The 57,671-nt window shown below is 49.3% G+C and carries 42 protein-coding genes, 1 tRNA gene and 1 pseudogene (1 of these 44 running past the window's edge); 32 read left to right on the forward strand and 12 right to left on the reverse strand.

Annotated elements, in window-relative coordinates; translation table 11 throughout:
• The 3 genes from B153_RS35670 to B153_RS0122770 all read right to left on the reverse strand — a co-directional run.
• On the reverse strand, window positions 1–214 hold a 214-nt coding region (locus B153_RS35670; protein WP_020599059.1), incomplete at its 3' end, for a transposase.
• A 380-nt stretch (window positions 215–594) separates the two neighbouring features.
• Window positions 595–2,052, reverse strand: a complete 1,458-nt coding sequence (locus tag B153_RS0122765; protein WP_020599060.1) for a flotillin family protein — start codon at window positions 2,050–2,052, stop codon at window positions 595–597.
• A 201-nt stretch (window positions 2,053–2,253) separates the two neighbouring features.
• Window positions 2,254–2,338: transfer RNA gene (locus B153_RS0122770), tRNA-Ser, on the reverse strand.
• Window positions 2,339–2,512: 174 nt separating this feature from the next.
• Between B153_RS0122770 and purL the strand changes: the two genes are divergently transcribed.
• The 5 genes from purL (at window position 2,513) to B153_RS0122795 (ending at window position 8,005) form a co-directional block, all read left to right on the forward strand.
• Window positions 2,513–4,771, forward strand: a complete 2,259-nt coding sequence (purL, locus tag B153_RS0122775) for a phosphoribosylformylglycinamidine synthase subunit PurL (protein WP_020599061.1) — start codon at window positions 2,513–2,515, stop codon at window positions 4,769–4,771.
• Window positions 4,772–4,857: 86 nt separating this feature from the next.
• Window positions 4,858–5,658 (forward strand): inositol monophosphatase family protein, encoded by an 801-nt coding sequence (locus B153_RS0122780; RefSeq protein ID WP_020599062.1) that lies wholly within the window; start codon window positions 4,858–4,860, stop codon window positions 5,656–5,658.
• A gap of 121 nt (window positions 5,659–5,779) precedes the next feature.
• Window positions 5,780–6,316 (forward strand): YfiT family bacillithiol transferase, encoded by a 537-nt coding sequence (locus B153_RS0122785; RefSeq protein WP_020599063.1) that lies wholly within the window; start codon window positions 5,780–5,782, stop codon window positions 6,314–6,316.
• A gap of 83 nt (window positions 6,317–6,399) precedes the next feature.
• A complete protein-coding gene (locus B153_RS37365; protein ID WP_020599064.1) occupies window positions 6,400–6,558 on the forward strand; it encodes a FeoB-associated Cys-rich membrane protein in 159 nt (52 codons plus the stop codon).
• Window positions 6,559–6,610: 52 nt separating this feature from the next.
• On the forward strand, window positions 6,611–8,005 hold the full coding sequence (locus tag B153_RS0122795) for a DUF4403 family protein (RefSeq protein WP_020599065.1): 1,395 nt from the start codon (window positions 6,611–6,613) through the stop codon (window positions 8,003–8,005).
• A gap of 48 nt (window positions 8,006–8,053) precedes the next feature.
• Here the strand turns inward: B153_RS0122795 and B153_RS0122800 are convergent, their stop codons facing one another.
• Window positions 8,054–8,779: an NUDIX hydrolase gene (locus B153_RS0122800; RefSeq protein WP_026262377.1), complete on the reverse strand. Its 726-nt coding sequence runs from the start codon at window positions 8,777–8,779 to the stop codon at window positions 8,054–8,056.
• A 175-nt stretch (window positions 8,780–8,954) separates the two neighbouring features.
• On the opposite strand from B153_RS0122800, the gene B153_RS0122805 reads away from it, so the two are divergent.
• The 3 genes from B153_RS0122805 to B153_RS0122815 are packed head-to-tail and all read left to right on the forward strand — an operon-like array spanning window position 8,955 to window position 13,733.
• Window positions 8,955–9,806: a ThuA domain-containing protein gene (locus B153_RS0122805; protein ID WP_020599067.1), complete on the forward strand. Its 852-nt coding sequence runs from the start codon at window positions 8,955–8,957 to the stop codon at window positions 9,804–9,806.
• A 56-nt stretch (window positions 9,807–9,862) separates the two neighbouring features.
• A complete protein-coding gene (locus B153_RS0122810) occupies window positions 9,863–13,315 on the forward strand; it encodes a ThuA domain-containing protein (protein ID WP_020599068.1) in 3,453 nt (1,150 codons plus the stop codon).
• A 40-nt stretch (window positions 13,316–13,355) separates the two neighbouring features.
• A complete protein-coding gene (locus B153_RS0122815) occupies window positions 13,356–13,733 on the forward strand; it encodes a hypothetical protein (RefSeq protein ID WP_020599069.1) in 378 nt (125 codons plus the stop codon).
• Window positions 13,734–13,816: 83 nt separating this feature from the next.
• Here the strand turns inward: B153_RS0122815 and B153_RS0122820 are convergent, their stop codons facing one another.
• On the reverse strand, window positions 13,817–14,440 hold the full coding sequence (locus tag B153_RS0122820; RefSeq protein ID WP_020599070.1) for a DNA-3-methyladenine glycosylase family protein: 624 nt from the start codon (window positions 14,438–14,440) through the stop codon (window positions 13,817–13,819).
• Window positions 14,441–14,599: 159 nt separating this feature from the next.
• On the opposite strand from B153_RS0122820, the gene B153_RS0122825 reads away from it, so the two are divergent.
• From B153_RS0122825 to B153_RS0122835, 3 genes are all read left to right on the forward strand, one after another.
• Window positions 14,600–15,646: a sensor histidine kinase gene (locus B153_RS0122825; RefSeq protein WP_020599071.1), complete on the forward strand. Its 1,047-nt coding sequence runs from the start codon at window positions 14,600–14,602 to the stop codon at window positions 15,644–15,646.
• Window positions 15,627–16,460, forward strand: a complete 834-nt coding sequence (locus B153_RS0122830) for a LytR/AlgR family response regulator transcription factor (protein ID WP_020599072.1) — start codon at window positions 15,627–15,629, stop codon at window positions 16,458–16,460. The genes B153_RS0122825 and B153_RS0122830 overlap by 20 nt, the downstream gene beginning before the upstream one ends.
• Window positions 16,461–16,561: 101 nt before the next feature.
• A complete protein-coding gene (locus B153_RS0122835; protein ID WP_020599073.1) occupies window positions 16,562–17,998 on the forward strand; it encodes a S41 family peptidase in 1,437 nt (478 codons plus the stop codon).
• A 19-nt stretch (window positions 17,999–18,017) separates the two neighbouring features.
• Here the strand turns inward: B153_RS0122835 and B153_RS0122840 are convergent, their stop codons facing one another.
• Window positions 18,018–19,214, reverse strand: a complete 1,197-nt coding sequence (locus B153_RS0122840) for a hypothetical protein (RefSeq protein WP_020599074.1) — start codon at window positions 19,212–19,214, stop codon at window positions 18,018–18,020.
• A gap of 105 nt (window positions 19,215–19,319) precedes the next feature.
• On the opposite strand from B153_RS0122840, the gene corA reads away from it, so the two are divergent.
• The 4 genes from corA to B153_RS0122860 all read left to right on the forward strand — a co-directional run bounded on the left by corA (window position 19,320) and on the right by B153_RS0122860 (window position 31,144).
• Complete coding sequence (gene corA, locus B153_RS0122845) at window positions 19,320–20,474, forward strand: magnesium/cobalt transporter CorA (protein WP_020599075.1); 1,155 nt, start codon at window positions 19,320–19,322, stop codon at window positions 20,472–20,474.
• Between the two features lie 104 nt (window positions 20,475–20,578).
• Window positions 20,579–23,062 carry a bifunctional UDP-N-acetylmuramoyl-tripeptide:D-alanyl-D-alanine ligase/alanine racemase gene (locus B153_RS0122850; protein WP_020599076.1) on the forward strand — a complete coding sequence of 828 codons (2,484 nt, stop codon included), beginning with the start codon at window positions 20,579–20,581 and terminating at the stop codon, window positions 23,060–23,062.
• A gap of 295 nt (window positions 23,063–23,357) precedes the next feature.
• Complete coding sequence (locus B153_RS0122855; RefSeq protein ID WP_020599077.1) at window positions 23,358–27,503, forward strand: hybrid sensor histidine kinase/response regulator transcription factor; 4,146 nt, start codon at window positions 23,358–23,360, stop codon at window positions 27,501–27,503.
• A gap of 188 nt (window positions 27,504–27,691) precedes the next feature.
• Complete coding sequence (locus B153_RS0122860) at window positions 27,692–31,144, forward strand: FG-GAP repeat protein (RefSeq protein ID WP_157634791.1); 3,453 nt, start codon at window positions 27,692–27,694, stop codon at window positions 31,142–31,144.
• A gap of 42 nt (window positions 31,145–31,186) precedes the next feature.
• On the opposite strand, the pseudogene B153_RS38895 reads toward B153_RS0122860, so the two are convergent.
• A pseudogene (locus B153_RS38895) lies at window positions 31,187–31,387 on the reverse strand (transposase); the annotation flags it as partial.
• Between the two features lie 157 nt (window positions 31,388–31,544).
• Here B153_RS38895 and B153_RS0122865 point away from each other — a divergent pair.
• The 11 genes from B153_RS0122865 (at window position 31,545) to B153_RS0122910 (ending at window position 47,266) form a co-directional block, all read left to right on the forward strand.
• Window positions 31,545–32,789: a T9SS type A sorting domain-containing protein gene (locus B153_RS0122865; RefSeq protein WP_020599079.1), complete on the forward strand. Its 1,245-nt coding sequence runs from the start codon at window positions 31,545–31,547 to the stop codon at window positions 32,787–32,789.
• A gap of 289 nt (window positions 32,790–33,078) precedes the next feature.
• Window positions 33,079–34,044, forward strand: coding sequence for a TolB family protein (locus tag B153_RS0122870; RefSeq protein WP_020599080.1), 966 nt, complete (start codon window positions 33,079–33,081; stop codon window positions 34,042–34,044).
• 257 nt (window positions 34,045–34,301) lie between these two features.
• Entirely contained in the window at window positions 34,302–34,454 is a 153-nt protein-coding gene (locus B153_RS37815) for a hypothetical protein (RefSeq protein ID WP_157634793.1), read from the forward strand.
• Window positions 34,455–34,709: 255 nt separating this feature from the next.
• Window positions 34,710–34,838 (forward strand): hypothetical protein, encoded by a 129-nt coding sequence (locus B153_RS38715; protein WP_281167752.1) that lies wholly within the window; start codon window positions 34,710–34,712, stop codon window positions 34,836–34,838.
• Between the two features lie 76 nt (window positions 34,839–34,914).
• Window positions 34,915–35,298, forward strand: coding sequence for a LytR/AlgR family response regulator transcription factor (locus tag B153_RS0122880; protein ID WP_083928236.1), 384 nt, complete (start codon window positions 34,915–34,917; stop codon window positions 35,296–35,298).
• 353 nt (window positions 35,299–35,651) lie between these two features.
• Window positions 35,652–39,524: a hypothetical protein gene (locus B153_RS0122885; RefSeq protein WP_020599083.1), complete on the forward strand. Its 3,873-nt coding sequence runs from the start codon at window positions 35,652–35,654 to the stop codon at window positions 39,522–39,524.
• 598 nt (window positions 39,525–40,122) lie between these two features.
• Complete coding sequence (locus B153_RS0122890; RefSeq protein ID WP_020599084.1) at window positions 40,123–41,691, forward strand: sensor histidine kinase; 1,569 nt, start codon at window positions 40,123–40,125, stop codon at window positions 41,689–41,691.
• A gap of 108 nt (window positions 41,692–41,799) precedes the next feature.
• Window positions 41,800–45,417, forward strand: coding sequence for a response regulator (locus B153_RS0122895; RefSeq protein WP_020599085.1), 3,618 nt, complete (start codon window positions 41,800–41,802; stop codon window positions 45,415–45,417).
• A gap of 73 nt (window positions 45,418–45,490) precedes the next feature.
• The gene (locus B153_RS0122900; RefSeq protein WP_020599086.1) at window positions 45,491–45,850 is read left to right on the forward strand and encodes a response regulator; all 360 of its coding nucleotides are present in this window, start codon (window positions 45,491–45,493) and stop codon (window positions 45,848–45,850) included.
• A 40-nt stretch (window positions 45,851–45,890) separates the two neighbouring features.
• Window positions 45,891–46,700, forward strand: a complete 810-nt coding sequence (locus B153_RS0122905) for a CheR family methyltransferase (protein WP_020599087.1) — start codon at window positions 45,891–45,893, stop codon at window positions 46,698–46,700.
• On the forward strand, window positions 46,682–47,266 hold the full coding sequence (locus tag B153_RS0122910; protein WP_020599088.1) for a chemotaxis protein CheB: 585 nt from the start codon (window positions 46,682–46,684) through the stop codon (window positions 47,264–47,266). The genes B153_RS0122905 and B153_RS0122910 overlap by 19 nt, the downstream gene beginning before the upstream one ends.
• On the opposite strand, the gene B153_RS0122915 is transcribed toward B153_RS0122910, so the two are convergent.
• Window positions 47,261–47,812: an RNA polymerase sigma factor gene (locus B153_RS0122915; protein WP_020599089.1), complete on the reverse strand. Its 552-nt coding sequence runs from the start codon at window positions 47,810–47,812 to the stop codon at window positions 47,261–47,263. The two genes, B153_RS0122910 and B153_RS0122915, sit on opposite strands and share 6 nt — an antisense overlap.
• A 355-nt stretch (window positions 47,813–48,167) precedes the next feature.
• Here B153_RS0122915 and B153_RS36850 point away from each other — a divergent pair, with 355 nt between their 5' ends.
• Together B153_RS36850 and B153_RS0122925 are read left to right on the forward strand one after the other, a co-directional pair.
• Window positions 48,168–48,614, forward strand: coding sequence for an Hpt domain-containing protein (locus tag B153_RS36850; protein ID WP_020599090.1), 447 nt, complete (start codon window positions 48,168–48,170; stop codon window positions 48,612–48,614).
• Window positions 48,611–49,303, forward strand: coding sequence for a LytR/AlgR family response regulator transcription factor (locus B153_RS0122925; RefSeq protein WP_020599091.1), 693 nt, complete (start codon window positions 48,611–48,613; stop codon window positions 49,301–49,303). Before B153_RS36850 ends, B153_RS0122925 begins: the two co-directional genes overlap by 4 nt.
• 89 nt (window positions 49,304–49,392) lie before the next feature.
• On the opposite strand, the gene B153_RS0122930 is transcribed toward B153_RS0122925, so the two are convergent.
• Together B153_RS0122930 and B153_RS0122935 are read right to left on the reverse strand one after the other, a co-directional pair.
• Complete coding sequence (locus B153_RS0122930; protein ID WP_020599092.1) at window positions 49,393–50,076, reverse strand: hypothetical protein; 684 nt, start codon at window positions 50,074–50,076, stop codon at window positions 49,393–49,395.
• Window positions 50,077–50,096: 20 nt separating this feature from the next.
• Window positions 50,097–51,311 (reverse strand): THUMP-like domain-containing protein, encoded by a 1,215-nt coding sequence (locus tag B153_RS0122935; protein ID WP_020599093.1) that lies wholly within the window; start codon window positions 51,309–51,311, stop codon window positions 50,097–50,099.
• Between the two features lie 104 nt (window positions 51,312–51,415).
• On the opposite strand from B153_RS0122935, the gene B153_RS0122940 reads away from it, so the two are divergent.
• Window positions 51,416–53,020: a SulP family inorganic anion transporter gene (locus tag B153_RS0122940; RefSeq protein ID WP_020599094.1), complete on the forward strand. Its 1,605-nt coding sequence runs from the start codon at window positions 51,416–51,418 to the stop codon at window positions 53,018–53,020.
• 140 nt (window positions 53,021–53,160) lie between these two features.
• Complete coding sequence (locus B153_RS0122945) at window positions 53,161–54,582, forward strand: glycoside hydrolase family 30 protein (protein ID WP_020599095.1); 1,422 nt, start codon at window positions 53,161–53,163, stop codon at window positions 54,580–54,582.
• A 56-nt stretch (window positions 54,583–54,638) separates the two neighbouring features.
• Here B153_RS0122945 and B153_RS0122950 read toward each other — a convergent pair whose 3' ends face one another.
• Window positions 54,639–55,532 (reverse strand): oxygenase MpaB family protein, encoded by an 894-nt coding sequence (locus B153_RS0122950; protein ID WP_020599096.1) that lies wholly within the window; start codon window positions 55,530–55,532, stop codon window positions 54,639–54,641.
• A gap of 136 nt (window positions 55,533–55,668) precedes the next feature.
• On the opposite strand from B153_RS0122950, the gene B153_RS38310 reads away from it, so the two are divergent.
• Window positions 55,669–55,818 (forward strand): hypothetical protein, encoded by a 150-nt coding sequence (locus tag B153_RS38310; protein ID WP_020599097.1) that lies wholly within the window; start codon window positions 55,669–55,671, stop codon window positions 55,816–55,818.
• Entirely contained in the window at window positions 55,815–56,951 is a 1,137-nt protein-coding gene (locus B153_RS0122960; RefSeq protein WP_020599098.1) for a redoxin family protein, read from the forward strand. The genes B153_RS38310 and B153_RS0122960 overlap by 4 nt, the downstream gene beginning before the upstream one ends.
• A gap of 45 nt (window positions 56,952–56,996) precedes the next feature.
• On the opposite strand, the gene B153_RS0122965 is transcribed toward B153_RS0122960, so the two are convergent.
• A protein-coding gene (locus tag B153_RS0122965) for a Gfo/Idh/MocA family protein (protein ID WP_020599099.1) crosses the window boundary here: on the reverse strand, window positions 56,997–57,671 show its 3' portion. 669 nt of this gene lie beyond the right edge of the window; the window shows 675 of its 1,344 coding nt (coding positions 670–1,344); its start codon lies off the right edge, out of view — the gene reads right to left on this strand; its stop codon occupies window positions 56,997–56,999.

Consider the following 57,671-nt stretch of genomic DNA (forward strand, 5'->3'; position numbering starts at 1 on the left):
AGTCGGCCTTTTTCCACTGGTCAAAATAATAGTATACGGCTTGCCAGTGCGGAAAGCTAGGCGGCAGGTTTCGCCATTGACAGCCGGTGCGTAACATCCAGAAGATGGCATCCATGACGGCACGTAATTGGTGTTTACGCTTGCGTTGAAGGTTAAAAAAAGGCGAAATTGCTGCCCACTGGTAGTCGGTCAGTGGTTGCCACTGCTTAGTCATTACTTTGTTTCTTGGTCGATACAAAGTTGACTCGACTACCAGTCCTTATCAATTCCCCAACAAGCTCTAATGTTATTTTATATTTAGAATTATGAATGAAAGGTATCAAAAGAGGATACGAGTTTTAATCTAGGTATCATGTTATATTATTGATTATCAGTTAATTATGTCATTATTTTTGTCCTTCACATATTTATAAATCAAACTAACATCGGCCAGTTTTTTACCCAAAGATATGCGTACATTCCAAAGGACATTTTAAGCTCATACGGGTAGATTCGGTTTTCTATTGGTAAAAATCTTAAGAAGTAAACATACTCGACTAAGCTATTTGTATAATTTAGAAATCAATAAATATATGACTGTAAGGCAAATGTTTATTAATTAGAAATGAAAATTTTAAAATAATTTCTATCGTATAATGCTTGTTTTTGATACTCCTTTAATTTTGCACAATCACATTTTGTAATTATATTCTCTATAGATTCGAGTGAAATATAAGAATTAGCAAAGTTTATATTATTCAGTATTTCTTTGTCAACTCTAATTAAATTTTTTCCTGCTGATTCATCAAAATATATATTTGAGAAGTCTAAAAAACTATTTTTGTAATCTTGAGGAAAGCTTTCCATTACCACATTTATTAGAAGTGATATTTTTTTTAATTTGTAAAGATAAATTTCTGTATTTCTAGATAGTAATTTTAGTGATTTTTCAGATTCAATCAACGTGCTCTCTTTTAATAAGCTATATCTTTTTAAATTACTAACGTTTTCTTTTAAAATAGTATTTGTCCTAATATATTTAGATAATTCATTGTCAAAATACTCCTTTCCCCTATGCGTATCATAGAATTGCCGGCCTTTAATAAGATCTTTTTCTTTTAAATAATATAGTGCAATAAATGCCAAATCTTCAAAATTTCTCAAGTTACTAATGTTTCTAATGTAATTAAAGGCTTGACCTTGATTGTTAATTACAATTTTATTTAAAAAAGCATTGTATTTAGTGTTACTTAAATAACCTTCTATCAATAGAGTTCCAAGCCCTTGTTTAAGAGTATAATAACTTTCTCTGTCTATATCTAACAACAAATTGAAATTGTCTTTAGACATAACTCCAAGCCAATTGCCAGAAAGCATATCATATATTTTATCAATCTCAGCAATTGATTTTGTTTTGTAGGCCCTATTTAATAAAACTTCCCCAATAATGTTGTAATACTTATTAAATAATTCTGGAGATTCATTATAATCTAAGCTTATTGTTTGTATGATTTTAATTGCATCAGCGTCAGTAATATCATCATTTAATTTATTGACATTATTTAAAAAATCAAGCATACGCTGTTGATTAATTTTTGATTGTTCTTTTTGCGCTTGGAATTTTTCTATTTCTAATTTTATAGAGTCTTGGCGGGTTATCTCTCTAGATTTAGAAACGCTAGATTGTAGTTCTGATTTGTAATTGCTCGACTCTATTTCTCTTTGCCGTGAAACTTCTTGGGCGCTTCTAAGTGCTTCTTTTTGAATTGAATTTTCAACTTCCTTTTGAGCTATAATTAATTTAATATTTTCTCGTTTAGCTTTTTCTGTTTCTAATCTATAGTTTTCTTGATAAGTCCTTTCCTTAGCTTGCTCTGTTGCTTGCTTAGCCTGTTCCGTGGCTTGCTTAGCCTGTTCTACTCCAATTGATTTAATATCTTTACTTTGTTGATTGGCTATAACTGCCATATCTTTTTTGAAGTTTGCCCAACCAATTAATATTCCTGAAATAACTGCTATAGCGCCAACTATTTGCACAAGTGTTTTTACCCATTTTGGAATATCATTTTCCATTTCTTGAGACTTTTTTGATTTCCCCTAAATTATAACAATGTGATTGAATTTTGATCGCTTTGTATAAAATGCTTATTGATTATTAAGAAATAGTTTTGTTTTATATAATTTATATAGATAACAGTAATAAAAATTAAAAATCATTAAAATGAAAAAAAAGCGCTCAAATCATTGATTTTGAGCGCTTTAGTTTTTTGTTTGCAGAGAGAGAGGGATTCGAACCCCCGGACCTGTTACAGTCTTCGGTTTTCAAGACCGACGCAATCGACCACTCTGCCATCTCTCTTTCTGGGTGCAAATATACAAGCCTTTTGAGATTTGTCAACCCATACCCGAGCAATTTGGGGCAAAAAGCCTAATTTTGGCCCAGATTTAAAGAGCGAAAGAGCGAAAGAGGGGAAGAGCGGAAAAGAGCCGCCTTCTCAAACCGCTCTTTCACTCTTTCACTCTTTCGCTCTTTATGGATACCCTCGAAACGCTCCCTACTGTTGAAACCGCCCGGAAACTGGGCCTGTTACCGGATGAATTTGACCGCATTGCCCAGATTCTGGGGCGCAAACCCAACTTTACCGAACTGAGTATCTTTTCGGTCATGTGGTCAGAACACTGTTCCTATAAGAATTCGATTGTCTGGCTTAAAACCCTGCCGCGCGATTCAGACCGGATGCTGGCCAAAGCTGGGGAAGAAAACGCAGGTCTGGTCGATATTGGCGATGGGCTGGCCTGTTCGTTTAAGATCGAATCCCACAACCACCCGTCGGCTCTGGAACCCTATCAGGGAGCCGCTACGGGCGTAGGGGGTATCAACCGGGATATTTTTACGATGGGCGCCCGGCCCATTGCCCAGCTCAACTCGCTCCGCTTTGGCGATCTGAGCCTGACCAAAACCCGCCGATTGCTGCGGGGCGTGGTAAAAGGAATTGGGGATTACGGCAATGCGTTCGGCATCCCAACCGTTGGCGGTGAGATTTACTTTGATGAGTGTTACAATACCAACCCGCTGGTCAATGCGTTTTCGGCCGGGATTGTCGAGGTCGGAAAAGTAGCCAAGGCGACCAGTTATGGCGTTGGCAATCCGGTGTTTATCGTGGGCTCGGCTACGGGTAAAGACGGTATTCACGGGGCTACCTTTGCCTCAGAGGATATTACGGCTGCGTCGACCGACAAGCTGCCGGCTGTACAGGTAGGGGACCCGTTCATGGAAAAACTCCTGCTCGAAGCCACCCTCGAGATCATCGCTACAGGCTATGTGATCGGTATTCAGGATATGGGTGCGGCTGGGATCATCTGCTCCACATCGGAAATGAGTGCGAAAGGGGAGCATGGCATGATTATCGACCTCGACAAAGTACCGACTCGTCAGGCCAACATGGCTCCGTTTGAGATTCTGCTGTCGGAATCGCAGGAGCGGATGCTGGTGGTGATCGAGAAAGGTAAAGAGTCGGTTATTCAGGCTATTTTCGACAAGTGGGATCTGAACTGTGCTCAGATCGGGGAAGTAACACCCCCAACGGCTGAAGGCGGTGGCCGATTGCATTTCTATCGCTATGGCGAACTGGTGGCCGATGTGCCCGCCTACGATCTGGTGCTGGGTGGCGGTGCCCCGCAGTATCAGCGCGAATACAAAGAACCGGCCTATATACAGGAGTATGCCAAATTCGACCCGGCCGATGTCGATGACATCGAAGCGTCGGACATTGCCGATATCGCCAGACACCTGTTGTCGCATCCGAATATCTGCTCACGGAAGTGGGTCTATGAGCAATACGATTCGATGGTGGGAACGGCCAACCGGAGTACCAATGCGCCCTCAGATGCCGCTGTGGTGCGGGTAAAAGGCCCCGGCCTCCCCGAAACCGATAAGTCGATTGTGATTACCGTCGACTGCAACAGCCGGTATGTGAATGCCAACCCGCGTCAGGGGGCTATGATCGCTGTAGCCGAAGCCTGTCGGAATATCGTCTGTTCGGGTGGGGAGCCACTGGCCGTTACCAACAACCTCAATTTCGGAAACCCTTACGTGCCGGAAGTATACTGGCAGTTTGTGGAAGCTGTACAGGGTATGGGCGAAGCCTGCCGTCGGTTCAGTACACCCGTTACGGGGGGCAACGTAAGTTTCTACAACCAAAGCTCCGACGACGGCCCGGTATTCCCGACCCCGACCATCGGTATGCTGGGGTTGATGGAAAACCCGGCGCATCAAATGACCCTGAATTTTAAAGCTACGGGCGATCTGATCTATCTGGTTGGTCCGTCTACCAGCGACATCGCATCGTCGGAATACCTGTACTCGTATCGGGGTATTAAAGCGTCGCCCGCACCCAACTTCGATTTTGAAACCGAATGGCGTGTACAGGAAGGCATCAAAACCATGATTCGCAACGGCTGGATTCAGTCGGCACACGATGTGTCGGATGGAGGCCTGTTTGTTACCCTGGCCGAATCGGGTATGGCTGGTAGCAAAGGATTTTCGATTCAGACCGATACCCGTCACCGGGCCGATGCGTTCCTGTTTGGCGAGAGCCAGAGCCGGGTGGTCATTTCGGTTTCGCCCGATCAGCAGCAGCACGTCGTTGGGTATCTGGAAGACAGCATTCTGCCGTTCCGTTTCCTGGGTACGGTAACCGACGGCGACTTCACCATCGACGAAGCTACGGTTATAACCCTTTCGGAAGCAAAGGCATTGTACGACAATGCGTTAAGTGAAATCATGAAGTGATTAGTCGAACTATAGTATAAAGCGGGTGGGTAGCCCGCTTTTTTTAATGTATATATGCGGGTTAACTACCCGCTTTACTCAATCAAATGACTCAGGATTTAGCCGCGTTAACCCGCGAAATTTGTACGATTGCCATGGAAGCCGGTGCGTTTCTGATTCAGGAGCGACAAAAATTTCAACGGGAGTCCATTGAATACAAGGGACTGAACAATCTGGTTTCGTACGTCGATAAGGAAACCGAAAAACAACTGGTTGATAAACTAAGCCGGTTGCTGCCCGAAGCCGGATTTATCACAGAAGAAGGGACAACCGGCCAGGCGGCCGATCAGAGCGCCCTCAACTGGATCATCGACCCGCTCGATGGCACCGCCAATTTCATTCATGGGCTTCCGGTATTCTCGGTCAGCATCGGGCTGGCACAAGGGAAAACGCCCATTGCCGGGGTCGTTTATGACCCCAACCGCGACGAATGTTTTTCGGCCTGGCAGGGTGGAGGAGCCTATTGCAATGGCACAAAAATCTCGGTTTCGCCTGCAACGGCGCTGGGCGATAGTCTGATCGCCACGGGGTTCCCTTATTATCGCTTCGATCAAATGCAGCGGTACCTGCACATACTGGAGTCGCTTATGCAGCGCACGCATGGGTTGCGTCGGATGGGCTCGGCAGCCATCGATCTGGCGTATGTGGCCTGTGGGCGCTTTGAAGCTTTTTACGAATACAACCTCAATTCGTGGGATATGGCTGCCGGGGTGCTGCTGGTTCAGGAAGCGGGTGGCGTGGTGACTAACTTTAGTGGGGGAGACGATTTTCTGTTCGAGGGCGATGTAGTGGCCGCCTGTGGCGTACACCCTGAACTGATCCAGGCCATTCAGGAACATTGGGAGTGATTCCTAAACGGTAAGCGGTCTAGTCAGGTTTTGCAAATCGGATGAGTTATCCCATCCCAATACGGTGATATTTGTGCTGATACGCTAACGACATTGGGCCGGATGGCCTGCCAGAATTCTTATGCAAGACCTCGATACACTCCGCTACCCCATTGGCGATTTCGTGTACGGAAAAACGTACTCCGCCGAAGACACGCGGCAGCAGATCGCTGCTATTGATGAACTACCTGTCAAACTTACCGAACTCGTAGGCAAGTGGGGCGATGATCGGCTCGATACCCCCTACCGACCCGAAGGCTGGACGGTTCGGCAACTGGTTCACCACATTGCCGATAGCCATATTAATGCCTATGTGCGTACCAAGCTCGGATTGACGGAATCGAACCCAACCATTTCGCCCTATGAAGAAGGTGAATGGGCCAAACTCCCCGATTCAAAACTGGATGTTGCCCCTTCGCTGGTCATTCTACGGAATTTGCATCAGCGCTGGGTAACCATTCTGTCGTCACTTTCCGATGCGGATCTAGAACGTACCTATTTCCATCCGGGCAGTAAACGCGAATTTACGATCCGTGAGGTGATCGCGAATTATGCCTGGCATGGTGAACACCACTACCAGCATGCCTATCGACTGGCCGAACGGAACGGATGGGGGTGAAAATATGTATGATGTATGATATAGGATGTATGCCTCTGGCGAATGGTATATCATACATCGTACATCCTATATCATACCTAGTTATGCAGGAGGTTATTATTTTTCTGGTTTTCGCTACTGCGCTGATCTACCTGGGCTGGCGTATGTATCGTAGTTTTTTTGCGCCGAAGTCGGCCGGATGTGGCAAAGGGTGCGGGTGTGCCGTCGACACAAAGCCGATTGCCCGGCTAACCGAAAAGTGAATATCGACGGGCGAGCTTAACATTTTGTTCATCCGATGGTTTTGTTGTTGCTATGAAAGCTCAACAAATCATCGGAATTTTTATATGTCTTATTGTCCTGGTGGGCTCAGAGGGTTGTAAACGCGTTCGCCCGGATGCGCCAGCCGCTGAGGATTTTGACCCCGCTATTGAAGATCCTGTGTCGTATATGGCGGGGAATCTTACGTTCAATATCCGTGATTTAGAAGCCAAAGTAAACAAGGCGCTCTCCACAACGCTGGTCTCTGAAGAGACGTTTCAGGGACGGAAAGGGGAGGCCTGGCGATTGCGGGTAGAGCGTACAGGCCCTATTCAGATCCGGTACCAGAACCGGCGGGTGTATTTCTCCGCGCCCCTGCAAGTCTGGTACAGCAACCCAATCGGTTTGCGAAAAAGCGAAAACCGAAAAAGTCGGCGGCTCTGTGCATTGGCCGTTAATTTTACCAGCCCGGTAGGGGTTGGCCCCAACTGGCATCTGCTTACCAATTCCCGATTTGAAGAGTACCACTGGACCCAGAAACCAACCGTTCGGCTGTTGGGTATCAAGGTGAGCGTGCAGAAAATTGCCGAAACGATTCTGGATAAGCGTAAGGCCGATATTGAGCAGGCCATCGACCGGGCCGTTCACCGAAGTATCCGGCTCGACAAGCAGGTAAGTAAGGTCTGGCGCGATATGCAGAAACCCTTGCGGGTGGCTAAAAAGCCCGAAAATATCTGGCTCATTCCCAGACCATTTAGTATTGCCGTTGCTCCGGTGATGGGCAATGAACAGCAGATTACCGTACCCATTCAAATTGCGTTTCGGGTCGATACTCGTCTTGGTCCACAGCCAGCCATGGATTCGCTGGAACGCCTACCCCAGCTTTTACGACGCAATTCGCTGCCTGAATCTGCACGTCTGGAAGTGCTGGCAACGATTCCTTATACCGATATAAATCAGGTACTTGCCAAAACCCTGGATCGGGAAAAACTGAATCTGGTGGGTGGAAATGTGAAAATCAAAAAGGCAGTGCTTTATGGAAGTGGGCGGAAACTCATCCTCAAAACGGACGTAGGCGGTGCCATTCACGGCACCCTTTATTTTCATGGTACACCCGTTTACGACACGCTGACCAATACACTACGCATGCGGGATGTGGATTTTGACGTCGATACGAAAGAAAAACTGTTTGCTACGGCCGACTGGCTCCTGCACGATAATCTGCGGGATACCATTCAGGCAGCTATGGTCGTTCCTCTGCGGCATCCGATTTCGACCATTCCCGAAAAAATAGAAACGGCCTTTGCACACGCCAAAGTCGGCCAGAAAACCGATCTTGACATTGATACGTTCCGGCTGGTTCCTCAGCGGATTGTGGTTCGGCCCGAGGGCGTTCAGGTGCTGATTAACGTAAAATCCCGGGTGACGGTAAAAGTAAAAAAGCTCTGATTACTGCTGACTAATTCGGTGAAGGTCGGGTTTCGGACATAGGCCGTTTTACTGCTGGAACCGATACAGGTAAGGAGCCTTGTTGGCTGCCCCTGTAAACTTCTTCTCCAGCCGCTCCAGCACATTCAGGTCCAGAATTTTTTTCTGAAAATTATTACGGGCAAAGGGTTTGTCATAAATGGCTTCATACAGTTCCTGCACCTCTTTCATGGTAAACGTGTCGGGAAGCAGGTTGAAGGCGATCAGCTTTCGGTCAAGGTTTAATCGTAGCGTTTCCAGTGCCTGCGTAACCATTTCATTATGGTCCATGATCAGGGCTGGTAGCTGCTTTACATTGTACCAGTCAACCGAGTCGTCCAGCTCCGATTTTCGAGGGTGCATTTTGTTGATGTCGACCAGGGCGTAGTAGCCAATCGAAACAAAGCGTTTGGCCAGCCACTGAAGGCTGGCTTCATCCAGCATGATCTGCTCTGCCCACTCATCTCGCAGCGACGTAAGCCCTTCAAAAACTTCATGGTTTATCCGGTTGGGCTCGCCAAACACCCGGTACTGCTCCAGGTAAATGTCCTTCAGCCCGGTTCGTTCTTCCAGAATCCGTTTGGCTGCCTGATCAATACTTTCCTCGTGTTTGATAAACCCGCCTGGCAATGCCCAGAACGACCGCTTCATCTTTATTCTGGAAATCAGAACCTTTAGCTCGGCGTCTTTATACCCGAATATGACACAGTCGATGGAGAGTTGATGGAGGAAGGATTGTTCGTCAAATAATTTCATGCGTAATGATGTTCGTGAGGAGTTTTGGCAAGAATGGTACTCTGTAAAGACAAAATAATGAAAAATTTATTGTCTATTTTTTAGACAATAAAAAAACTTATTCCATACCTTTGCTAAGGGGAGCAATAAGTCATTTAAAATCAAAGCGCAACGCACGCTGTCGAAAGCCGGATTCATGAAGAAGGTGGTTAAAATCATAGTGGGGGTTTTTCTGGGCCTCATTATCCTGTTAGGTATTGCCTTGGGCGGGTTCATCTATAAAGTTAAAAACGGTTTTCCGGTATCGTATGAAACGGAAGCCCCGCAAATTACTTTCCCTGCCCATAAACCAGCCATTTTATTGTTCTCTAAAACTACAGGCTTTCGTCATGGCGCGTCGATAGAGGCATCAAAACCAGTTATTAAGGCGCTGGCAGAGAAAAACAACTGGTTTGTTTACGAGACCGAAGAGGGGGGCGTATTCAATCCCGCACAACTGGCCAGGTTCAGTACGGTTATTTTTAACAACTCGACCGGGGAGGTGATTAACGATGAGCAGAAACGTGCGCTGGAGCAATACGTGGAAAATGGCGGTAGCCTGATGGGGATTCATGGCGCTGGCGACGACTCCCACCATTGGGATTGGTATGAACAGAATTTGCTGGGCGCTAAGTTTTCGCACCACCCGATCAACCCACAGTTTCAGGCAGCGGAAATTCTCCTCGATCCGCAGAAGGACAGTCTGTTCAGTCGGCTGCCTCAAAAATGGTCGAATGCAGACGAATGGTATGTTTTTTTTGAAAATCCCCGCAAAAAAGGCTTCAATATTATTTACACCATCAACGGCGAGACCATCAACCCCAGTGGAAATATTCTGTTCATGACCTCAAAAAACTTTGGCATGGGCAAAGACCATCCCGTGGCCTGGTATAAGCAGATGGGCAAGGGCAAGACGTTCTATACCTCTATGGGACATAACGAAACCGCCTGGCAAAACGAAAACTTTGTGAAGCTTATTGAAGCGGGTTTGCAATGGACCTGCCAGTAATGCCGGGAGGCTTTTGAATCGGTCGAATAAACAGTACTAATTAACTTCAATACTCTATGAAACAGCTAGTTAACATGGCAAGGCTGGCTTTTGTACAGGCGTTTATGCTGGTATGTACAAGCCATCTCTTTGCCCAGTCACCCAAAATCAATCTGCTGGTTTTCAGCAAGACAGCGGCTTTCCGACATCAGTCTATTGAAGCAGGTAAAAAAGCCCTGGCGAAGATGGCCGGCGAAAAAGGATTTGGAGTAAGCTTTACCGAAGATGCGGCTCAGTTTACCGAAGCCAATCTGAAAAAATACAACACGGTCGTGTTTCTGAACACTACGGGCGATGTACTGAATAATGAGCAGCAAAGTGCGTTCGAGCGGTACATTCAGGCGGGTGGCGGCTATGTCGGCATTCACGCAGCTACGGATACCGAGTATGAGTGGCCCTGGTACGGTAGTTTGGCGGGTGCGTATTTTCTGGATCACCCCATGCCCAATAATGTGCAAAAGGGGAAGTTCATAGTGGCCATGAAAAACCACTGGGCGACCAAAGGAATGCCCGACGAGTTTGAGCGGACGGATGAGTTCTATAGCTTCAAATCGATCTCGCCTAAAATCAATGTTGTCCTCAAAATCGACGAAAAAAGCTATCAGGGCGGCAAAAACGGGGATAATCACCCCATGAGCTGGTACCATGAATTCGACGGTGGCCGGGCTTTTTACACGGCAATGGGCCATACCGACGAGACGTTTTCGGAACCCCTGTTTCTGAATCACCTCTGGGCGGGTATTCAGTACACCACGGGTGGCGACACGCCAAAGCCGCTCAACTTTGCCAAAGCGCGCCCGGAAGAGAACCGTTTCTCAAAAGTGATTCTGGCCGAAAAACTGGATGAACCCATGGAACTGAGCGTACTGGGCGACGGACGGATTCTGTTTATCCAGCGCAAAGGTGAAGTTCGGCTGTACAATACCAAAACCAAAGAACTGAAGACGATTGCCAAAATTCCGGTCAGCATCAAATACGTCAGCAAGGAAGGGAAAGAGTCAATGGGTGAGGATGGACTGCTGGGACTGAACAAAGACCCGAATTTCGCACAGAACCACTGGATTTACCTGTATTATTCGATACCAGAGGAGTCGAAGAACGTACTGGCTCGCTTTGAACTGAAAGGGGATGAGCTGGACATGGCGTCGAAGAAAGTGCTGCTCGATGTGCCTACCCAACGGGAAGAGTGCTGCCATACGGGGGGATCGATAGCCTGGGATAGAGCCGGGAATCTGTACCTGTCAACGGGCGACAACACAAACCCACACGCATCGAATGGATATAGCCCCAGCGATGAGCGTGAAGGACGTGGCCCCTGGGATGCTCAGAAATCGTCGGCCAATACGGCCGACCTGCGGGGTAAGATCATCCGTATTCATCCCGAAGCCAACGGCACCTATACCATCCCCGATGGCAATCTGTTTCCGAAAGGCACCGCACAGACGCGCCCCGAAATTTATACGATGGGCCACCGCAATCCATTCCGCATTTCGGTCGACCCGAAAACGGGTTTTCTGTACTGGGGTGAAGTGGGGCCTGATGCCGCCAAACCTGATCCGAACCGGGGACCTGCCGGACATGATGAGGTGGGGCAGGCACGTAAAGCGGGTAACTTCGGCTGGCCCCATTTTGTCGGGGATAACAAAGCCTATAACAAATACGACTTTGCAACGAATACTTCGGGTGAAAAGTGGGATGTGAATGCCCCAACCAACAACTCCCCCAACAATACGGGTTTAAAAGTCCTTCCTCCTGCGCAAAAAGCGTTTATCTGGTATCCGTACGATGCCTCTCCGGAGTTCCCGCTGGTGGGTGCTGGTGGACGCAATGCCATGGCCGGGCCGGTTTTTTACAGTGAGGACTTTCAAAATGCCCCCCACGCGTTCCCGAACTACTACGATAAGAAGCTGATCACCTACGACTGGATGCGGGGCTGGATTATGGCCGTCACGATGGACAATGAGGGCAACTATGTGTCGATGGAGCGATTTATGCCCAGCTACAAATTCAGCAATCCGATGGATATGGAATTTGCCGATAACGGTGATCTCTATATGCTCGAATATGGTTCAGGATGGTTTAGTGCCAATGACGATGCCCGGCTGATTCGGATTGAATACAACGGCGGCAACCGCAAGCCTCAGTTGCAAATGGCGGCCAATAAGATGGGGGGCTCTGCTCCGCTGGCACTGAAACTGAATTCGACAGGAACGGAAGACGCCGATGGCGACGCGTTGACCTACACCTGGAAAGTAACTTCAAAAAATGGCTTTAGTAAAGTGGTCAATACACCCGAGGCAAACCTGACCCTGGCTAAACCCGGTGTATACAAAGCAACCCTGACGGTCAATGATGGCAAGGGCGGGATGGCAACCCAGTCGATGGATATTACGGTTGGGAACGAAGCGCCTGTACTTAGCCTGGATATGCCGGGGGCCAACAAGTCGTTCTTTGTGGCCAATAAGCCATTTTCGTACGACGTCAAGGTGAGCGACAAAGAAGATGGTACACTCGGGAAAGGTATTGACCCTGAGCGCGTAGCGGTCAATATTGATTACATGCCCGAAGGGTTTGATAAGGTAGCCATTGCTCAGGGACACCGCTCGGCCGATGCGAATGCGTTACTGGCTACGGGCAAAAAGCTCATCGAAGGCAGCGACTGTAAGGCTTGTCATAGCATCAACAAGAAGTCGATAGGTCCGGCTTATGCCGACGTAGCCAAAAAATACAAAGGCGATAATTCGGCTCTGGAGCGGCTGACCAAGAAAGTGATTGCGGGTGGGGCTGGTGTATGGGGCGAAACGCCTATGTCGGCGCACCCACAACTATCGGCGGCCGATGCTTCCGAAATGGTCAAATACGTGTTGAGTCTGTCGAATGAGTCGGCTACCAGTGCCTTGCCGACCAAAGGAAGCTATACGGCGAAAATCCCGGCGGGCGACAAGGGTAAAGGCGTATACATCGTTCGGGCATCGTACGAAGACAAAGGGGTTAAAGGATTACCGTCGCTGCGTTCTGAACAGACGTTTATGCTTCGTAATGCCCTGATGGATGCCCATGGGTTTGATACGTATGATAACGTCAATAAAATGGCGTATGGGGGCAACAATCTGGCAATTCCTTCCAAATCGGGTGCGTACATGGGGATTAAACAGGTCGATCTGGCGGGGGTATCTGAGTTTCGGGTTATGGCAATAGCGCCTAAGCCGCAACTCAATGCGATAGGCGGTAAGGTTGAAGCACACCTCGATAGCCCAACGGGTAAGCTGATTGGTGAATCGGCCATGATGGAACCTTCCGACAAGATGGATTTCAAACCCAATCAACTGAGCGTTCCGGTTAAATTACCTGTTCCTGCCGACAACAAACCACACGATGTGTATCTGGTGTTTGTCAATCCGTCGAAAGCATCTGGAAGTCTGATGGTTGTGATGGGCGTTGAAGCGGTTCTGAATGCGAGTGCTCAATAAATTTATTCTAAATCCGGTTTAAATCTAATCCTGTTTAATGATGAAAAAAGTAAGTACAATTCTGTTCCTGCTCGTTCTATTTGTATCGGTTAAGGGCTTTTCACAAGCTGCTCCTCCCGCTGATTTCTTTGCGGGTAAGTGGGAAATTACGATATTCGGTACCCCTGATGGCGATGCTAAACTGGTAACCGAACTCATCCGAAAAGATGGCAAACTGACGGGTGAATTAAAAGACCCAACCGGCAAACGCCCCGAAGCCATCCCCATTACCAAGATTGAAGAGGAAGCCAACAAACTGACCATCTATTTCGTAGCCCAGGGAATGGATATAAATGTGAACCTCGACAAGGTGGATGACGATCACCTGAAAGGTTCGCTCCTGGGCATGTTCGACTCAACCGCGTTGCGCATAAAGTAGGAAAGTCAATAGAACACGGATTGGTCTGATTCTTATGCTTTGCGAAAACCTGTGCAAAGCATAAGAATCAGACCAATCCGTGTTTAAACGGGCTTCCAACGCCACAGATACCGACTGGCTGTAGTACGGTACGGACGCCAGGCATCCGCAATTTCGTGTAAGACTTTGTAGAGGGCCCGGCCCGTGACGCCCTGTGTGCGTTCGGGATAGGCCAGGAGCATCCGCTGCCGAATCACCAGATCATCGATTGGAAATACATCCGGCCGATCCAGCACGAACATCAGCAACATTTCCACCGTCCATCGACCGACGCCTTTGATCGGCACTAAATACTGAACAATCGCTTCGTCGGTCATGGAGTCGAGGTGCGTTCGGGCCAGCGAATTAGCCAGCGAAAAGTCAGCTACGCTTTGCAGGTACTTGATTTTCTGGGCCGACAGTCCGGCAGTGCGTAATTCCTCCGTCGTTTTCTGAAGCAGCGCATCGGCCTGTGGGTATTTGTCTGGAAAAAGGGCACGGAACCGGGCGAATATAGCATCGGCGGCTTTCACCGAAATCTGTTGCGACACAATACTCTCCAGAAGGGCCAGATATACATCGTCAGCATAATCATTAAAAATTTTAGGATTGGGAGTCTCAGCGATCAGCCGGGCCATGATGGGGTCCTGCGACAGGTGGGTAAGGATAGCGGATTCGATCGGTTGCATAGCCGGATGAAGTGGGTGCAGGTACGGAGATTTCTGTCAACAAAGATACGGTCCTGAATTGGGTTGGCGGGTAAAAAAACGACAGTCTGGACGCATTTCTCAACCGTTCAGTAGCCTTTTTCTTTCGCCGTAAAGTCCGTTGAATGATCTTTACAGGTGATGGAAAAACTGAACGATCGCTGGTTGCGTCTGGTCGGCGTACCGCTCATTTCAATCGTCTCGAACTTTATCTTTTTTCAACCCGACAACGATGCCCGGCACATCAGTCGGGGGTTAGCGTTGGGCGTGAGCCTGGTGGAGTGCGTGCTGGTGTGGGAAGTGGCCCGGCTGGGTATTCTGGAGGCCCGGCGTCGGTACCCCCGGCTGAATCAGACTACGCCACGCATTGCCGTCCAGGTGATCTGGTTTGTGGTTACCATGATGATTCAGCGACTTGCCCTGGTCTATTTTTACGATCGAACCCAATTTTGGGGCTATCCGATGTCGGAGCGGGCGTATTGGATCAACACCCTGATTCCGTTGCTGTTTGTTGTCCCTCTGGCTACCATTTACGAAGCGCGGTATCTGTATCGGCAGTGGTGGGTGACCTATTACGAAGCCGAGCAGCTCAAGAAAGAAGCTTTACAGAGTCAGCTCGATTCGCTGAAAGCGCAGATAAATCCTCATTTTCTGTTCAATAGCCTGAGTACGCTTTCGTCGCTGGTCGTCGAAAATCCGAAGCAGGCCGAGCGGTTCATCGAAGAACTGGCCTCGGTATATCGGTATGTATTGCAAACAAACGACCAACTGCTCACCTCGCTGGCTACTGAACTTCAGTTTATTCGGGCCTATTTTCACCTGTTGCAGATGCGGTTTGGTCGTAGTGTAGAGCTGGAGATTACGGTCGAAGAACGATACAAAGCCTTACTGATTCCCCCCCTGACTCTACAGTTGCTGGTCGAAAATGCCGTGAAGCATAATGCCGCTTTGCCCACAAAGCCACTCTTGATTCAGATCTATACCGACGAACAGGGCCAGCTTAACGTGACGAATACCGTTCGGAGAAAACAAACCCTGATTCCTTCGAATCGGACCGGCCTCACGAATATTATTACCAAATACCGACTATTGGGGCAACCGGATGTGGTCATCCGTCAATCCGACGATTGTTTTCAGGTCACTGTTCCACTTATTCAGGAAACCCACCATGACTATACTCATCATTGAAGACGAAGAGCCTACTGCCCGGAAACTTCAACGGCTACTAGGTGATATTGATTCTACCCTGAGCGTGGTAGGTATGACCGGGAGTGTGGATGAATCGGTAGCGTGGTTAAAGAGCAACCCCATGCCCGACCTGATTTTTATGGATATTGAACTGGCCGATGGACAGAGTTTCGAGATCGTGAATCAGGTGCCCATAACCAGCCCGGTGATTTTTACGACCGCTTACGACGAGTATGCGATCAAGGCCTTTACAGTCAATAGCATCGATTATCTGCTCAAGCCAATTAAAGAAGAGGAGGTCCGGAACGCGCTGACAAAGCTTCAGCGGTTGCGACAGGTGTTGACACTTCCTGCCCAGACGGATGGTAAATCGGCTCTGGAAACCTCCCTGGCCAATCTGCTTCAACAGTTCAGACAGATAGCCGAAGCCCCGAACGATTCGGGTTACACAGCCACACGTCCACTGCCTGCCTCCTTCCGGGATCGCTTTCTGATCCGACAGGGGCAGCGATTGTTTTCGGTCAATGTCCATGAGATTGCTTACTTCTTTAGCCGGAATAAACTGTCGTTTCTGAAAACCCATGACAGTCAGGAATGGCTCGTTGATTACACCATCGACGAACTGGCCCATATGCTTGATCCACAACAGTTTTTCAGGCTCAATCGGCAGGTAATCGCCCAGCTCGAAGCCGTTGATAAAGTGCATCTGTATTTCAACGGAAAACTAAAGGTCAGTCTATTGCCCGCTTTCGATGACGACGTTGTGGTCAGCCGGGATAAAGCCGGGGAATTGAAGCGGTGGTTGGGTGAATGAAACCGACGATTCGGTCCGTAAAATACGCTGTTCGGTGGTGGTTCTCTTTCATGAACCGTTGGTATCGGCCAGTTTAGCGTCCTCATTAAACACAACGACCAATGAACCGAGTCCTGTATGCTAGCCTATTCATCCTCCTGTTTCGTCTGCCGATTCAGGCGCAACAGCTTAGTCCCGACCAACTCCAGACCGATTTTGCCCGCTTCCGAACGGCACTGGCCGAAGCGCATCCTGAGATGTATCGCTACACACCGAAACCACGTTTCGATTCCCTGTTTGCGGCCACAGCTTCTCAATTGAACAAACCCATGACGCAGCAGGCATTTTACGTAAGCATGGTTCCATTGCTGGTGGCTCTCCGGGATGGGCATATCAAGTGGATCGTGTCGGGACGGGATGAGCATTATCCGTTTTCAACGGACAGACTCTTTCCGCTCAAGCTTTATTTTCTGGGGAATAAAGCCTGGATTGTCGGTAATTACGGGTCAACCCCCGTTCCCGTTGGTGCCGAAGTCATGTCGATCAATGGGGAGCCAATGGCCGCTATTATTCAGTCGCTCTTGCCAAACATGACCTTTGCTGATGGCGACCGGACAGGGGGGAAACTGGAAGATCTGAACAGCTATTTCTCTGGGTATTACGCCACATTCATCGGAGTGCCCGACAGCTTTCAGGTCGCTTGGCGTTCAGGAGCCGCCGTAAAAACCGTAACGCTGGCCCCTGTTACCGAATCGATGATTAAAGCGTATCGGGAACAACATAAAGCAAAGTCCCAGAACCCATTTCGCCTGACTATCTCGGAGAACCAGACCGCCGTAATGACCATCGAACGCTTCTGGAACGAAAAAAACGAGCCAGACTTCAGGCAGTTTTTGAGCGAATCATTCCGGGCTATCAAGCAGCAGGGGATACAGCATCTGGTACTTGATCTGCGTAACAACGAAGGGGGAGAGGAGTCGTGGGGCGTCGAGCTATACAGTTATCTGGCTCAGCGGCCATTTCGGTACTACGACCATATCAGCGTGCGGCAGAAAAAAGGCTTTTCATTTCCGGCCTGGTCCTCAAAACTATACCGGATGGCTAAATGGATCGTGGTGAAAAAGCGCGGAAACGGCTATGTAATGACCCATCATCGGGGGTTACGCACCACCAAACCTAAAGCGGATGCATACGCTGGAAAGCTGTATGTTTTGCTCAATGGAAATAGTTTCTCGGTTACTACCGAATTAGGGGCCAGAATCCACGCCGATAAGCGGGCCGTTTTTATTGGGCAGGAGAGCGGGGGAGGCTATAAGGTAAACAGCAGTGGAATATTCGCGATTACGCAATTACCCAATTCGAAAATTGACCTGGGCATCGGCATGTTTGGCTTCAACATGGCTAATGTGTCAGCATATCCGTATACAGACCGGGGTATTATCCCCGACTATCCTGTAGAACCTACGGCTGAGGATGTCATACACCAGCATGATCCGGTTATGGAGTATGCCCTGAAACACATTCGAAGTCAGACACCTGCACTCACGAAAGACGAGTAAAAAAAGGCTGTCCGATGGGTCAGTCCCGACGGTATTGACTGCGTAACCGACTGACAACGTCGTCGACCAGGTCATCGCGCAGATTGCTGTAGAGTTGCCATCGGGAAGGCGGAAAGGGGTCTGCTGATTTCAACGACTGACCATTTAGCGCCCGGTTGTCGCCCGTAAAACTCTGCCATTCGGTTTGCCAGTTACGACTTTCGGAGATCGGTTCGTCCCACAAAACCTTACCCGACTGGGTGTCGATAGCCCGCATATGCAGGGTTAGGCCACTGCTGATGCTCCGCAGGTAGGTGGTCAAGGTGCCGCTGACTTTCTCCATGATGTCAACTTTGGTTGAGTCGTTGATTTTTTTCTCGCCCACTTTATACATTTGGTTGCTGTACACCGTTGCCGACGAGGACGTGACCGTTTCGCGGGAAGGCATATAATCGGTTACCTGCATCTGTATGGCCTGATGAATCGGAAACCCATCGCCCAATATGGGTTCGCCAGTAGAACCCTCTATTGGGTACAGCCGCACAAATGTCGATGGCTTGGTATTCTGTCGGAGCTTATGTATAATCAAACGCTGTAGTTCCTGATTATCAGATCGGTCCAGTTCGTGAGTCGGGCCAAGGGGTTCAACGGCTACCCGAAGGATGGCAAAATCAAACGCTTCGGCCGCTTTAGGGCGCGCCTGGCGGTAATCGGGTATCCAGTCGAGGGCTTTCAGATAATTCTGATACGCATCTTTAGCCGCCAGTCGATTCTCTTCCCGGTAGGCAAAAGCCTGTTCGGCTACCTCATACCGATCGGCGGCTGCCAGTTGGCGTGTCTCCTGCTGGCGATCCTGGTACGATGTAGGATAGGCCGTAAGCCAGTCGGTGCAGCCCCTGCACGTTGAGTCGTACGCACGGCGGGCATTGTTGGTCAGGACTTGTAACTGCTCATATTCCTGGTAGACCTTTTCCCAGCGGAATGAATCGGTTTCGCCCGTCGTAGCCAGTTTCCGAATGGCGGTCTGATGCAGCTCATACGCGTGAACGAACCCCTGTTTAATGACATCAGCCGCCAGCCGATGCCCCCGTTTCGAGAGGCCCTGTCCTTGTTGAAGCCGAAAAGAAGCCCGTTTTACAGCCAGGTCATAATGACCGTGTCGCAGGGCTGTTTGTCCACTGCTGCAAGCGTAGACGACTAAAGAGAGCAGAACGAGGAAGAGAACCGGGCGGTGCATATGGGTAAGGTACGATTTTTTGAACAGTTGACAACGCAGCGAGTAGTTGGTTTATCTTTGACACCAAAATAAAGCTGACCGTTGGGAGGGCTGACTGAATAATCTATGTCGAAACGTCGACGCAACCGTTCAGCGGAGAAACTGCTGGGCACATCGCCGGGAACGCTTACCTATGTAGGCGTTGAAATTGAACACGCTACCAAAATCAAGCGGATCGAATACAATGCAACGGATTATCGGATCGATGAGCGTAGTAAGCTGAGTGCCTGTCGATTGCCGGGCCTGTCAACGCCCTACGTAAACTGGGTCGATGTCGATGGGATTCATGAGCCTAAAGTTGTGGCGGCATTGGGGCATCAGTATCATTTACATCCGTTATTGCTGGAAGATGTGCTCAATACGGACCAGAAGCCTAAAATCGATACTTACGATGCCCAGTCGGCCAACGGTGATGGCAATGGCGATAAGCAAACCAGCGATGGGGTAAAGCTGAACAGTCCCGTAAGCCCGGTTGTGTTTGTGACGCTTAAAATGCTACACCATAGTCGGCAAAAGCAGGAGATCGATGTCGAGCATGTGAGTCTGGTGCTGGGCAAAAATTACCTGATCTCGTTTCAGGAAGAACGAACCAGAGATATTTTCGAACCCGTCATCGACCGGATCAAAGCCTCGTCTGGCAAAACCCGGCGCAACGGAGCCGATTACCTGCTCTATGCCCTGATGGACGTTATCGTGGACCATTATTTTCTGATCACCGAACGGATTGGCGAAAAGATGGACGAGCTGGAGGAACAGCTTGTACAGGAGCGGGTTACGCAACAAACATTGGCTGTTCTGTACACCCTCAAACGGGAAATGTCCGTAATTCGACGGACCATCTACCCCGTCCGTGATATTGTCAATACCTTGCTGCGGGAAGAGTCGGACCTGATTCAGCACAATACCGTACCATACCTGCGTGACCTGGCCGACCATATGAATCAGGTTATTGAAACCCTGGATTCGTACCGCGAACTGATTTCAGGCATGATGGATGTGTATTACTCCATCGTCAGCAACCGTATGAACTCGGTCATGAAAACCCTGACCATTTTTTCGGCGATTTTTATGCCGTTAACGTTCATAGTTGGGGTATATGGGATGAACTTTGAGAATATTCCTGAACTGCATACGAAGAATGGATACTTTGTGGTGTGGGGTGTGATGGTCGCCGTAACGGTCGGTATGATCGTTTATTTCCGCCGACGCGGCTGGATGTAGTTTTAAATAGTCATTTGATGGTCTTTGATCGCCCTTTGGTAGGCATTTGTCGTAAGTAATGTACGGAGGGGTAACTCCCGGATGAAAGCGATTTAGTAAAAAGTATGAAAACGAAGTTATTTCAATTGGTTAATAAGCAGTGGCTCACCGATTCGCGGCAGGTGACAGGGAAGGCCGAAGACGCCGTATTTTTTGCGATTCAGGGCGAACATCATGATGGGCATGACTACATCGGGGAGTTGTACCGGAAAGGGGTTCGGCAGTTTGTAGTTGAGCGGTCGGCATTGACGCCAGAGCGCCGGACCGAGTGGCTCGCTTATATGGATGCAACCTTTGTGGAGGTAGATAGTAGCCTGCAAACCCTGCAAACACTGGCAGCCGAACATCGGGGGCAGTTTCACATACCCATTGTTGGCATAACGGGCAGTAATGGAAAAACCATTGTAAAAGAATGGCTGGCTCAACTGCTCGAAGCAGGGCCCTCGAATCAGGCATTTGTCATTGCCAAGAGTCCGAAGAGCTATAACTCCCAGCTTGGTGTACCGCTCTCGGTGCATGAACTAACCGATAAACATACCCTCGGTATTTTTGAAGCAGGTATCTCCAAAGCGCATGAAATGAAAGCGCTGGAGGCCATCATTCATCCAACGATTGGCATCTTTACCAATGTCGGAACTGCGCACGATGAAGGGTTTCGAACCCGAAAACAGAAAATAGCCGAGAAACTTCGGCTGTTCATCCATGCCGATACGCTGATCTATTCGACCGATTACACCGAGATCGACGAAGAAGTAAATCTGCTTCTGAAAGCTGTGAATCCCGATATGCGGCTGATTACCTGGTCGTTGTCGGGACGTAAGGCGGTCTATCAGGGAGCGGTTCAGGCTGACCGGCTCCGATTGGCGAAAGGTGAGCAGACCTATACGCTAAAACTGCCGTTTACCGATCCGGCTTCGGTCGAAAACCTGATTCATTGTCTGGTTACGATGCTTGAGTTGCGGCCGTGGTCGGTCGATGAGCTACAGTATCGGCTGAATCGGCTCCGGCCCGTGTCGATGCGGCTGGAACAGAAAGAGGGGATTAACAATAGCATCCTGATCGACGACTCGTACAACAATGATGTGGCCGGACTAAAACTGGCCCTTCGTTTTCTGAATCAGCAAAACCCGCGCGACCGTCGGGTGGTCATACTCTCGGATGTGTTGCAGTCGGGGCAGCCGGAAGATGAACTCTATGCCCTGGTTGGCAATCTGATGCAGATACACGACGTGGCCCAATTTGTTGGTATTGGACCCGTTCTTAGTCGAAATGACCAGTTTTTTGCCCGTAACAGCCTGTTTTATCCCGATACAGAAGCCTTTCTGAACCAGTTTCCGTTTTATGAGCTGCGCGATAGTACGGTACTGGTGAAAGGGGCCAGACCGTTCTCCTTCGAACGAATCGTGGCTCGGCTGGAGCGAAAGGTGCATGGTACTGTACTCGAAATCAACCTGGATGCCCTCACGCATAACCTGAATTTTTACCGGGAAAAAGTAGGAGCCGACACGAAAATTATGGTCATGGTGAAAGCCTTTGCCTATGGCAGCGGAAGTGCAGAAGTGGCGCAGCTCCTCCAGTTTCATCGGGTAGATTACCTGGGCGTAGCCTATGCCGACGAAGGGGTTGCGCTCCGGCAACATGGCGTTCATCTGCCCATTATGGTTATGAATCCGGCTCCCGAAACCTTCTCGACCTTGCTTGAATACGGGCTTGAACCGGAGCTATACAGTATGCGTCTGTTGCGGGAGTGGGGAGAATGGCTTGCTGCGGGAGTGGGGCAGGGGGCAAAGAAGAGCTCCCTTTACCCCCTGCATTTGAAAATCGATACGGGCATGCATCGGCTTGGGTTTCTGGAAGAGGAGATGGCCTCGGTTGCCCAATATATCCGCCAGCATCCATCCATGCACGTAGCAACGGTATTTAGTCATTTGGTGGGGTCTGATGACGCCCAGTTCAATTCGTTTTCGAAGCAGCAGTACGAAACGTTTTTACGGTGTACCGACCTGTTGGAAACGGAATTGGGCTACCGGCCAACCCGCCATCTACTCAATTCGGCCGGGATCGTCCGTTTCCCCGATTACCGGCTGGATATGGTGCGGTTGGGTATCGGCCTGTATGGGGTGGAAGCGAGTGGTATCGATCAGTCCGCTTTGCAAACGGTAGGTACATTGCGATCGGTAATCAGCCAGATCAAAACGGTACGGGCTGGCGAATCGGTAGGCTACAGCCGTCGGGGTGTGCTGGATCACGATGCCCGCATTGCCACCATTGCCATCGGATATGCCGATGGGTTTGACCGACGGCTGGGCAATGGTCGGGGGGAGGTGTGGGTAAATGGAACCCGCTGCCCTACGGTTGGTAACGTATGTATGGACATGACCATGATCGACGTGACGAAGGCGCAGGCCAGCGAAGGGGACGAAGTCACGATCTTCGGAATAGAACTTCCCATTACGGAACTGGCGAAACAAATGGAAACGATTCCCTACGAAATACTGACGGGGATCAGCGAGCGGGTTAAGCGAGTATTCTTTAAAGAAGGAAACTGACCTGCTAAGAATCAGTATTCAAGATGGTACTAAATGTATTTAAAAGCCCTGAAATGGGCTTTTTTTATGGACTTTACTTTAGTCGCACTGTTTCAAACAGAAGCTACTTTTGGAGTAATGAGTTAAGCCCCTTAGCCAGACGTTGTTGAATGGCACGACGCCGAAAGAACCAGATTGCTCAGAAGACCAGACGTTTACTACAGTTATATATTCTATTGATATCTATTTTTGTGAAGTATGCTTTAGTATTGATATAATGAGCATAATATATACTTTAGAGTGAAATTAATTTGGTATGCGTACCCTCTTTTTTTGTCTCTTACTCATTCTGTTTAGTTATTCTGAGTTTATTTATGCTCAACAAAAGGGTTGGCAGGAGTTAACTATTTCCGACGGGTTGTCGCAGGGAATGGTTTTCGATATGGCACAGGACCGGAAAGGCTTCATGTGGATAGCGACCAAAGATGGCCTGAATCGCTACGATGGCTACAATTTTAAAGTATTTACCCACGACCCCTACAACCCGTATAGTATTTCCGATAATGCCTGCTCGGCTTTACTGATCGATCATCAGAATCGGCTCTGGATTGGTACGCTCAACAACGGCCTTAATCTGTACGATGAGCGTACGCAGCGGTTTTTTCATATCGCCATTCGGGATCAAAAAGTGCCCGGTGGTGCCAGTTATGAAATCCGAATCATGACCGAAGATCCTGAAGGAAATATCTGGATAGGAACCGGAACAGGCCAACCCATCAAAATCACCTTGCCAGCTTCTCTTCAGCAGGGTTTTCCGGAGCAGCCCGATTTTACGGATCAGATTCAGCTTACTCAGCTCCAGCTTACCACGAAGGTATACAACAGCCTAAACCTGGATTTTAGCTTTAAACCCAATGGCGAAGGCCTAACAGGCCTCAACAACGGCATTTATGCATTCAACTGGAAAAAACCGATTGGGCTCACCAAACTCAACCAGTTTCAGCAGGATTCCGCCAATATTTTCGACTTCTATCACAATGTCCGGCAGGATTTTCTGGTCATCAGCACCAGTCATCAGATCAAATGCTGGTATAAGGGGGTTCAGAAAACGATTGCTCTCCCGCTCAGTAGCGGTCAGGGCGTAAAAATTAAACCGATCGATGCCCATACAATTGCGCTATCGGTAGCGAGTCATCTCTGGTTCTTTTCACCTGCCGACCTTTTTCGCCAGGAAAGCCTGACCGCACAAAACGCCTTTTTGACCTTTCCCCCCAATTTGTACGCCATTACGAAGCTATTACGGGATAAAATCGGTAACATCTGGGTAGGAACCAGTGGCTATGGCCTCCGCAAATTCAATCCTCGCGTCAACCAGTTTATTTCGTATCTACCCCGAATCTCTCTATCGCAGCTCTACGTCGACCAGCAGGGGCGTACCTATGGCCGCAATCAGGATGCCTATGGGCTCATTGACCGGCCATCGGACCGACTGTTACCTTTTCTGGACAATAAACTACCCGAAGCCGACCGAAGGCAATCCTATATCATGCAGGACCACCAGGGTTTTTTCTGGGTATCGCATACCAATTTTCAAACCCACAAGCCAGCCCTTCTCAAGTTTTCCGACAACTGGAGCCTCCTCAGGAAGTATCCATTACCGACCGGAATCGATTTTGGTTACTGGGCAAACCAAACGCTGGAAGCCCCCGACGGTAAGCTGTGGATGGGAGCTATGAAAGGAAAACTGCTTTGCTTTGATCCCCAGGCCGAAACATTTCAGGTGTTCAGCTACTTATCGGGCAGCAACCACGAAACCGAAACCTATGCCCTGTTTCGCGAGCCCAATGGCACCTTCTGGATCGGTACGCAGCAGGGGCTCATTAAAGCCGAGCATCTGCCCACAAAACCAACCTATACTCATTATAAAAACTCGACCACCAACCAGCAGAGTCTGAGTAATGATTTTGTCTCGAGTCTGGTCAATGACCCGAATGAGCCTGCCCGGTATTTGTGGGTTGGCACCAAAGGCGGAGGGCTCGAACGACTCGATAAGCAGACCGGACAGTTTACCCATTTTACCGAAGCGCAGGGCTTACCCAATAAAGTGGTGTATGGTATCCTGAACGATGACCGTAAAAATCTATGGCTTAGTACCAACAAAGGCTTATCGCGATTCAATCCCCAAACTCTGGCATTTCGAAATTACACCAAGGCCGACGGTTTGCAGGATGATGAGTTCAATACCAGTTCATTTTTCAGAAGTGCGACGGGTGAATTGCTGTTCGGTGGGGTAAATGGCTTAACTCGCTTTCGGCCATCGGACCTACAGGGGCGAGGCAACCAGCGCCCTGAACTGACGATTATCGGACTGAACGTGAATAATAAGGCGGTAGCGGCTGGCGACCCCTCGTCGATCTTGTCGGAGAGCATTGAATATACGCACGAACTGGACCTGAAACATGACCAGAATCTGCTGACGTTCGAGTTTGCGGTAATGGATTATACCAACGTGGGGAAAAATCGATTCCGATACCGGCTCGACGGTATAGACCACGATTGGGTGGAAGCCGGAACCAATCGGTTTGCCAACTATGCCCAGTTGCCGGATGGAAACTACACGCTGACCGTAATGGGCTCCACAGACGGTGAAGTCTGGAGCGATCCGGTAACCTTGCCGATTCGCATACACCCCCCGTTTTACCGGACGTGGTGGGCGTATCTGAGTTATATGATCCTGCTGACGATTGTTTTCTGGCAGCTTTATCGGTTTCAGCGACAACGCCTGCTGCTCCATCAGCAGTTGCTTTATGAGCAGCAGGAGGCCAGTCGGCTGGCCGAGCTGGATACCCTGAAAACCCAGTTCTTTACCAATATTTCCCACGAAATCCGAACCCCCTTGACCTTAATTGTTGGACCCCTCGAACAAATGGCCCAGGAGTTTAGCTTCGACACCCGGTTTTCGCTCCTAAAACGAAACGCTACCCGGTTATTGGGATTAATTAATCAGTTGCTGGATTTAAGTAAACTGGAAGCCGGGCAGTTAAAACCAGAGCTGGCCTCGGGCGATGTCGCGACTTTTCTGCGGTTTATGGCCAGTTCATTTACCTCGCTGGCCGAGAGCCGACAGATCGAGTTTGTGTTTCTGCAGGAAGTAGAAAACTATTGGGCCTGGTACGATCAGGATAAACTGGAAAAAATTGTTACCAATATGTTGTCGAACGCCTTCAAGTTTACACCTTCAGGGGGGCATGTTTGGATGGCGGTGGACTATCAAAACGGTAGCGTTTCTATTTCGGTCAAGGATACAGGTATTGGCATTGCGCGCGAGAAATTGTCTCGCATTTTCGATCGGTTCTATCAGGTCGATGGTCAAGTAAACCGCTCGTACGAAGGCACGGGCATCGGCTTATCGCTGGTTAAAGAACTGGTAAAGGTGCTGGGTGGTACCATTTCGGTCGACAGTACGGAAGGGGTGGGCACGACGTTCCGAATGGAGTTACCGCTAAAACCGATTGAGGCTCCAGAAGTTAGTCAACTGTCTGAGCGTCAGGAAGAGACTGGTTTTCAACAGCGGGCACTGACCTCATACGTTCAGCCGACAGAGGGCGCAGAGCCGGGAAGTAACGCTGGACTGGCTCCGCAGACGGATGTGAAACAGGGAACGAATAAAAAGCAGACGGCAGCATCGGAACCCGTTCTGCTGATTATCGACGACAACCCCGACATTCGTACGTATGTGCGTGGGATTTTCGAGCAGGATTACCAGATTCTGGAAGCGGGTGATGGGCAGCAGGGGTTCGATATGGCCACAGAATCGATTCCGGATCTGGTAATTTGTGACCTGATGATGCCCCGACTGGATGGCTTTGGTTTTTGCCGGGCCTTGAAATCACAGACAGCAACCAGTCACATTCCGGTAATCATGCTGACGGCCAAAGCTACTCTCGAAGATCGGATCGAAGGCTTTGAACTGGGGGCCGATGAATACCTGACCAAACCCTTCAATCAGGTCGAAATTCAGGTACGGGTCCGAAACCTGCTTCGGCAGCGCGAACGACTGGAACAGTACTTTCAGGAGCGACTGGGATTGACGCCCCCTGTGGTTCGGGTGAATGACGAACGGATCAGAAAAGAAGACGCTTTTTTACAGCGTGTTCAGGCGATTGTGGAAGCCCAGTTGACCGACCAGCATTTCGATGTTGAACAACTCTGCGAACGGCTGAATCTGAGTCAGCGCCAATTGGTACGCAAGCTGAAAGCCCTCACAGGTCAAACGGCCGTAGAGTTTATCCGAAACTATCGATTAGAGCGGGCGGCCAAGCTGATTCAGGAGGGTAGGCTGAATGTTTCCGAAGCCGCATATCAGGTCGGTTTTGAAAGCCTTTCCTACTTTACCCGAAGTTTCCAGGAAAAATTTGGTGTATTGCCGTCTGCTTATGTCGATGATCAGGCTAAAACCTGATAAGGCGATATTTTCAGTTTTTTCGTTTCGTTCAGGCTCCAATTGGGGCCTGTTTTTTTGTGTACTGGTTTGGGATGTCCAAAACGAGCAAAAGATTGTCGAAAATGGATTAATAGCAAAGGGGGGATTGAGCGGAGTTTTGAGACAGTCTATTTTGGCTATAACCAGCACAAGCTTCTGTTTCATTTATGAACCGTTTCTACTCACAACGACCCCTGAATGTTGGTCCTTTTGGGGGCAGATTTTTAGTCTCACACCAACCGAACACTACCGGCCAGGGGGCTACTAGGTACTCCTTTGGTGCTACTTGCCAGCGAGTTTTCTGGCAAGTAGCGTTTCTGCTTTTATTATCAAAACCGTTGCTGGCTCAGGACTGGAACCAGATCATCAAAACGGCCGCATCGGACCGACGCACGCTCACCTCCTTAAGTCGGTCGGCTGGTGATAGTTTTGGTGTTTCGATCGCCATTGATGGTGACTATGCCGTAGTAGGAGCAGCTACTGAAGTTAAAGATGCTGAGGGAGGGAATCCGCTCGGTAATGCAGGTTCGGTCGTGGTGTTCAAGCAGGTCAACGGCACCTGGACCCAGATTAAAAAGCTAGTGGCAGCTGACCGGAGGAGTAATGATTATTTTGGTCTTTCAGTGGCCATCAGTGGGAGCCTGATTGTAGTGGGCGCTAATCAGGCGGACTGGGATGGTGCAAGTAGCAACTTTCTAAGTAATGCAGGTTCTGCCTATGTTTTCAGTCGGGACCAGGGGGGCACCGACAACTGGGGTCAGGTCAAAAAACTGGTGGCCGCTGATCGGGGAGCCAATGATCAGTTTGGCACCTCAGTCGGTATTAGTGGGAGTCTGATTGTAGTAGGGGCCTATCTGGAGTCTGAAGATGCTGCAGGAAGTAATACACTCACCAATGCTGGTTCGGCCTATGTATTCAGCCAGAATCAGGGGGGGGCTAATAATTGGGGTCAGGTCAAAAAACTGGTGGCCGCTGACCGGGGTGCCAATGATAAGTTTGGCACCTCAGTCGGTATCAGTGGGAGTCTGATTGTAGTAGGGGCTTATCAGGAGTCTGAAGATGCTGCAGGAGGCAATACGCTCCCCAATGCCGGATCAGCCTATGTATTTAGTCAGAATCAGGGGGGCACCGACAACTGGGGGCAAATAAAAAAGCTGGTGGCCACCGACCGGCAAGGAGGGGATAACTTTGGGGTTTCGGTAGCCATTAACGGCAGTCTTGTAGTAATTGGCGCTATACTAAACGATGGAGATGCGTCGGGGGGCAATACATTTAGTAATTCGGGTTCGGTTTATGTATTTAGCCAGAATCAGGGGGGCACCGACAACTGGGGGCAGATTAAAAAACTGATGGCTAATGACCGGAGTTCCATCGATCTGTTTGGGATTTCGGTCAGTATTAGTGGCAACACCATCGTGATAGGCGCCTATTGGCAAGATGAAGACGCTGCTGGGGGGAATACGTTGAATGATGCGGGTGCGGCTTATGTGTTTAGTAAAGATCAGGGGGGCACCGACAACTGGGGCCCGGTCAAAAAGCTGGTCGCTTCTGACCGGGCTGCCACCGATTATTTTGGATTTTCGGTGGGCATCAGTGGCAATACGATTATGGTAGGAGCCTATCAGGAAGACGAAGATGCATCGGGAGGTAATCCAATTAGTAATGCAGGGTCTGCCTATGTCTTCAATCAGAACCAGGGCGGGGCCGACAACTGGGGGCAGGATCAGAAACTGGTTATGAGTGGTTATTTAGGTGAGAAAAGGTATGGCTGTCGAGTAGCCATTGATGGCGATTATGCAGTGGTAGGCGCCAATCAGGATTATACAGATGCCAGCAGTGGACAGCCTCTACTCAATTCAGGATCGGCCTATGTGCTCAAACGCCAGAATGGTACCTGGACTCAGATCAAAAAACTGATCGCCAGTGACCGGGACGCCAATGATTTTTTTGGCGGTGCAGTAGCCATCAGTGGCAATACCATTGTGGTGGGTGCCAACGGCGATAGCCAGAACGCGACCGGGGGCAATCCGCTGAGTAGTGCGGGTTCGGCTTATGTGTTTAGTCGGGATCAGGGCGGCACCGACAACTGGGGGCAGGTCAAAAAGCTGGTGGCATCTGACCGGGCTGCTAATGATTTTTTTGGCGGTGCAGTAGCCATCACTGGTAACACCATCGTGGTGGGGGCCTATCTGGAAGACGAAGATGCCACGGGGGGGAATACACTTGTGAATGCGGGTTCAGCCTATGTGTTTAGTAAAGATCAGGGGGGGGCTGATAACTGGGGCCAGGTCAAAAAATTAGTGGCTGCTGACCGGGCTGCTAATGATCAGTTCGGTATTTCAGTGGCTATAAGTGGGAATACCATCGTAGTAGGGGCCAATCAGGAAGACGAAGATGCCTTAGAGGGAAATACACTTTTGAATGCGGGTTCGGCTTATGTATTCAGTCAGAATCAGGGGGGCACTGACAACTGGGGACAGGTCAAAAAGCTGGTCGCTGCTGACCGGGGGGCGACGGATTATTTCGCTCAGTCAGTGGCTATCAATGGTAGTACGATTGTGGTAGGCGCCATTCAGGAGTCTGAAGATGCAACGGGAAACAATACACTCGCGTATGCCGGTTCGGCCTATGTCTTTAGCCAGAACCAGGGCGGGGCCGACAACTGGGGTCAGGTCAAAAAGCTGGTCGCTTCTGACCGAGAGAGTAATGACTATTTTGGTTCTTCAGTCACGATTAGCGGTAGCACAATTGTAGTGGGTGCATTGGGAGAATCTGATGGGAATCAACTCGGTGCTGCGGGGGCCGCCTATGTGTTCAATCAGAATCAGGGAGGCAACGATAATTGGGGACAGGTCAAAAAGCTGGTGGCTGCTGACCGGGGAGCCAATGATCAGTTTGGCCGCGCAGTGGACATCAGTGGGGATCAGATCATAGTAGGCGCCTTCGGAGACGATGAAGACGCGACGGGGGGCAATACACTCAGTAACACCGGTTCGGCTTATTTTTTCGAGTTCATGGGAATTACTCTGACAGGCTTTGGCACCAGCCCCGCCACTGTCTGTACAGGTAGTATGACCAGCTTCTCCGCCAGTATCGGCAACCTGACGGGTAGCTACAATTACACCCTCACCAACGGCAGCAGTACCACTAGCGGTACGTCCAGTTCTTCTACCCTGAGTCAGTCCCTGACCGTTACGGGCAGCGGTACCCAGACTTTTACCCTAATCGTCAGTACATACGGTATTTCCAGCGCGGTGACTACATCGCTAATGAGCAACGCAGGGCCAACGCTTTCGGCAGGAGTGAACTTGTCCCAGGCCAATGTGGGCGTAACCGTCAGCCTGACGGCCAGTGGCGCCACCAGTTACCAATGGAGTGCGCCTTCGACGGTGTTGCTGACCAGCCCCGCTACCAGCTCGGCTGTGTCAGCCAGTCTGACCACGGCTGGAGTACAAACCTTTACGGTGGTGGGGACCAGCGGAATTTGTTCCCAGAGTGCGCTGGTAAGTGTGACGGCACTGACGGGTCCCGACCTGTCGGCCATCATCCTGCTGCCGAGTGGCGGCTTCTCGGGGGGGNTCGCGCTCCATCTCGCTTTGCCGCAGTTGCTTACGGAGTGAATCGACTTCTTGTTGAAGACTTTGATCGGTTTTCTTTTCCCCTTTGTCATTAGTCTTCCGCCAGGCATGAATTAGGCTATCGCTAATGCCCATTTTACGGGCCACGGCCATGATGGGTTCACCATTGGCAACTAGCCGCAGCACATCGGCTTTAAACTCGGCGGTATACTTTCGTTTGGGGCGTTGGGATTGGTTCATGGTACACGAAGTTAAAAAGTTTCGTGTCCGGATTTTTAGGACCATATCAAACACCCAATTCAAGAGTGTATATATACATGATCCTGAAATGTTTTTCGCGATAAAGATCGCTGGACGAGTTAAACAGACTCATACGCCTTTCTGGCTATAAGGCTTTCGTCAATGCTAAAAAAAACTCACTTTTTCTCAAAAAAGCACGACCATGAAACGTCACTTCTATTTCCTGATTACGGTCCTAATTGTACTGAATCATGGCTTTTTAATGGGGCAGGTCACTAAACCCACCCTGACCTTTCCTACTGGAGGAATGACCCTGAATTCGGGTACAACGAACGTTTCGTTGCAGTGGGCTCAAAATGAGAGTCATAAGTCTGGTTCCGTTCAATATTTGGTTTACGTAGCCAGAGTAAACGGAACAACTACAGATGTTATCTGGAATTATGAAAATAAAGGGGATGTTGCGGGAGTTTTTTTGGCCTCTTCAAAACTTTATGACGGGCAAACTTATCGCTGGAAGGTAAAGGCCGTAAAAGGGACTGCCTCCGCCGAAAGTAGTGAAGGAACATTCAGTATTGGTTACGTACTTCCAAACAAACCCAGTGCTATCAATCCAGCCAACGGTACGACACTGCCAGCCGGAACCTCTTCGGCCTATTTAAAATGGAGCGGTAGCAATACCGATGGGACTGCCTATTCTGTATCCGCAATGGACAAAACAACAGGTAACGTTATCTTTAACAACACGAACACATACAACAGCACATCAACAAACTCGTTCAATACAACCGATGGTCATACCTATCAATGGTCGGTTAGAGCTAGTAAAAATGGAGGCCCGTTTGCTGAAAGTGCTCTCTTCACATTCAGCGTAGCAAATCTGCCCTTGGCTACGCCAAACCCAATTTCACCTAAAAATAATCAAGAGTATCCGACAGGGACTACTAAAGTTGATCTGGTATGGGATAAGAAAAATAAGGATGGAACAGCTACTTACGAAGTTGGGGTGGTCGATATAACCACGGGTAAACTAATTTGGGATTACGTCAATAAAAACGATGTTGGCGGGACCACCATAACGGGCCTTCAAAATGCCCATACCTATCAATGGGCTGTCCGTTCGGTACGTAATGGCACAAGGAGTGCCCTTAGTCAAGTCTTTAAGTTTAGTATTAAGAAATCGGGCAGCGGTGCACGAATTGTAGCTGATACCAATGCAATAGGCTATTTCTCTGAATATAGCACACCTAGCCTCTATCCAAACCCAGCCAACGGAACGGAGGTTTATTTTAATACCCCTACTTCATTTAAGCTCTACAACTCTGAGGGGATACTTTTAAAAGAATCTGGCATTGAGGTAGGAGGATTTGCTATAGAAAGCTTGGCCAGTGGTATTTATTTTGTTAAAACCAGTAGAGGGGAAACGAGAAGATTGATAATTCAGAAATAGTCGTAGTCCGCAATCGGGTAGTTTAGACAAGTATATACTCTATCTGATTTAAGGTTGATAGGCGGGTAATCCGAAAATTGAAACCAAATACTGAGCACCATCCCCCATTATGCCTGTAGTTGTCCATAATAGGCCAGTTATTCGACAAAACGACCAGTTGTTATCTAGATGTTCTTTCTAATTAAGGACCGAGCTAGTTTCGCTACGCAAGAGTTGCGAGGGTGATCGACCTGGTTGCCCGTTGGCCGGTCAGTTTAGCCAGTTCATTATCATTTCTAATTTATCTGTTATGCCTTATTTTTTACGACTTCATTGGGGGTTGATTGCGATGGTAGGCATTGGTTTGTCAAATTGTGTGACCACAAAAACACAAACGGTATTTCCGACAGCTCCCGGCACGACCAGCAATGCCGAAAACCTCACGCGCGAAACGTCCGACCCCGAAGCCGAAACGTATCCCAGTGTTAGTCCTGATGGAAAGTTCTTATTATACAATTCGTTATTGACGACAACAACCTGGAACTATGATCCGAATAGAGGGTTGAACCGGAATATCGACAAACGGATGAATATAGTTAAGAAGGAGATTGGTAAGCCCGTTCGAAACCCGTTGGTTCAGAATGCTTCTGATCCAACCTGGACTCCCAATGGTGATGTTATTTTTTCCTATGTAAAACCAGTAAAGCCTGTCATTGTCCGATCCAACAACAACGGGATTGGCCTTAATTACATTTCGCAGGGTGAAATGGGCGATGCCGATGCCTCTCCATCTATGACCCATGATGGCAAAAAAGTGATTTTCACCACGCTCATCGGTGGAGCTCGCATGATTTGCTCGATGGATGCCAATGGGGGCTCCTATACCGTTATTACCGAAGGGGACCACCCCCGAACCAATCCGTACGACGATAGTAAACTGATTTACAATAACCGGGTGGGCAACCGGACTCAGATTTTTACGCTCGATCTACGAACTGGTCAGAAAACGCAACTTACGACGGGGGAGTACAATAATTTCGACGGAGCGTTCTCCCGCGATGGTCGCTACATTGCATTCTGTAGCAATCGGGAAAATCCAACACGTAACAACAATCATTTATACGCTATGCGGGCCGATGGTACGGGGTTAATACAGCTTACACAAGGCGAAACCAATGAAGGTGACCCATGCTGGGGTCCGGATGGGCAGATTTATTTCCATTCCAATGCTGAGCGGAATATCAACATCTGGAAGGTACGCCCGCGTTTACAGTAAATCCAAATTTCTATCCATGCCATTTCTTCTCCGACACAGTTTCGACTTAGCTCTTGCGCTTTTGAGTAGGTTTACGTCCATGTTTAGTCATTCTCCTGTTGAATTATCTTCAGGGTCGCTGATTTTCGTAGTGATCGACCCCGTTAGCGTTATCAGACTTGGCCAGCCAATCTGTTGCTAGAGAATGTACGGTTTTTACGGAGTATGGTGGCTCTTTCATCATCCATGCAGATTTAACCGCTTACTGAAAACGTGGAGTGGCAAGTTCAGAACCCCACCACTCAATACTACGTTGCCGCAACGGTTGCAGCCGTTCGAACATCACGGTGAATGTGGCCGACGACAGCAGTGGGAGTTATGATGTGAACCGACTCAACAACGTGTACGCCCGTATTATCAATGGCCTGTAAAGAGGCCTTTATCTGGTTCCTTTTGGTGTTCCCGCACTGATCGGGCCAGAAGCTTAGGGGTTAGTATCTATGTATCTGTTTTCTGGTATTGTATTTTGTTCAGGCTCCGATAGGGGCCTGTTTTTTGTGTACTGGGGTAGGATGTCCAAAATGAGCAAAAGAATGTCGAAAATGGGTTAACAGCGAAGGGCGGATTGTGGGGAGTTTTGTGGAGAGCTGATCGGTGCCCGGAGTAGTGTATCGGTGGGATTCTGGGTGAGTCGAACGAGTGCCAATGGGGGCAGCCGTTCGAACATCACGGTGAATGTGGCCGATGACAATGGTGGGAGTTATGATGTGAACCGATTCAACAACGTCTACGCTCGTATCATCAATGGCCTGTAAAGCCATACCAGGAAGGGCATAGCGTGCCGACGTAAATGTCTTTGCTGGCGTTTCTTTTCACACTCTATCTCTGTGTATGCAAAACGTCTTCTCCTCCTCGAAAGGAAAGCAAGTCCGAATCGATCCCCAACGGGTCCTCTACATGACCGGCGATGCCAACTATTGTTACCTTCATCTGCTGGATGGGTCTGTGCTGTTGATGGCGCGCACCCTGAAATGGTATTCACAGCGGTGGCCGCACTTTCTGCGGGTGCATAAACAGGTGCTGGTTAATCCTACGTACGCCCGTAAGTTTACGCTGGCTCCAAGCCTACGTTTGCCCTCGTATCTGATCATGAGCAATCAGGCGCGGGTGCCCATCTCCCGTCGACGCTTGTCACTGGTGCGACATCAGTTGAACGATCTTCCTTATACCGTTGTCAGACGGGAGGAACTGGAAGTAGCTGAGTTAGTAGGATAGGGTGACCATTGGCGGCTAAAAACGCTGCTTATCATTTATCTGGTTTGGTCGTTTAGGCTCCGATTGGAGCCTTTTTTTGTGTTTTGGGGTGGGATGTCCAAAATGAGCAAAAGAATGTCGAAAATGGATTAACAGCGAAGGGCGGATTGAGCGGAGTTTTGGGGTGTCTGTACGGACTAAAACCATCATAAGCCTCTGATCTGTTTATGAATCACTTCTTCTTACCAATCATTCATTCTATTCGCCTTCTTCTGACTACTGAATCGGGTTTACGTTGGGTTGAGGGCACCCGCCCAGTTTCTGTTTGGGGCAACCGAAATCCAAAGAGTCCGGGAAAGCTTTGGTTTGTAGCGATGCTACTGCTGGTATCCAACACGTTGTTGGCTCAGGACTGGAATCAAATCATCAAAACGGCGGCATCGGACCGACGAACACTTACCAGCTTTGGCCGGGGAGATAATGATCAGTTTGGTACGTCGATTGCCATTGATGGGGACTACGCTGTTGTAGGCGTGCCTTGGGATGCGGAAGATGCTGATGGGGCAAATACGCTCCCCAATGCCGGTTCGGCTCTGGTCTTTAAGCGGCTCAATGGCACCTGGACCCAGATTAAAAAACTGGTAGCTGCTGACCGGGGAGTGGATGATTTATTTGGCCAGTCGGTCGGTATTAGTGGTGGCATCATCGTGGTTGGCGCTTATTTGGAAGACCAGGATGCCTCGGGGGGCAATCCGCTTGGTAACTCGGGTTCGGCATATGTCTTTAGCCGAGACCAGGGCGGTACTGACAACTGGGGGCAAATTAAAAAGCTGGTGGCCAGTGATCGGGCCGTCATAGGCTATTTTGGGTATTCGGTGGCCGTCAGTGGCAACACCATCGTAGTGGGTGCTGTTTTAAATACAACCGATGTCGCGGGAGGAAATTCGTTCAACGGAGCAGGGGCTGCCTACATTTTCAGCCAGAATCAGGGGGGAGCCAACAATTGGGGTCAGGTCAAAAAACTGGTAGCTGCTGACCGGAGTCCGACTGATAACTTCGGCAATTCAGTGGGCATCAGTGGGAGTCTGATTGTGGTGGGAGCCTACCGGGAAGATGAAGATGCTGCGGGTGGCAACACGCTCCAAAATGCGGGTTCGGCCTACGTGTTCAGTCGGGATCAGGGAGGTACGGAAAATTGGGGCCAGGTGAAAAAGCTGGTAGCCGCTGACCGGGGCGCTGACGATCAGTTTGGCTGGTCGGTGGCCATCAGTGGCAACACTATCGTAGTGGCTGCTAATCAGGAAGATGAAGATGCTTCAGGGAGTAATGCAATCAGTAATGCGGGTTCGGCCTATGTGTTTAGCCAGAACCAGGGAGGGGGTGACAATTGGGGGCAGGTGAAAAAGCTGGTAGCCAGCGACCGGGGAGCTGGGGATAGATTTGGTGTTTCAGTGGGTATCAGCGGTAGTACGATTGTAGTGGGGGCTTTTCTTAACGGAGAAGACGCGACGGGGAGTAATATGTTAACGGGTGCGGGTTCGGCCTACGTGTTTAGCCAGAATCAGAACGGTACCGATAGCTGGGGTCAGGTAAAAAAACTAGTGGCATCTGACCGGTCCTCCAATGATCAGTTCGGCATTTCGGTGGGCATAAGCGGTAGTACGATTGTGGTGGGTGCCAACCTGGAAGACGAAGATGCTACAGGAAGCAATAAGGTGACTGATGCGGGTTCGGCCTATGTGTTCAGCCAGAATCAGGGCGGGGCTGGCAACTGGGGGCAGGAGCAGAAAGTAACCATGGTCGATTATTTGGGTGATACAAGATATGGCTATTCGGTTGCTATCGATGGCGACTACGCCGTGATTGGCACCTGTCTGGATTATACAAATGCCACGAGTGAGCAACCCCTGACCTCTGCGGGCTCGGCTTACGTGCTTAAACGCCAGAACGGTAGCTGGACTCAGATCAAAAAGCTGGTCGCCAGTGACCGGGTAGTAGAGGGTCAATTTGGTTCTTCAGTAGCCATCAGCGGTAACCTGATTGTGGTAGGTGCCAGCGGAGATAGTCAGGACGCGACCGGGGGCAATCCGTTGAGTAGTGCGGGTTCGGCTTATGTGTTCAGTAAAGATCAGGGGGGCACAGATAATTGGGGCCAGGTCAAAAAGCTAGTGGCCGCAAACCGGGGGATAAATGGTGNGTTTGGTTCTTCGGTAGCCATCAGCGGCAACCTGATTGTGGTNGGNGCCNGCNNAGATAGTNANGACGCGACCGGGGGCAATCCGTTGAGTANTGCGGGTTCGGCTTATGTGTTCAGTAAAGATCAGGGGGGCACAGATAATTGGGGCCAGGTCAAAAAGCTAGTGGCCGCAAACCGGGGGATAAATGGTGNGTTTGGTTCTTCGGTAGCCATCAGCGGCAACCTGATTGTGGTAGGGGCTATCGGGGATAGTCAGGACGCGACAGGGGGCAATCCAGTCACCCTAGCCGGTTCAGCGTATATGTTTAGCCAGAACCAGGGTGGGGCCAACAATTGGGGCCAGGTCAAAAAGCTGGTGGCTGCTGATCGGGCTGCAAATGATTTTTTTGGTTCTTCGGTAGCCATCAGTGGTAATACTATTGTTGTGGGCGCCAATCAGGAATCAGAAGATGCCACGGGAGGCAGTACGCTGTCTCTCGCTGGATCAGCCTATGTATTTAGTCAAAATCAGGGGGGCGCCGATAACTGGGGGCAAGTCCAGAAATTGGTAGCCTCAGACCGGGCTAGTGGCGATTATTTTGGATTTTCGGTGGGAATTAGCGGTAGCACAATCGTAGTGGGGGCATTTAGAGAATCTGATGGAAGCCAACTCACGAATGCGGGGTCTGCCTATGTGTTCAATCAGAATCAGGGTGGAACCAATAATTGGGGACAGGTGCAGAAACTGGTAGCTACGGATCGTGCGGCTGACGATCTGTTTGGCTGTTCAGTCGCCATTAGCGGCAACACCCTAGTGGTAGGGGCCGATCAGGACGATGAAGACGCGACGGGGGGCAATACACTTAGTAATACCGGTTCAGCCTATTTCTTCGAGTCGACCGGGATTACTCTTTCGGGCTTTAGCGCCAGCCCGGCCACTATCTGCGCGGGCAATCTGACCAGCTTCTCCGCCAGCATTGGCAACCTGACGGGTAGCTACAGCTATACCCTTACCAACGGCAGCAGCACCACCAGCGGTACCGCCACTTCACCCACCCTGAGTCAGCCCTGGACAGCTTCCGGCAGCGGCACCCAGAGCTTTACCCTGATCGTCAGTCAGAACGGCAACACCACCACGGCCACCACACCCCTGACGGTCAACGCCACGCCTTCGGCCAGCCTCCTTCCTTCGAATCCGACTCTGAGCTGCACTACCACCAGCCTCAGCCTGACCGCCACGGGAGGGAGTAGCTACCTGTGGAGCAATAGTTCAACAAATGCCATTCAGAGCATCACCACCCCAGGCACCTATTCGGTAGTGGTCACCGGCTCCAATAGCTGTACGGCCTCAGCCACCACCACCGTCAGTAGCAACACCGTGCTGAGTCTTTCGACGGGAGTGACCTTGTCCCAGGCCAATGTGGGGGTAGTGGTGAGCTTATCGGCCAGTGGGGCTACCAGCTACCAGTGGACTGCCCCTTCGACGGTGTTGCTGACCAGTCCCACCACCAGTTCGGCCCTGTCGGCCAGCCTGACCACAGCCGGGGTGCAGACCTTTACGGTGGTGGGGACCAGCGGAGTTTGTTCCCAGAGTGCGCTGGTAAGTGTGACGGCACTGACGGGTCCCGACCTGTCGGCCATCATCCTGCTGCCGAGTGGCGGCTTCTCGGGGGGGGAGACCAAGGGGCTAGTGATGAAACTTCAGGAAGTGAACGGCTCGGATGCGACGGGCAGTATTGTAGTCACGATTACCGTACCGGCGGGTTACAGTGTGAGCTTCGATAACAGCCTGAGTAGCCTTCTAGTATCGGGGGGTGGTACGGAGAGTGTGCAGAATGAGAAGTGGGAAGTGATCCGCATGGATGGGAGTCAGCAGTTGAGTCTGCGGTTGAAGGGTGGGGAGTCGATCGTTGCCCGGAGCAGTGTATCGGTAGGCTTCTGGGTGAGCCGAACGAGTGCCAATGGGGGCAGTCGTTCGAACATCACGGTGAATGTGGCCGATGACAGTGGTGGGAGTTATGATGTGAACCGACTCAACAACATCTACGCCCGCATCATCAATGGCCTGTAGGGCCTCTGAGAGCTAAAATTTGGGTTTCCAATTTGAAGGCTTGGCATGTAAATGGTTGCCTGTATAGGAAATAAAACCTGGCGTTTGCCGGGTTTTATTTTTTTACTATAAAGGAAAACGTTCAGAAAGTGGTGATAGAAGCGTGTATCAGCTTACGCCAGGGCTTCGGATCGGGTGCATACAAGTGCGCAGTCAATAGATCCGATTTCTCCCCAGGTAGTCACGGGAAAAGCCTGGCCTTTAGTGGTGAGGTTGTGGAAGGCGTAACGAAGGGGTATCCGCAACAACTGGCAAAGGAAGGCATGAGAATGTGTAACTTGTTTGGTGGTTTTGTGTGGTTACTCGTATTTGAATTGTCGAAAATGTGTAATTAACCGATTGGTAAGTATCTGATTACTAAAAATAAGGTCGTTTACAGATGAGCGTTCTTTTTTCGTGCATACGCTAAATGAATTTGGAAGCAGGGGCACACTCGTTCTATCTTCACCAACAAATTTCAAAACAATCAATGGTTTAGGTCGGTTTGTAAAATTGACATCTAGTACATATACTTGTTTCGAATGTCGCTTAGCCTCAGCGTTTTAACCAGTAAATTTTCATGATTCTTATCGTTGATGACAGGCCAGAGAATATAATACCCCTGAAAAAAATCCTGGAGCTGCATCGTTTTTCGGTCGACACCGCCGAATCGGGTGAAGAAGCCCTTAAAAAGATACTGAAAACCGATTACTCCGTAATCATTCTGGATGTCCAGATGCCCGGCATGGATGGCTTCGAAGTGGCCAATGCCATTTCTGGTTTCAGCAAAGCCCGTGATTCGTCCATCATCTTCCTGTCGGCGGTAAATACTGAAAAGCGATTCATAACCAAAGGGTATACGTCGGGAGGGATTGATTACCTTACCAAACCTGTTGATCCAGACATTCTGGTTCTGAAAGTCAAAACGCTGGATAAGCTTTATCAGCAGCAACACGAGTTACGGACCATACAGGATTCACTTCGCAAAGAGGTCAATGTACGCAGGCAGGCACAGGAAGAACTTGCCAAACGCATGCAGGAATTGCAGGCGGTGTTGTCTTCCTTGCCTCAGATGGCCTTTACCATCAAACCCGATGGTATAATCGAGTATGTAAACGAGCACTGGTTTCGGTATTCTCCGGATGCCAACACGTTTCCAGCCATGCACCCCGATGATGAAGAAGTTTGTGACGACTGGCATCAGGCGTTGGAGCGAGGGGAGGAGTTTACCCGCGAAGTTCGGCTCCAGGAACTGGGAACGGAATCGTACCGATACCATTTGCTCCGGATTATTCCGATCGTCCGGGATAGTGGCCGGGTTCGATGGATTGGAACCTTTACCGACATTCACCCGCAGAAACAGGCGGCTGATCTGCTGGAACAACAGGTCAACCTGCGCACCAGTGAGCTACTGCTGAAAAATACCGAACTGGAGCAGACCAATCACGAATTGCAGCAGTTCACCTGGGTAGTTTCTCACGATCTGAAGGAGCCCTTACGGAAAATACAACTGCTAAACGACACCATACGGGAACGGTATCTGAAGGATAATCCAGAAGCCGTGTTCTATCTGGATCGATCGATTCGGTCGTCGGCCCGGATGGCTGAATTGATAAAAGACCTGCTCACCTATTCCCAGCTTTCGGAGCCAGAACCGTTTCAGCCCACCGATCTGAATGGTGTGGTCCAAGAACTTCTTCTTGATTTTGACGATCAGATCAATCGAAAAGGCGCTACGTTCTTCATTGATCCATTGCCTGTACTGGATGCCATTCCGATGCGACTTCGGCAGGTTTTCCAAAACTTACTGAGCAATGCGCTTAAATTTACAAAACCCGATCAGCCACCCATAATACAGATCCGTTCAGAGCGGGTAGCCACCAAAGCCATCGACGCCGAACCCTCACCTGACGGACCTTTCTACCGAATTACCTTCACCGATAATGGGATTGGGTTCGATGAGAAATTCTTAAACCGCATCTTCATTATATTTCAGCGTTTGCACAACCGATCTGCTTTTGAAGGAACTGGTATCGGACTGGCCATCGCAAAAAAGAATATTGACAAACACCACGGGTTGATTTCGGCGCATAGTCGGGTCGATGAAGGTGCTAGCTTTATCCTGATTCTACCCATAAACCAGGTATGATATCGGATGTATGAGGTATGGTATAGGAAGTGGAGAGTAACTATCATGCTATACATCATACATCCTATATCCTGCATCTTAACTCCCACTTTGTAGCTTTCCTCTTATATGCCGCGTTACTCTACATCCAATTCGGTCGTTCGACAGTTGCAGATTGTCTTCTCGTTCTCGACGCTTTTGCTACTGATCAGCCTGATAGCGTCGTTTTACAGCATTCAGCAACTGATCGAGAATTCGAAACTAGTTAATCACACCAATGAGGTGCTCATTGAGTCGGAGAATGTTATCTCGTACATGAAAGATGCCGAAACGGCGCAGCGTGGGTACGTGATTACACTTGATCCCCTTTTTTTACAGCCCTATAATGGTAGTTATGAAAAAGTAGCCCGGAGTTTAGGCCGTGTACAGGAATTAACGGGCGATAATGCGCCACAACAGAAAAACCTGGCCGAGGTCAAACGGTTATACGAAGCGAAGTTTGTTCAGATGCAACGGGTGATCGATCTGGTCAGGCAACACAAAGCGTTTGCCACGGATACCATCAATCGGCATCGGGAAATGATTCGGGGAAAGCAGATCATGGACAATCTGCGGGCCACCATCAACGCCATCAAAACCCAGGAGCAGGCTATACTCAAAAATCGTGTTGAGCAGCAGGATATTTACATTACCTATACGCCATTTCTACTGGTCATTGCAGCTATCATCTCGATGCTGATCACCAGTTTTACCTATGTTCGTATCAAACAGGACCTCGACGACCGCATTGCTCACCAGAAGCGGGCCGAAGAAAAATACATTGAAACGAACCAGCGAATTGCGGTTCTGGAAGACATTACCCACGACATAGCCGAAGGGGATTATACCGTACGGAGCGATGATACCAACGATGACGACCTGGGCCGTATCGGTACGGCACTGAACCAGATGGCCAATGCGCTGGAACGAACCTTCACGGATTTACAGGACCGTACCTGGTTACAGACGGGTTCTGTAAAAATAAGTGATGCCATCCGGGGGCAGCGTGATCTGTCAAAACTAAGTGTAAATCTGATTAATACCCTGGCTGAGTACCTGACCGCTCCCGTCGGAACCATGTATCTGACCGAAAATGACCGGCTGTATACCTTGTCGGGGAGTTATGCTGCCCAGGGCCCACCCAGAACCGTGGTGCCGGGAAATGGGCTTGTAGGACAGGCCATTGAGGGTAAGAAAATCATGGTCATCCGCGATTTGCCGGCCGATTATAGCCGGGTAAGTTCGTCGGTAGGGGAGAGCCGCCCTACGGCTGTGGTCATTGTTCCGTTACTATTCGCCAATACCTGCCTGGGAGCCATTGAACTGGGTTTTTTTCGGGAACCCAGACCCTTGGATATCGAATTTCTGACCATGAATCAGGAATCCATCGCTATCGGGGTCAATGCGGCCCTCGATTATATAAAGCTTCAGGCGTTTCTCGAAGAAACCCAGGCTCAGTCCGAAGAATTACAATCTCAGCATTCGGAACTCGAAAACCTGAATGCCGAACTGGAGATGCAGGCCCAGAAGTTACAGGCGTCGGAAGAAGAGCTTCGGGTACAGCAGGAAGAATTGCAGCAGACCAATACCGAACTGGAAGAGCGTGGGTTACTGCTCGAAGAGAAAAATGACGAGATCCAGCGAAAGGCTGACGAGCTGGAACTGACAACCCGCTACAAGTCTGAATTTCTGGCGAATATGTCGCACGAATTGCGGACACCGCTCAACTCCATTTTATTGTTGAGCCGACTGCTGGCCGAAAACCATGAAGAGACGCTAACGACCGAACAGGTCGAGTATGCCAGAGTGATTCAATCGTCGGGTAATGGACTGCTGGGGCTGATCGATGAAATTCTGGATTTATCGAAGATTGAAGCCGGGCAAATGAAGCTCGATTATCAGGAAGTACGTATTGATGAGGTCACCGACGAGCTACAGGCGTTGTTTGCTTTACTGGCGAAAGAAAAAGGGCTCGATTTCTCGATTCGGGTGGCCCCGGACCTACCGGCTCATATTACCACCGATCGAATGCGGTTGGGACAGATTCTGAAAAATCTGCTGTCGAATGCCCTTAAATTTACGGCTTCGGGCAGTGTCAGTCTGAGCATCGACCGACAGCCAACACAGCCAAATCGACTCCTGTTTGTCGTAAAAGATACCGGCATCGGGATTCCAGTCGAAAAACAACCACTGATTTTTGAAGCATTTCAGCAGGCCGACGGCTCTACAAAACGCAAGTATGGCGGAACGGGCCTGGGGCTATCCATCAGTCGTGAGCTGGTCAAACTTCTGGGTGGCGAAATAGCCCTTGTGAGTGAAGTGAACAAGGGAAGTGAATTTACGGTCAACCTACCCATTCACCAGAATGAAGAAACGGATCTTCCAGAAGCTGTTCCTACCCCAACTGAACCCGCTCCTGCTCCCATACCGCTGGTTCCGGCACCTCAGCCCATTCCAGAAACCAAATACATTAGTGCGGTGATCCCGGAGGCAATTCCAGACGATCGGAACGATGTTACGGAGAAAGATAAAACCATTCTGATTGTAGAGGATGACGCAAATTTTGCCAAGGCACTATTGGAATATGCCCGGAAGAAAGGGTACAAAGGAATCGTAGCCGTTCGGGGCGATGAAGGTCTAAAACTGGCGGGTATGTATAAACCTACAGGGATATTGCTCGATATTGAGCTACCCATCATGAGTGGCTGGCAGGTGATGGATGCACTGAAAGCCGATCCGAAAACCCGGCCCATTCCTGTGCATATCATGTCGTCGCACCGGCTCAAGAACGAAAGCCTCATGAAGGGGGCAATCGATTTTGTGGATAAGCCTATGGCTTTCGAGCAAATGCAGGACGTGTTTAAAAAGATCGACTATGTACTCAGTCGAAATTCGAAAAAAGTACTGATTATTGAAGATAACCCGAAACACGCCAAGGCTCTGGCGTACTTCCTGGAAACGTTCAATATCAATTCGGAGTTGAAAAGCACCGTAAAAGACGGCATTGATGCCCTAAGTCGCCAGGAGATCGATTGTGTTATTCTGGATATGGGCATTCCAGACCATAAGGCCTATGAAACCCTGGAAGAAGCCAAAAAGACACCCGGCCTGGAAAAACTCCCGATCATCATTTTTACCGGCAAAAGCCTGTCGATGGCCGAAGAGCTGAAAATTAAGAAATATGCCGACTCGATCGTTGTCAAAACGGCCCACTCATACCAGCGTATGCTCGATGAAGTGTCGTTGTTCCTGCATCTGATGGAAGAAGCCAAACTGAGCAATGGCGGTAAAGGGAAACCAAAGAAACTGGGGGCATTAGGTCAGGTTCTGAACGAAAAAACGGTACTGGTCGTGGATGATGATGTACGGAACATTTTCTCCCTGTCGAAAGCGCTCGAGCAGTTTAATATGACTGTAATAGCGGCCCTGGACGGCAAAGAAGCCTTGCAGAAACTGGAAGAAAATCCTACGATCGATGTGGTGCTGCTGGATATGATGATGCCCCATATGGACGGCTACGAAACGGCCCGGAAAATCAGGGAGCATTACCAGTGGCGGAATTTGCCCGTTATTGCCGTGACGGCTAAAGCCATGATCGGTGACCGGGAAAAATGCATTCAGGCCGGTGCTTCAGACTATATTACCAAGCCGGTCGATATTGACCAACTGGTTTCCTTATTACGCGTGTGGCTCTATGAGCGTATCTAACCGTTTTTCGTCGTCCGGGTAGGGCTGGCTGAACAGAAATCAGAGAGCAGTAAACCGTCAACAATTTTATGCCATGGCAAAAAAACGAGTCCTGATAATAGACGATGATTCGCGCAATATTTTTGCGCTGACCGCCACGCTTCGGGCCAGATCGTTCGAGTGTCTTTCCTGCTCCAATGCGCTGGATGCCTTAGTGATTCTCCAGACGGATGAGGTAATCGACGCGGTTTTGATTGACATGATGATGCCCGAGATGGATGGCTATGAAGCGATACCCCGCATAAAAGCCATCGACCGGCGGAAAGATACACCCATCATTGCGGTGACGGCGCAAGCCATGGTAGGCGACCGGGAAAAGTGCCTTCGGGCCGGTGCTTCGGATTACATTGCCAAACCCATTGACGTGGATCGGTTAGTAAGGATATTAAACTAGAGGCTGTCAGGCTCTTGGAAACTGGAACCAGAGTATGGTTATGATTGAGGATGAGCAAATAGACCTCTTGCTGTCGGATCTGTTCGAACTCTATGGGTACGATTTTACGCATTACGCCAGAGCATCGCTGAAACGACGGATCAATCGGGTTTGGTCATTAGACAAATTCCCGAGCTTTGCTGAACTGCGGTATCGCCTTCGGACCGACACGGAGTATATAAAGCGGTTTGTGGAAGAACTGACCGTAAACGTGACCGAGATGTTTCGGGACCCGTCTTTTTATAAATCGCTCCGGCTGGATGTTCTGCCAACGCTGGCGGCTAAGCCATTTATTCGGATCTGGCACGCAGGCTGTTCGACGGGCGAAGAGGTATTTTCAATGGCAATCCTGTTGAAAGAAGCCGGGTTACTGCACAAATCCCTGCTTTATGCCACAGATCTTAACCCCGATGTGCTGGCTTCGGCCCGGAAAGGAATTGTGGCGCTATCGCAAATGAAGCAGTATTCTGAGAATTACCTGCTGTCGGGCGGGAAAGCTGATTTTTCGATGTATTATACCGCACAGTATGGCTACGCCAAGTTTCTGGACGAACTGGCCGAACGTATGGTTTTTTCGACCCATAACCTGGTCTCCGATCGATCGTTCAATGAATTCGATATGATTCTCTGCCGAAACGTGTTGATCTACTTCGACAAGGCGCTCCAGCAACGGGTTCTCTCTCTGTTCGATGAAAGTTTGGGATTACTGAGCTACCTGGCCTTAGGCGCTAAGGAAACACTCCGTTTTTCAAGCCTGGAGGCTAAATACAGACCCTTGAATGGTGAAAAAATATGGCGGAAGATAGCCTGAACTCTGCTCCCAAAGCGGTTGTCATTGGTGGGTCGACCGGGAGTATCGATGTCTTGCTGCAGGTACTCCCCACCTTAACGCCCCCTTTAACGTATGTATGCATTATTGTCCTGCATCGCCGGAACACAGCCGACTCAACACTGGCCCATTTGTTTTCGCTAAAAACGACCATACCCGTTCGTGAAGTAGACGACAAAGAGCCCATCCAACCTGGAATCATTTACCTGGCCCCCGCCGATTATCACGTATTGATCGAACATGATCGGACGTTTGCCCTGGACGACTCCGAAAAGGTGCATTACAGCCGGCCTTCGATCGATGTAACATTTGAATCAGCGGCCGATGTATTTGGGTCTTCGCTGGTGGGGATTCTGCTGTCGGGGGCCAATGCCGACGGAACGGCTGGGCTGAAAGCGATCAAACGAAGGGGCGGTATGCTGGTGATTCAACAACCCGAAACCGCCCAGGCAACCATGATGCCCCAACAGGCCATACTCAATACGCAGGTTGATTATATACTGGATATTAAAGAAATTGGTACCCTGCTAAATAATCTGAACTTATAAAGAGTGGTAATAGGCACAGAGTTGATGGACTTTTTCCCGACTACGCTTAAGCCGCATTTTGACAGAGCTTTCGCTGATATTGTATAACTGCGCGATCTCATCGATTCGCAACCCCTGCTCATATTTCAACTTCAATATATTTTGCTCTTTTTCAGGTAGTTGGGTCATCACCTGATTCAGCAACTGGAGCGATTGTTCTTTAGCCTGCGCTTCATACGATTCGCTGGAAGGTGTATCGAACTCATCGTCGAGGGGCGAAAAGTTTAATCGCTTAGCTAACCGCAGTTGATCCGAGCAATAGTTATAGGCAATCGAATACAACCAGGTCGAAAAACTAGACCGTTCATGAAACGTATCCAGTTTTTTAAACATCTTAATGAAAATATCATGGGTGTAATCATGGGCACTTTCTTCGTCTTTGGTCATCGACAAACAGTGCCGGTATACTTTATTGACATACCGATTGTATAACGTTTCAAAGCATTGATTTGGCTGCTCGGGCAGGTATTGCTTGATCAGTGCTTCATCGGTCAGGAAATTGGCCATGGTTGATTTGGGTAGAAGTTGGTTTCAGTAGTTTGGTGATCCAAAGTTGTTGAATAAGGAATCGTGTAGTTACATCTATTCGATAAATGGTAGGAATTGCGGGTTTTTAAGTAACTATTGGTTTATTTTTAATAGTTATCTGTTTAGACGGTAACATGGGCTATTCGCGGGTCGATATGACTATGATTTGTAGCCGGTGGCCCTGGTTAAAATTGACTGTGTTGCTACCTGAGAGGATTTGGTTTTTATTTTACTTTTTGGGGAATAAATGAAACTTATGATTTAGAAAAATACTTAACTTGCATACTTAAAAACAGGTGTATAATCTACTTTTCCGCTAACCAATCCGTAAGCAATGGACCATGTAGCGCATGAACTGCGGAGTGCCGATGCGAACAGGGCTGACCAATCCATTGGGCCGATCGGCTCCTCGGCGCGCTATCAATTGCTGGATATCCAATTCCTTGGTGAATTGTACGGTGGTGACAAAGAGTATGCGGGCTTTATGCTCGAAACTTTTCTGGACTCAGTATTGCCGGAGTTTGCGCTGGTTCATCAACAGATTCTGGCCCAGAATTGGGAGGAAGTCTATCCATTGACTCATAAGTTACGACCGACGCTGCCTATGGTTGGGTTGACCCATTTGGAAGCTCCCCTGATTTTGATTGAGAATTTACTTGCAGAACGTGAGCAGGCGGATCGGATCAACACAGTCTGGCAAGATTTTTACACCACATTGCAAAGCCAGCAGCCTCTTCTTGAGGCCGAATGGCAACGCTATTTGACCACTCCAGATCTATGATGCTGAAATGTATAATTGTCGATGATGAACTAATGGCTCGCCTGTCGCTCCAGCGTCTTTGTGAACAGCACGAGTCCTTAGAAGTTGTGGCGGTTTGTGAAAATGCGACGCAGGCCCTGACTATATTGGCCGAACAACCAATTGACCTGATCTGGCTGGATGTTGAAATGCCCGGACTGTCGGGTTTTGATTTACTGGATCGACTCCCTGTTTTGCCGCAAGTGATATTGACAACCATCAAAACGGAATATGCTTTTGATGCTTTTCAGTATCAGGTGACCGATTATTTGAAGAAGCCCATTACGCAAACCCGATTTAAAGTAGCCGTAGAGAAGGTCATGACGGCTATGCGGAAAAACGAACAGGTGCGCATGGTCAACGACAAAGCCATCTTCGTTAAAAATGATGGTCGCTATGTGCGGGTGCCTTACGATTCAATTCTGTATGTTGAAAACACGGGAGATTACGTCAAAATCCTGACGGGGCAGCAGTCGTTTGTGGTGTATACGACCATGAAATCACTGGAAGAAAAGCTGGGAGGTCAGTTTCTGCGGGTACACAGATCGTACATCATCAACCTCGACAAAATTGTTGATATTGAAGAAACGAACCTGGTGGTGGCTTCTAAAGTCATCCCCATCAGTCGGGCCAATAAACCCGAACTGATGAGCCGACTAAATTTACTCTGAAAAATAAACTGGAAATAGGATGTAGGATGTATGATGGCTACCTCTTATATCCTATATCATACTGCCTACATCATATATCCTTTAACCGCTTAATTGCTTTTCTTTGCTTTTACGGCTTCTACGTTTTTCTTCCGGTTTTCCAGTTCGGTCAGAGCCGTTTGCTGATCCACTTTGTTGGTTTCAATATCTTTCTGTAGTTGCTCCAGCTCTTTCGCATTTTCCTCAAGCCGTTTTTGAAGCCGTTCCTTTTCCTTGCCATTCTGTTCGATGGATCGCTGGAGTTGTTCGCCTTTCCGAACCATACGCTGATGGTTTTTCTGGGCTTCATCGAAGCTGCCTTCGGCGGTTCGAACTTCCTGCCCATACAGGCTATTATCGGCAAAGGATTTCAGTAGACTTTCGGCTGCTGAATAGCCGGAGTCGCCAGCTTTAACAAAATTACCATTGCCCCGATCAAAAGCCGCAAAGATCGTAGCCGACGTACGGGACGATTTGACGGTACTGATGAGGTTTATGGGTTCCGAGGAGATAGCCGAAATACTGGCGTTTGGCACCCGGTATGTACCGCGCGATGAACTAAGTCGGCCATATTTCTGAAGCTCAGTCTCCCAGTCTTTTTCAATCTGTTTGCCATCGCCCTGAAGGGTTAAATAAAGTCCGGCTATGGTGGCTTTATCGACTGTGGTTTCCCCCGCATAAACAGTCTGGGCAAAGGTTGTACCTGAGTAAATGAGCAGGAAAACCAGTACAATGGAGCGCAATAGGGTGGTCATTGGTTTTGGTGGTTAATGGGTTACGAATGAGTTTGATCGACTTTTTGGGTGATAAGAAGGCGTTTATCGCCATTCTGAAGGGTTGTTGCCAGGATGTAGATGGAGCCACCCTCGCGTAAAGATAATTTTTTCCGTAACTCAGCTACGGTTTGTGGAAAGTTTCGAACGGTAAGATTGGCTTTTCCGTCCGGCACCACTTGTCTGAGTAATTTGGCATCTGGTTTTAGAATTGATTGTAGTTTAAAAATTCGACCCGGGAAATCCCGCACCAGTGTAGGACTGGTGTACAGATGACTGTGCGGGGCAACCTTCAGTAACCCGAATCGTTGGCCGATCAGGCGAAAAGCGCCGGCTTTCAGCACGGCGGCATTGGGTTCATACAGGTACGTTTGAGGATCACCCAGTAGCACGTCGGCATCTCGTTCCTCCTGCTCGTTAAAAGTAAATTTGATGGATTCATGGCTGGTTAGGTTGACTGCCTTAATGAAACCAGTTTGTCGGGTGGCCGATGGATGGCTCAGCACAAACAGGATTTCCTTGACTTCACCCTGTACCGCAACAATATGTACCTCGTTGACCATACCCGCCAACTGTCGGACGGCCAGATGGATGTCAAGTAACGGTGAGGCTTTCACTAAAATTTGTCGGGTATGCTCAAACAGACTCGAAATTGTGGCTGATTTCGACAGATCGGGTTCGCAGTCTTCCAGCTGGACCACCTTACCACCCTGTTCATTACGTCGATGCGGGTCAATATATACCCAGTCGGCAGAGGAGGTCAAAAATTCAGGTTTGTCGAGTATCGTCAGTCCGTCGCCTTGTACAACCTGCACATTCGTAGCATTCAACAGGGGTAGGTTATGGGCCGCCAGTTCAGCCAGATCGGCCTGTTGCTCCACGTACAGTACCTCATCGACTCGCTGGGCAAAGGCCCAGGTGTCAACGCCCATACCTCCCGTTAAGTCAACGAGTCGTTTTCCCTGTACCAGCGATGCTTTGTAATGGGCTGTTCGTTCTGAAGAAGCCTGCTCAACCGATAAAGAGGGTGGGAAAACCAATGCTTCGTTCGCATACCAGGTAGGCAGTTTGTCGCGGGCTTTCTGACGGGCACTTATTTGAGCCGCCAGTTTCCTGATGTCCAGATTGGCTGGGTGCGTACGTAAAAGCAAAGACCGTACATCGGCTGTACGATTGGCCTGAATAAAGGCTTGTTCGGTGTTTGACAGGTAGATCAATGAATGTCTTTAATCGTTTTTTAATCTTTCTTTAATTTATTTTTAATTTTACATGCTTGCCACATTTGGCAATGTGTATGATACACTGACTATTCCAACCTTTTATGCAACGCATAAGCCCGCTCCGAACCTTAACTCAGTATAAGTCTGCTTATTTACGTCACGATCTGCCTTCTGGCTTATCGGTTTTTCTGGTTGCCTTACCCTTATGTTTAGGCATTGCGCTGGCTTCGGGTGCGCCTTTATTTTCGGGGCTGGTAGCTGGCATGGTTGGTGGGATCGTCATTGGGCTGTTGTCAGGGTCAGAAGTCAGTGTGAGTGGCCCGGCGGCTGGTCTGGCGGTTATCGTTGCCGATGCCATTGCAAAAATAGGGTCTTACGAAGCATTTTTGGTGGCTGTTGTGCTGGCTGGTGTCATTCAGTTTACGCTCGGTCTGGTCAAAGCAGGCCGATTCAGTAGTTTCTTTCCCGATAGTGTGATCAAGGGCATGCTCGTGGCCATTGGCATTGTTATTATTCTGAAGCAGATTCCTCATGCGCTGGGCCGGGATAATGATTATGAAGGTGAATTTGAATTTCAGCAGTTGGCCGATGGCGAAAACACAATTTCGGAAATTTACCGGGCCATCGAAACGGCCAGCCCTGGCGCGGTCGTTATCAGTTTGATTTCATTGGTGTTTCTGATCGGCTGGGATAAACTGGTCGGGAAAAGTAGCCGGGCATTCCTTAAAAATTTCCCGTCGCCCTTATTCGTGGTCTGTGGAGGGGTTGCCCTTAATGAGTTCTATCGCGTTGCGATACCTGCGTGGTATCTGGGCGATACGGCCCATCAGCATATGGTGCAGATACCTACGATCAAGCCGGGACAGAGTCTGTTCGCCATTTTCGATTTTCCTGATTTCTCCATTTTGACCAATCCGCAGGTATATGGCATTGCGGCTACAATTGCGCTGGTGGCCAGCCTGGAAACCTTACTGAACCTCGAAGCCTCTGACCGGCTCGACCCCGCCAAGCGGATCTCCTCGCCCGATCAGGAACTGATTGCGCAGGGGTTTGGGAATATGCTGTCGGGAATGATTGGTGGATTGCCCGTAACGTCGGTGGTAGTTCGCACCTCGGCCAATGTGTATGGGGGAGCCAAAACCCGAATCTCTACGATTTTGCACGGGCTGTTTTTGCTGGTTGCGGTGTTTCTGGGCGGAGCCTTGCTCAACTTGATTCCGCTTTCGTGTCTGGCGGCCGTACTGATTATGGTTGGTTATAAATTAGCGAAACCAGCGATTTTCCAGAAAGTGTATCGCGATGGATGGAGCCAGTTCGTTCCGTTTATCGTGACGGTGGTAGGAATTATTTTTACCGACTTGCTCATCGGTATAGCGTTAGGCTCGGTAGTAGGGATTCTGTTTGTGTTGTACACGAATGTGCAGACCAGTTTCCGGGTAGATCGCGACGGGCGCAAAGTGACCATTGAGTTTGAGAAAGATTTGTACTTCCTCAGCAAACCCCAGTTGAAGGAAGCGCTGGGCGCATTGCAATCGGGTGATGAGGTGGTTATTGATGGTACCAATGCCCCTTTTATTGATCACGACATTTACAATATGCTTCAGGATTACAGCGAAATTGCCAAAGTGCAGGGCATCGGTTACGAGCTTCGAAATGTTGCGCTGAATCGCCGAAAGCGTCGACGAACGGTGAGTGTGGTCAGTTAAGTGTGTTCATACGGGCCGAAACGATGGAGAATTGACCGTTTTGTCGCTCTTCCCAAAGAGCGATGAGTAATTTACAGTCGAAATTCGTTTACCTTCGGTAGCAGCCAGTTGAATCAACAAGACCTGGCCGCACAATTTTCATGCATTCTCAAGTCAGGATCAGGGGTATTTTTTTCGTGATTTGGCTGCTGTCAGTCGGTAGCTATGGACAAAGTGTATCACGGAAGTCCACAAAAGCAGGGGCCATCGAGTTCTGGCTGACCGATCCAGGAAAGTCCGTTCTCTTTGTCAAGCAGCCTTCGGAAAGCGTTTTGGGTAGTAAAAAGACGGGGGCGACGATACATATTGATCCGACGCAGACGTACCAGACCATCGATGGCTTCGGCTACACCCTTACGGGAGGCAGTGCGCTGCTGCTCCATCAGATGAACCCCAGCGCCCGGGCCAATCTGCTGAAAGACTTGTTTTCGACGGCCGGGAAGGGCATTGGTACAAGTTATTTGCGAGTGAGCATTGGCGCATCGGACCTTGACGATCATGTGTTTTCGTACGATGATTTACCGGATGGTCAAACCGACCCAGGCCTAACAAAATTTAGTCTGGCTCCCGATCGCGATCATTTAATTCCCATTCTCAAAGAAATTCTGGCTATTAACCCGACGCTGAAAATTCTCGGTTCGCCGTGGTCGCCCCCCACCTGGATGAAAACCAACGGTAATTCGAAAGGGGGGAGCTTAAAAACAGATTATTATGATACCTATGCCCGCTATTTTGTAAAATACATTCAGGGCATGGCAAAAGAAGGAATATCGATCGATGCCATAACGATCCAAAACGAGCCCCTGCATCCGGGAAATAACCCCAGTATGCTTATGCTGCCCGCCGAACAGGCCATCTTCATCAAAAAAAGCCTCGGCCCTGCGTTTAAAGCGGCCAAAATTAAAACGAAGATTATCCTGTACGATCACAATGCCGATCGGCCCGATTATCCCATAACGATTCTGAACGACCCGGATGCCCGGAAATACGTCGATGGATCAGCCTTTCATCTGTATGCGGGTCCCATCAGCGCCTTGTCGGAAGTTCATAAGGCCTACCCCGACAAAAACCTCTATTTTACCGAACAATGGATTGGAGCCCCCGGCAATCTAAAAGGTGATCTGGTTTGGCATGTACGTGAACTGATTATTGGGGGGACTCGTAATTGGTGCCGGACGGTTTTACAGTGGAACCTCGCGGCCGATCCAAAACAGAATCCGCATACACCGGGCGGGTGTACGGAATGCCTCGGAGCCGTTACCATCGATGGCAATAAGGTGACGCGAAATCCAGCGTATTATAACGTGGCTATCGCTTCGAAATTTGTGCGGCCTGGTTCGGTTCGGATTGCTTCGGACGAGGTAAAAACGCTCCCCAACGTAGCTTTCAAAACCCCTGATGGTCGTACGGTGCTGATCGTGTTGAACGACAGTTCAGCCAACCAGCAGTTTACGGTTGACTCAGGAAGTAGCCAATTTAGCTCAAGTCTATCGGGTGGAGCTGTTGGAACTTATGTATGGTAAATCCAGGCACGATAGCCGGCTAACTTAAGACAGCGGTTTAACCGAAATCTGGCAGGTCAATTCGCTTTGTCGATCAGACTGGCTGGGCCGACGGCTTCAATCTCTGGTGCCCCGGCGGGGTAATACCGGAACGACGTATTCGAAATCAGGGCCGGATAAGGCTTAAACGTAATCCAGCGTAGGGACCAGCGTCGAAGCCTCAACGCACTCTTTACCAGAGTTATGAACCAGCCTGCAGGCCGCTCATAGCCAAAAGCCGTTCGTAGCTGGTCGGTGATCAGGGCTGCAAAAGTGGGTTGAACCATGCCCTGCAAAAAGCCAGGAAACCAGCCCTGTACAATTTTGACGGTGGCATTGGCAATAGTTCGGTTACTCTCCGTATACCGGAAATGACGGGCTTCATAGGTTTCCGACAACGTTTGCAGGTCGGTTAGCGTATCGGGTAGGTCAGTTAACTGCATGCGCCGACCCACTTCCCGAAAAAAGTAAAAAAGAGCCTGCTCTTCTGAGGGCGTCAGTTCCCGCCAGCCATAGCTTCGGAGCCAGTCAATGGGGTAGAAAATGAATGTGGCCAGCACAAACAGAAAATCGGCGTTGTCGATGCGGTAATGGCCGTGAATTTTATTCATGTGGGTAATGGCCCGTAATCCCTTTTCGCTGTCGTACCCTGATTCCAGGAACTCTGAAATCAGCCGACTGGTATCATCGTAGCGTTTTTGTCCGTGATGCTCAAACTCACCCGTACGGGCCAGTAGTCCTGATACCCGCGGACTGGCATACGTATGAAACAGGGCTAGTTCGAGGGCGCGGGCCATGTCGAAAGGAAATTCGTAAGCGGTTAGTAAGTGAACCATACGCTGGTGATCGCGGATGGGGTCGAGCGATTGCAGTTCCCGCCGTACCGCCGGATTGCGGAACAGCCCAAGTCGTTTTGTATACGGTTTAAACATAAAACGTTAAGTCGTAAGAATTTGCTGAACGAAGATAGCCATCGTTTGGGTATCGATGGATAAACCAGTTTAGCTTATAAGCCCAGTTCGTTGCCGCAAATACACACCCGGCGCTACAGTGTGGACAAACCTCCTGATGAACGAAGCAAAGGCTGGGGTAGTAGGTAAGTTTCTGACAATCAGTGATGAGTTTTGCCGGGTTGAATCCTTTAGCGAGGTAAGTACACTGGGAATCGACAACAAACCAGCTCCTATAAACCAACCTAAAACGCTAAACACCCTATGAAATCGTCTGCCTCATTCGTCTGCTTTCGAATCGTTTTTGCTGCCTTACTGCTAGTGGTTGTCACAAGTCGAAGTTTTGCGGATGGAGATGGGCCGCCCACGTTAGAAATAGGCGCTTCGGCTCCTGATTTTAGTCTGCCGGGGGTTGATGGAAAAACCTACACATTGAAAAGCTTTTCCAGCGCCAAAGTGCTGGTTATCGTTTTTACCTGTAATCATTGTCCAACGGCACAAGCGTACGAAGACCGACTAAAAACCATTACCTCCGATTACAAGAGCAAAGGGGTAGCGGTGGTGGCTATCTCGCCAAACTACCCGGCGGCCGTGTCGCTGGACGAAATGGGGTATACCGACATGGGGGATAGTTTTGCCGAGATGAAACTTCGGAGTAAAGACAAAAAATACAATTTTCCGTATTTGTTCGATGGCGAAACGGAGAAAACCTCCAGACGGTATGGCCCTGTGGCTACCCCTCATGCATTTGTGTTTGATGCGCAGCGAAAACTCCAGTATACGGGCCGTTTGGATGGCTCCGAAAAGCCGGGTTCGGCCAATGCAGAAGATATTCGAGCGGCTCTCGATGCCGTATTGACGGGCAAACCAGTGGCTGTTGCCAAAACCAAGACATTTGGCTGTTCCATAAAATGGATGGAAAAGAGTGACTGGGCTAAGAAAGCACCGTCGGTATGGGCCAAAGAATCTGTCGACCTGAGCCTGATCGGTGAAGATAGCCTGAAAGCGCTATTAGCCAACAAAACCGACAAAGTGAGGCTCATTAATGTATGGGCAACCTGGTGTGGCCCCTGCATCACCGAACTGCCTGAGTTTGTGAACATGAACCGGATGTACCGCAACCGGGAGTTTGAGTTTATCACCCTGAGTGCCGATGTGCCCGACAAGAAGGATAAAGCCCTGGCAACCCTGAAACGGCTGCAGGCATCCGGCAAAAATTACCTCTTCAACTCCACCGACAAATATAAGCTCATTGAGGCCCTCGATCCGCAGTGGCAGGGGGCATTGCCCTACACACTGCTGATTGAGCCCGGTGGCAAAGTGGTCTACCGACACCAGGGGAGTATCGACCCTGCCGAAATGAAGAAAAAGATTGTTGAACAAATAGGTCGCTATTACTGAGCGATGATTTGCGTAACGCGGACAGGCTGTCCGCGTTACAATCCATTACACCACGGGTAATTTCCAGCCGTTGTGATAATGTGCGTTCAGCAGCGCATTCGCCTGGGTATCGTTTTTGAAGCCCTTGGTATTGGGATCCCAATACACTTTACGGCCGGTTTTGTAGGCAATGTTGCCCATATGCGCGTTGATAGCGGCAATACTCCCCGTTTCTATCCCGCATTTTAGCATACCCGGATCGTTTGCTTTTATGGCCTGCACAAAGTTTTTGGTGTGTTCATTGAGGTAATCACCATTACGTGCCTGTTTGGGAATGTCTTCAACCTTGTACACTTTTATCCCATTCTTTGTTTCGGTTTCGGGCAATAACTCCCAGCCATCGCGGTTAAGTACCAGGGTAGCATTATTACCGATAAAGGCAATCCCTTCGGTACGACCATAGTTGCCGCCATCGATGCCCGTTGCATGTTCCCAGAGCATGTTGAAGCCATCATATTCGTACACCGCTTGTAAGGTGTCGGGTGTTTCGGAGGCATCGTCGGGATAAGCCAGTTTACCTCCCGAAGCCATGACGGATTTTGGCGCTTTGGCATTCATGGCGTAGAGGGCAATATCAATTTCGTGAACGCCCCAGTCGGTCATCAGGCCCCCGGCATAGTCCCAGAACCAGCGAAAATTAAAGTGAAATCGATTCGGATTGAACGGGCGTTTCGGAGCCGG

The organism is Spirosoma panaciterrae DSM 21099 (genome assembly GCF_000374025.1).
Classification (GTDB): domain Bacteria; phylum Bacteroidota; class Bacteroidia; order Cytophagales; family Spirosomataceae; genus Spirosoma; species Spirosoma panaciterrae.

Bases quoted from the DNA above. Each gene is read 5' to 3' on its own strand.
- B153_RS0122765 (WP_020599060.1), bottom strand. From the start codon at position 2,052: ATGGAAAATGATATTCCAAAATGGGTAAAAACACTTGTGCAAATAGTT.
- B153_RS0122835 (WP_020599073.1), top strand. From the start codon at position 16,562: ATGAACCGAGTCCTGTATGCTAGCCTATTCATCCTCCTGTTTCGTCTG.
- B153_RS37365 (WP_020599064.1), top strand. From the start codon at position 6,400: ATGCAGGAGGTTATTATTTTTCTGGTTTTCGCTACTGCGCTGATCTAC.
- B153_RS0122795 (WP_020599065.1), top strand. From the start codon at position 6,611: ATGAAAGCTCAACAAATCATCGGAATTTTTATATGTCTTATTGTCCTG.
- B153_RS0122950 (WP_020599096.1), bottom strand. From the start codon at position 55,532: ATGTTTAAACCGTATACAAAACGACTTGGGCTGTTCCGCAATCCGGCG.
- B153_RS0122940 (WP_020599094.1), top strand. From the start codon at position 51,416: ATGCAACGCATAAGCCCGCTCCGAACCTTAACTCAGTATAAGTCTGCT.
- B153_RS0122960 (WP_020599098.1), top strand. From the start codon at position 55,815: ATGAAATCGTCTGCCTCATTCGTCTGCTTTCGAATCGTTTTTGCTGCC.
- B153_RS0122805 (WP_020599067.1), top strand. From the start codon at position 8,955: ATGAAGAAGGTGGTTAAAATCATAGTGGGGGTTTTTCTGGGCCTCATT.
- B153_RS0122840 (WP_020599074.1), bottom strand. From the start codon at position 19,214: ATGCACCGCCCGGTTCTCTTCCTCGTTCTGCTCTCTTTAGTCGTCTAC.
- B153_RS0122855 (WP_020599077.1), top strand. From the start codon at position 23,358: ATGCGTACCCTCTTTTTTTGTCTCTTACTCATTCTGTTTAGTTATTCT.
- B153_RS0122815 (WP_020599069.1), top strand. From the start codon at position 13,356: ATGAAAAAAGTAAGTACAATTCTGTTCCTGCTCGTTCTATTTGTATCG.
- B153_RS0122800 (WP_026262377.1), bottom strand. From the start codon at position 8,779: ATGAAATTATTTGACGAACAATCCTTCCTCCATCAACTCTCCATCGAC.
- B153_RS0122810 (WP_020599068.1), top strand. From the start codon at position 9,863: ATGAAACAGCTAGTTAACATGGCAAGGCTGGCTTTTGTACAGGCGTTT.
- corA (WP_020599075.1), top strand. From the start codon at position 19,320: ATGTCGAAACGTCGACGCAACCGTTCAGCGGAGAAACTGCTGGGCACA.
- B153_RS0122865 (WP_020599079.1), top strand. From the start codon at position 31,545: ATGAAACGTCACTTCTATTTCCTGATTACGGTCCTAATTGTACTGAAT.
- B153_RS0122930 (WP_020599092.1), bottom strand. From the start codon at position 50,076: ATGACCACCCTATTGCGCTCCATTGTACTGGTTTTCCTGCTCATTTAC.
- B153_RS0122820 (WP_020599070.1), bottom strand. From the start codon at position 14,440: ATGCAACCGATCGAATCCGCTATCCTTACCCACCTGTCGCAGGACCCC.
- B153_RS0122850 (WP_020599076.1), top strand. From the start codon at position 20,579: ATGAAAACGAAGTTATTTCAATTGGTTAATAAGCAGTGGCTCACCGAT.
- B153_RS0122780 (WP_020599062.1), top strand. From the start codon at position 4,858: ATGACTCAGGATTTAGCCGCGTTAACCCGCGAAATTTGTACGATTGCC.
- B153_RS0122925 (WP_020599091.1), top strand. From the start codon at position 48,611: ATGATGCTGAAATGTATAATTGTCGATGATGAACTAATGGCTCGCCTG.
- B153_RS36850 (WP_020599090.1), top strand. From the start codon at position 48,168: ATGGACCATGTAGCGCATGAACTGCGGAGTGCCGATGCGAACAGGGCT.
- B153_RS0122825 (WP_020599071.1), top strand. From the start codon at position 14,600: ATGGAAAAACTGAACGATCGCTGGTTGCGTCTGGTCGGCGTACCGCTC.
- B153_RS0122895 (WP_020599085.1), top strand. From the start codon at position 41,800: ATGCCGCGTTACTCTACATCCAATTCGGTCGTTCGACAGTTGCAGATT.
- B153_RS0122880 (WP_083928236.1), top strand. From the start codon at position 34,915: ATGCAAAACGTCTTCTCCTCCTCGAAAGGAAAGCAAGTCCGAATCGAT.
- B153_RS0122945 (WP_020599095.1), top strand. From the start codon at position 53,161: ATGCATTCTCAAGTCAGGATCAGGGGTATTTTTTTCGTGATTTGGCTG.
- purL (WP_020599061.1), top strand. From the start codon at position 2,513: ATGGATACCCTCGAAACGCTCCCTACTGTTGAAACCGCCCGGAAACTG.
- B153_RS0122915 (WP_020599089.1), bottom strand. From the start codon at position 47,812: ATGGCCAATTTCCTGACCGATGAAGCACTGATCAAGCAATACCTGCCC.
- B153_RS0122900 (WP_020599086.1), top strand. From the start codon at position 45,491: ATGGCAAAAAAACGAGTCCTGATAATAGACGATGATTCGCGCAATATT.
- B153_RS0122870 (WP_020599080.1), top strand. From the start codon at position 33,079: ATGCCTTATTTTTTACGACTTCATTGGGGGTTGATTGCGATGGTAGGC.
- B153_RS0122785 (WP_020599063.1), top strand. From the start codon at position 5,780: ATGCAAGACCTCGATACACTCCGCTACCCCATTGGCGATTTCGTGTAC.
- B153_RS0122905 (WP_020599087.1), top strand. From the start codon at position 45,891: ATGATTGAGGATGAGCAAATAGACCTCTTGCTGTCGGATCTGTTCGAA.
- B153_RS0122910 (WP_020599088.1), top strand. From the start codon at position 46,682: ATGGCGGAAGATAGCCTGAACTCTGCTCCCAAAGCGGTTGTCATTGGT.
- B153_RS38310 (WP_020599097.1), top strand. From the start codon at position 55,669: ATGAACGAAGCAAAGGCTGGGGTAGTAGGTAAGTTTCTGACAATCAGT.
- B153_RS0122830 (WP_020599072.1), top strand. From the start codon at position 15,627: ATGACTATACTCATCATTGAAGACGAAGAGCCTACTGCCCGGAAACTT.
- B153_RS0122890 (WP_020599084.1), top strand. From the start codon at position 40,123: ATGATTCTTATCGTTGATGACAGGCCAGAGAATATAATACCCCTGAAA.